We start from the raw sequence: 56963 nt of genomic DNA, 5'->3' as shown, positions 1-56963 counted from the left end.
ACAATTCTACAAATTTTGAGTGTGTCGCTGTTCGAAAAAACCCCAATATTACAAGCGCTTTCTTCGATTGATTACGAAGATGAAACCATTGATGACGATAACCAATTGAATTTATTTGTATAACGTTGGGACAGTAGTGTAAGGGAATATTGATTTAATTCCCGCATAAGTTTAAAAGAGAACTGGTTGGGTCCCATGGAGGCTTAAGACTGACGTTCCCCTACTGTCCATGGGATCCTATTGGGGCTTTTCCGATTGAAAATAACAATAAGGAATGTCTTTTTTCTGACTTTTATTGCTCATCAATCAAAAAAATCAACCCAATTTTAGTTTTTCAGTTCATGGCCCTTCTCAACATTTCCATTGCTTCCTAAAGGGCAATCTGATTTATTGTTTTCCATGGGCAAATTTTTTAAATTCTTTTTTGGGCCAATTCTGGTTTCTTTTCTTTTTTATAATACCGCTGATTTATCCGCTGAGGGAAAGATTACTGATCAAGTAGGGGTGGCGGTATTAAACAACAAGATTTATGGGGCTGCCCCCAGCGGGCAGTTGGCGCTTTTTGAGCTTTCCGCAGGGGAAGAGGTTATAGGGATAGAAAGCAGAGGTATTAATGCCCTCGTAAGGACCTCCACCCGTTTATTGGGGTTCTCAGGGCCGCTTCAGCAATGGTCGGAGAGGCGGCCGAACCTTTTCGATTCTTTTATCGAGTCCATTGTTACCCCCCAGCTTATTTTCGTTCGCAATCAAAAAACACTTTACGGATTCCAAGGGCTCCGAGCCCAATGGAAAAAAGAGGAGCTAGATACCCACGAAGAATTCAAAGAGGTTCTTTTTGGAGAAAATTTGGTGGTTGCGATTACCAACCGGAGAGTTTTAGCCTTATCGGCCTTTACAGGGGGGTTTTTCTTAAGAGACCTTTCCAGACAGGAGGAATTTTTAGACAAGGTCGTCAATGATAATATTGCTATTCTAACTACCTCTCAACGCAGATTGATTTTTAGGTCCAAACTTGCCGTCTGGGCAGAACTGCGATAACCCAACCCATCCTGATACGGTTTTATAAGAGAAAACCCCTTTATTAAATATTTTCCCTGCACCTCAAGCCTCTATAACCATCGCTGGAAGGTCTAAATTTATAACCGATTTGGTTTATCAAAAAAGGAGTCTGACCGGTGAAAGGAAAGAATTAAAATTTCACGCCCAAGATTTGAGGTTTTTAAAAAAAAAAGATCTTCATTTTTCTACAAAAACCTTCCCATAAATACACACCCAATTTTTTATTCTCTTTTTAAGACCCTAAAACCGAATTCTTGAAGACCCTCTTTTTGCTCTATCTTTTAAACACGTTCGGAGGAAAATTTAAAGAAAAAATCAAGAAATAGCTTGCTACCCGGAAGGGTAATTTATAAAATCATTTTTTTAAATCTGTGAAACCCCTCTCGATGAAAAATAAATGTTGTTTTTTCGATGTGGACTTTGTGCGGAGAAAAGGGAACCTTTTCAGAATTTTTTCGATATCTGTTATATTGAGTGTGTGGGTTGAAGCGGAGGATGAGGATGAAAATATCTGTGTGGGGTGTTCGGTTTTGTTTGATCAGTTTTTTCCTTTTTGGTTTTTTTAATGTAGCCTACCCGGGCACATTGGAGCCCCTGGGGGTTCAGGATGCAAGACTTCTTCAAAAAAATGATGGTGAATTTCGGGTGGGTTTTTCTTATTTTCACGATCTTCATAATCAATTTCAGGCTAAAGACCTGAATCGAAGAGTGGCTGAGATACCCTCTCTCAGTTTAAACTTTGGGTTGGGGGAAAGGGTAGAAGGGCAGGTGTCATATAGTTTTCTTTACCTGCAACAGGATGGTAAAGGAGGAATGTGGGGTACCGGGGATATGACTTTTGGATTTAAGGTCAAGGTGAAACGGGATTCCCCCTCATTTCCTGCCTTGGCGGTCCGTTTAGGGGCAAAGCTACCCAATGCCGATGACACTCAAAATTTTGGAAATGATGCCTCAAATATTTTCGTAGATTTCTTGGGGACAAAACATTTTCCTTGGGTGGATATCCATTTGAACCTTGGCTTGACGATTATTGGGTCTCCCCCCGGGGGTGGGGGGGGGCAGGACGATCTTTTAAATTACGGACTGGGGTTTGTAATTCCTGTTTTACCCCAAACGGTCACATTCCTTTTTTCGGTTGAAGGGTTGGATTTTGAGGATTCCCTCAATGGGCGGGGAGCGGTCAGGGGGGGATTTCAATATATATGGAAAGGCTTTATTGTAGATGTAGGTGCTAGTGCGGGCTATGTGGGTAAGAGCGAAGATTGGAGTTTTCAGGCCGGTTTAACCATTCCAATCATACTTCCTCCTCATTGGTGAGCTCCTTTTGGGTGAGGTTCCCTGAACCCAAAATCCTTTTAAGGTTCTTCCATTTCCCATAATAAAAAATCAGGGGGTAAAACTGGATCAAAATAAGAGGTTTATTTTATAAGAGGTTTATTTTATAAAATGAGAACCCCCCTGTCCAGGAGGTTCCCTTTTAGCTGTTTTGTTCCACTCACTCTATTATGAGAATTTAAAGATTTTTTCTTTAAAAGAAGTGACCCATTAGGTCAAAAACTCCTAAACTTATGGGGTTTCCGTGGTTTTAAACCCAAAAGGACCTCTCCTGGCAAAAAGCCAACCCCAAGATTTTGATGGTTTTTCTTAAAAAATCCTGTATAATGGAAAAATTGATTCTTAGAAGCCCCCCTATTTTTAATGATAACTGCCATTCTTATTATTAAGAAGACACCTTTTTGACTTTGTTTAAGAAAGGAAAAAATCTAAATGAATCCCCGTTTTCGTAAAAGCCTTTCAAATAAGATCTTTAAGACCGATATGGTCACGCTCCGCCAGGAAACGGATGTTACCTTTTACCGGAGCAGTGGTCTAGGAGGAGAAAAAAAGCATAATACAGAAACCGCTGTGCGTTTGAGCCATCGTCCCTCTGGGCTTAAGGTCATTGCCACCGAACACCGATCCCAACCCAAAAATCGTCAGCTGGCTTTTCAGCAGCTTCAAAAAAAGCTTTTGGAATTAAACCGAACCAGTAAAAAGCGGGTGCCCACAAAAACCCCTCCAGTGGTTCAAGAAAAACGAATACCAAGTAAACAAAGCCTTTCCAAAAACAAGGTTTTGCGGGCAAATGTCCGCAATAAGTAAAAAAACCTTCCTTTTCAAAGTCATTTCTGTTTTTTTATATCATTGTAATCATTTGGAATATCCATCTTTTGGTTAATATGCCAAACTCGGTTGGCGTTTTAATATCATTTCCAAAGGATTTCACTCGGATGGTTTAAAGGGCTTTCTTGACGGGGGGCATGAAAATGCTATATTTGGATATGGCAGGTATGTCCCAAAGCTACTGATTATAAAAGTTTTTTTTTGTTCTTCGGTTTCCCTGCCTTAAATTAAAAATCATCCATCTTACACCTTCAAAAATTTATATGGAAAAAGAAGATGAAGTCTCCTACAGTCGCTTTCCCTTAAGGTTTTATGCATTGGTCTTGGTTTTAACTTCTGTGGTTCTTTCTGTGTTGGGATGGAATTCCTATCGGTCTTTTCATATCCATCAAAATGAGCAAGAGCGTACCTTTCGACTCAATGCGTTACAATATTCCATCCTCTACCTTGATGAAGTTCTCACTATGTCTGCCCGAATGGCCGCAGCAACAGGTGATTCCCAATGGGAGGGGCGTTACCGGATTTATGAACCCAAATATAAAGAGTTTATCGGCCAAATTAAAGAGATTGGTCCATATGGAAGAGAAACTTCCGGAGAATGGGGACGAAGAGAGAAGTTAGGTCAAATTGAAAATCTGATTTTTGCACTGGTTCGGCAAAACCGAAAAGACGAAGCGCTCGCCATTATTTTCAGAGGTGAATATGAGGAGCAAAAACAGATATATAATAAGGGCTTTCAGGTTTATTCCGGCACCCCAGGGGTACTCCTCGCCCAGAATTTAAAAGAAAGAATTATTTATTTGGATGAAGTGTTGACCATGTCGGCCAGAATGGCCGCGGCGACAGGGGATTTGAGGTGGGAACAGCGGTATCGTAGTTTTGAGCCTCAATTGGAAACTGCCATTGAACAAGCCATGGAATTTGCTCCTTTTGGAAAAGAAGCCGCAGCTCAAACGGAAGCTGCGAATATCAAGTTAATTGAAATGGAGAACCATGCTTTTTCTTTTGTCCGTCAGGGACGCCTTAAAGAAGCCAGCCAAATTTTATTTAGCGATGAATATGAAAACCAGAAATATGTTTATGCGGAGGGGATGGAACTTTTCTCGCAATTGCTTAAACAAAATGCAGAAGCAACCCTGGCTTGGGAGAGGAAAAAATTAATTTTTTCCGTTGCCATTATTATTGCTATTCTCCTGTTTTTGTTAATTGCCTGGTTGGCCGTATTGCAAACTTTAAGAAAGTGGCAGAAGGCACTTCTTCAAGTCAATCAAAATTTAAACCTTCAAACCCATGAATTGGAAAGAACCAATATTGATTTGACTCATGAAATTTTTGAACGGAAAAGAATTGAAGAAGCACTCCGGCTGAGTGAGGCCCGATTTAGCGGTATTTTGGATATTGCCCATGAAGCGATTATTTCCATTGATGAAGGCCACCGAATTCTTCTTTTCAATAAAGGGGCAGAACAAATCTTCGGGTATTCACAACAGGAGGTCCTTGGAGGGCCCATGGACATTTTATTGCCGGAAAGGTTTAGGGCCAAACATTGGGAACATGTTCTATCATTTGTCCAATCTGATGTGGTTTCTCGGAGAGTAGGGGGGCGAAGGGAAATTCTGGGTAAACGGAAAAATGGAGAAGAGTTTTTCGGGGAAGCCTCTATTTCAAAATTAGAACTGGGTCTGGAAAAGATTTTTACCGTGGTCCTAAGGGATATTACCGAACGTAGAAGAACCGAAGAGGAATTGAGATCTAGTGAGGAACGATTTAGACAGTTTGCAGAAAATGTAAAAGAAGTGTTTTGGATGGGGGATGTTAAAAAAAACCAGATGATTTATATCAGTCCTGCCTATGAGGAAATATGGGGCAAGTCACGGGAAATTCTGTATCAATCGTTGGACACGTGGCTGGATGATATCCACCCGGAGGAAAAAAATCGACATTCATCGGCTGGGAGCCCGGAACAAGGGGATTCTCAGGAGGAATATCAAATTGTCAGACCCGATGGTTCCCGGCGTTGGATACGGGATCGCGCTTTTCCGGTTCGAGACCAATCAGGAGAAATTTACCGTTTGGCGGGGATCGCCGAGGACATTACTGAGCGCAAATGTGCAGAGCAATCCCTCCAGAAAAGGGAAAAGCAACAAAAGGTTCTGAGTGAAATTGGTGCTTTATGCCTATCCACGGGGCATTTAACCGAGGCAATGGAAAAGGCGGTTAAAATGGTGGCCGAGATACTGGATGTGGAAATGTGTAAGATCCTCCTTTTAAACGAAAAGGAGGACTCCCTTTTATTGGCGGCGGGAATAGGGTGGCAGGAAGGTCTCGTTGGAAAGGCTATGATTCCAAACCATCATGGATTCCAAGATGGGTATACTTTGATGGTCAATGGACCTGTGATGGTTGAAAATTTGCTAACGGAAACTCGGTTTAAAGGGCCCCCTTTATTATATGACCATCAGGTAATGTCAGGTTTCAGTGTTCCCATGGTCTCTCAAGGACGTGCCATTGGAGTAATGGGGGCTCATTCCAAAAGGCCCCAAAAACTTCCCCAGGACGATTTAGAATTTTTACAAAGTGTGGCAAGCCTTATTGCGGTTGCTATTTCCAGAAAAAGGGCGGAAGAAGCGTTGGCTGAGCAAGCGATCCGGGACCCTCTTACGGGTTTATATAATCGTCGTTATTTTAATTTTAAGATGGTGGAGGAAATCAAAAGGGCTTCCAGATGTAAACAAACTTTGGCGGTTCTTTTATGTGATCTAGACCGGTTTAAGGAGGTCAATGATTCCAGGGGCCATGATGCGGGTGATGAGGTCATTAAAGCGGTTGCTAAAAGTATTCAAGATTCAACCCGGGGGATTGATTTGGTTTTTCGATGGGGGGGAGATGAGATTGTTGTGGTTTTATCCGATCCCACTCGGGAGGGAATATTGACCGCTTCAGAGCGAATCCGGAAAGGGGTGCACAAGATCAATGCCCAATTCAGGAGTGATCTGGATATGAGTATAGGGGTTTCCTTATACCCTGAGCATGGAAAAGGCCCCGATGATTTGATCCGGTTGGCTGATTGGGCCCTATACTTATCTAAGAAGGGAGGGGATAAAATTCACATTGGCGAGGAAGAATATCACCTGGATGAACATTCAGTAAAGGTGGTTTTTCAACCGTTGGTTGACCTTCATTCTAGAAAGGTTTTGGGTTATGAAGCGTTGAGCCGCGACCCACAAGGCAAATTAAGTATTTTGGAACTTTTTAAACGTTACCAAGCCATTGGGCAACTGTACGAATTAAAATCCCTTTGTTTTCATTTACAACTGAAAAAAGCACAAGAGGCGGGGTTAAAACGGGTTTTTATCAACGTGGATTTTCAATTGTTGAATCAAATTGAAATTGTTCCTAAGCCAATAGAAATGGATGTAATCCTTGAAATTTCTGAAGTAGAGGCTTTGTATGATATTGAAAATCATCTTAAAATGGTAAAAAAATGGCGCGAAAAGGGGTTTCAATTTGCCATCGATGATTTCGGGGCTGGATTTATCTCTCTTCCTTTTATTGCCCAAGTCATTCCAGATTATATTAAGCTGGATCGATCCACCATGTTGCAAGCGGTATCTTCTCAGGATTTTAGGAATTTTTCTCAGGATTTGGTTCGGGCGCTGAGAAATTTTTCCAAAGAAGGAATCATTGCAGAGGGGATTGAAACGGAAAAAGAACTAAAAGTAGTTAAAGCGATTGGCGTCAATATCGGGCAGGGCTATTTATTTGGAAAACCTAAAGAATTGAAATCATAAATTCCACGTTTTCCTAAATCCCAAAATTTATACAAATTGTTAAATTCCTTTTTTTAAGATTAAATTCCCTCAAAAAATACGCTTTTTTCTTATCCTTGAATTTCCCCTCGGAATGGTTTTTTAAAAATCGACGGTCCTTTTGAAAAACCTGTATTGACACCTTTCAAAAAGATGGGTATCCTGTTTGGCAATTTTGGGGAAGGGATGCCCATGGGTCGGCCCTCTTTCCTTTGCCCTTCTTTGAATTCAACCCTCTTTCCCGTCAATTTCCATCGCGGGTTTTTCTGATTAGGTTCAAAAGGAGTTAGACCTTTTTCTAAGGGAACAAACTGATGCGCTGATTTCCTTTTAAAGGGTTGTCAGGGAATCAAGGAAAAGAAAGTTTTTTTTTGGTTTTCGGTTGCTTTTCGGTAAAGGGATGGGTTGTTTCGGGACCCTTTACTAGAACAGAAAAACGCAAAACGGTTTGAAATTTTGTGGAAGTACCGGTTTTTTAGGTTGAATCAAATCTAAACCCTATCAGGGAGGAGCGTACCATGAAATTGGTGAGTGCCATCATCAAACCTTTTAAATTAGATGATGTTCGGGCGGCCCTTTCCGAAATTGGTGTACAAGGAATGACCGTTATTGAAGTTAAGGGTTTTGGCCGACAAAAGGGGCATACTGAGATCTACCGAGGAGCGGAGTATACGGTGGATTTCCAGCCCAAGGTCAAAATTGAAGTGGCCATTGAAGCCAGCATGATGGATCAGGTAATTGAAACCATCATCAAATCCGCCAAAACGGGAAAAATTGGCGATGGAAAAATATTTGTTCATGACTTGTCACAGGTCATTCGAATTCGGACAGGAGAAAGTGGAAAAGAGGCCCTGTAACCTTTCTAAGGGAGAAGACCGATGCGTTCATTAATAAAAATAGGTTGGAGTTTTTTTGCTTTTGCTACTTTTGAGACCCTTACCCTTTCCAGGGCCTTTGCGGATCAAGGTTCAGGGCTCAATACGGGAGATACGGCTTGGATGCTTACTTCCGTGGTACTGGTTTTGTTTATGACTATTCCTGGGCTCTCTCTTTTTTATGCGGGTTTGGTCCGTAGTAAAAATGTTTTATCGATTTTGATGCAGTGTTTCAGCATCACCTGTCTGATGACGGTATTGTGGCTGATATACGGATATAGTCTTGCCTTTGGAAATGGAGGACCTCTGAACCCGTTTGTGGGAGGATTTGAAAAAGCCCTTCTTTTAGGGGTGGACCGGGAGGCTTTGAGTGGGACCATCCCCGAAACGGTTTTTGCCATGTTTCAACTAACCTTTGCGATTATTACCCCGGCCCTCATTGTTGGGGGATTTGCCGAACGGATTAAATTTTCTGCGGTTCTTTGGTTTTCTGTTCTTTGGGTGACATTGGTTTATGCCCCGATCTGTCATTGGGTTTGGGGTTCAGGTGGTTGGTTGGCAGAACGGGGTTTAATGGATTTTGCGGGGGGAACCGTGGTCCATATCAATGCGGGGGTGGCGGCACTGGTTGCAGCGATTGTAATGGGGAAACGGACTGGATTTCCCGATACCCCAATGGCTCCCCATAATATGACCATGACGGTAACAGGGGCTTCCATGCTTTGGGTCGGTTGGTTTGGCTTTAATGCAGGCAGTGCGGTTGCCTCGGATGGCAATGCGGGAATGGCCATGATCGTCACCCATATTGGGGCGGCCGCAGGTTCTCTGGCTTGGATGTTTAGTGAATGGTTAAAACATGGAAAACCAAGCGTATTAGGGATTGTGACCGGGATGGTTGCAGGGTTGGGGACCATCACCCCCGCCTCGGGATTTGTTGGACCTTTAGGCGCATTGGCAATTGGAACCACCGCTGGAATCGTGTGTTTTTGGGCGACCCATATTATGAAACGGATTTTACATATAGATGATTCCCTTGATGTTTTCCCTGTCCATGGGATCGGGGGGATTACGGGAACCCTTTTGACCGGTATTTTTGCAGCGGCCAGTCTAGGGGGCGTTGGTTTTGGAGAAAATGGATCAATGGGTCAACAAATAGTAACCCAGTTCATCGGGGTGGGTGCCACCATTGTGTGGTGCGGTGTCGTTTCGTTTATTATCTTTAAAGTGATAGACGCTACGGTTGGTTTAAGAATTAATGAGGAGGATGAAACAGAGGGCTTGGATATTGTCCTTCATAATGAGCGGGGATATAATCTTTAATTTTGTTCCGCTAAAGGCCCAGATTCAACAATTCATTTCTTTTTTTGATCGGGGTGGAAAGCGATGGTTTACCTTGCAATTCACCCTGATCCTTCCTTCATTTTTCAATTTCCTTTAAAATTTTAATATAAAACTGGTTTTTGATCCTATTGGGAAAAGGGGTCAAAAAAGTAAGAATAAAAGAGATATACTACTCGTTTGGGGATATGATGATAAGCGAGGAAGAAAAAGGTAGACCTCGGGATAATTTATTTATACAATGCTCCCCTTTAAAACCAATGGATTAACTGGAAACCTATAGCGGAGCAGATTAGTCTGTTCGTGTTTAAATTGAATTACATTCAAGTTCCTGCCCTTTTTTTCCTGTTTTCTGTTTTAATCCCATCCTGTGGGGGTTCCGTTGACAATGGCCAACCCTCAGTGATCGTAGGGCCCAAGGGGGGATCGGTTACCAGCCCGGATGGAAAAGCAACGGTAACCATTCCTCCTGGGGCCCTTTCTCAGGATGTTTTGATTCGCATTACACAAATCACCACACAACCTTTTCTTCAAATAGATTCCTCCTACCAATTTGAACCCAGTGGTATTATTTTTTCTCAACCGGTAACCATTTCTATTCATTATGAGGAAGCCGCTCTTTTTTCGGATTTAGATGAAGCTAATTTTGTTTTGGGAAAACTCCTGGCGGGGGGGTGGGTCGGGGTTCAATCATCTTCCGTTGATATGGTCCAGAATAAAGTGAACGGAACAACCATGGGTTTCAGTACCTTTGGGGTTATTGTGATGAAAACGGGAAAAAGTTTTGTTCAAACAGGGAGTTTAAAAAATCAACGGATTGCCCATACCGCTACGCTTTTAAAGAATGGAAGGGTTCTTATTGCGGGAGGAACAGATATTACCAATTCCATTTACGATAGTGCAGAACTCTATAACATATCAAAAGGGTCCTTTGAGAGCACGGGGAACATGGCGGAACCCCGAAATGGTCATTTGGCAACACTGCTTCCCAATGGCAATGTTCTCATTACCGGGGGTTTTGGAAATGGGTTTTTGAAAAAGGCTGAAATGTATGACCCATCCATACAAGGGTTCCGGATGGCGGGAAGTTTATTGAATGCCCGGGTGGATCACACCGCAACCTTGTTAACCAATGGCAATGTTCTTATTACAGGGGGGTCTGACCAAATTAATATTTTTTCGAGTGCGGAGCTTTATCAGGCTTCAACAGGTCAATTTGTGGAGACCGGACCCATGGCCATTGGGCGCATTGATCATTCAGCCACCCTCCTCCCGGGGGGAAAGGTTCTCATTGCCGGAGGAAAAAATTCAAGTGGTAATGTTTCGGACAGCGCGGAACTTTACGATCCGTTTTCCGGTTTGTTTAAACCGGCTGGATTCATGACGAAACCCCGTTTTTCACATTCGGCCACCCTATTAGCGAATGGAAAAATTCTGATCGCCGGGGGAATAGATGGCGATGGAAATTTTTTAGCCAGTGCGGATTGGTATGACCCAGGGACGGGTCTATTTGAGTCGGTGGGACAATTAAATGAAGGCCGGCGATCTCATTCTGCTGTTTTATTACCCACTGGACAGGTCCTCCTTCTGGGTGGTTTCGGGCGGTCAGGTATTCTTTCAAGCGCGGAAATGTATGATCCGGTTTCTGAGTCATTCACCGTGTTAGGGGAAATGACGATGACCCGTTTTCTATCCACCGTAACCCTTTTGCCCAATGGAAAAGTTCTCATTGCAGGGGGAACGACCCTCAGGATTGGAGCAGAATTGTATGATCCTGTAGGCGATTTATTTAAAAGTCTGGGCAAATTAACCGAAAACCGTAGCGGGCATTCGGCAACGCTTCTCCCGTCTAACGGAACCGTTTTAATCGCGGGGGGGGTTAATCAAGGCCAACAGGTTCTTTCCAGTGCGGAGATTTTTGACCCGGGAACCAATGGGTTTTTCAAAATTGCTAATATGGGAGAGGAGCGGTTCAACCATATCGCTGTTTCCCTGCTGGATGGAAGAGTCCTGATTGCAGGAGGGTTTGGAAAAGGGTTTCTTTCCACTGCGGAATTATACGATTCTTTGAGTGAAACCTTTATACCTACGGGGCATATGTCTGTCCCTCGATCCAATCATACCGCCACGGTTTTGGGGGACGGACGGGTTCTCGTGACCGGGGGGTTTGACAATAACACCATTTTTGCAAGTTCCGAAATATATGACCCACAAACCGGGAGGTTCAGTTTTACGGGAAGCATGATTGACCCCAGGGAATCCCATACGGCGACTCTTCTTCCCGGTGGTAAAGTGCTGATTGCGGGGGGAGGAAATAAAAATAAAATTTTAAATAGTGCTGAGATTTTTGATCCCGCAACAGGAACGTTTGGGTTGATTGGGGAAATGATGGAGGCCCGTTTCGGACACACGGCCAACACCTTGCCGAATGGGAAGGTGTTGATTGCAGGAGGGTTTGGGTCCAATTACCTTTCCAGTGCCGAACTTTTCAACCCCACCGAAGAAAAGTTCCTGTTAACGGGGTCCCTTACCCGGCCTAGGATCAATCACACCGCTACTGTTTTATTGAGCAGGGGGAGGGTTTTATTCACTGGAGGTTTCGATCAAAACAATATTTTTTCAAGCGCTGAGCTTTATGATTCTACCGGTGGTGTTTTCGGGAAAACTGCCAGTATGGCCATTACCCGGTTTTCCCACACGGCGACGATTCTGTTGGATGAACAGGTTCTTATTGCAGGGGGAGATGCACATGGGGGGAATTTTCAAGTTGTGGGATCTGCAGAATTATTAGAATAAACCCCTTGGTGTGACCGAAAAGCGGGAGAGGAAATTAATATTTTCTTCCTTGGAGCTATCCATTAGGGATGGGAATCAGGTGGATTTGAAACAAGAGGGGCAAAGCATTTTATTGTTTTTTTGATGGAGACAGGTTTCCATTGTCCATTCCTTGCACTGATCACAGGATTTGGATTTAAAAATCCGGGCGGGAGAAGGGGGTGTTTTTTGTATGTGGCTGATGGTAAATAACTCCTGGGCAGGGGCATCCAGTATCCGTTTGGAGATGTTCTCCATTGTTTTTTGGAAGGTAAAAACATCTTCTGGGGTTGCTTTTCCAGCGAGCACTTTGTTCATCTGATTCATGAAATCGATTCCTTCACCCTCATCGAACCCCTTCCAAAAATGGCAATAAATCCGAATGGCTTTTTTCGATGTTCGATCATAAAAAGAATAGGCTGCCTTACCATTCGGGTGGTAGAACAGATTTCCTTTTCCGAAGGTGCAACCCGTGACGGCTTGGATGGCATCCACAGAACAGGAGTCCGTTTCCACCTCGGCCACCAGCTCCTCGTCTTTGGGTCTTTGGGAGGAGAGTTCCTCAAGGGCGGCTTTGGCCACGCGATACCCTAGTGCGATATCCATGCACAGATGGCCGTGAAAGGCCACAACCTGTTCAAAGGTTTGAAACATATGATCTCCTTAAAATTGGGCGATTTTTTTAATTATAAGAACTTCTTTTCCTTTGAGTCAATGGTTGATTTCTGATGGAATGATTTTTAAAATAACAAAAAAATGAAAGGGAGGTTTCTATGGGACCGAAAGAAGTGGTGATTTATCATAACCCCCGGTGTGGGAAAAGCCGTGAGACCTTGGCCCTCCTCCGGGAAAAAGGAATAGAACCCAAAGTGGTGGAATATTTAAAAACCCCTCCCGGTCCAAAGGCGTTAGAAGAACTTTTAACTTTATTGGAAATGGCCCCCAGAGATTTGATGAGAAAGAAAGAGAAGGAATATACTTCCCTAAAACTGAATGATCCCTCCAAAGGCAGGAAGGTATTGATTGATGCCATGGTGGTTCATCCGATTTTGATAGAAAGGCCCATTGTGGTTGCCAATGGAAAAGCCGTTCTGGGTAGGCCTCCTGAGAACGTGAACAAGATTTTATGAAGAGAGATTGAAGGATTCCTCTGGGGTTCGATGGACATTTTTTTTTGAGATTATAAACCTGCCGGGAGAGGGGTTCCCACGAACCGCTCCAGGATGAAGCCGATACCATAACCGATGGCAGATGCCACCAGAGCGATGGCCAAAAATTCCAACCCTGAACGTCCCCAAAACTGCCCCGCCAGATACCCTTTAAACACGCCTACAACGAACAGAACCAAGCCGGCAAGGCCAACGGAAACCCCCAAAGCAATTTTAGGGGAGAGTACAAAAAAAGGGGTTAAAGGGATAACCCCTCCGAGAATGAAAGAGATGGCCATGACCAGGGCGGCTAAGACCGGGTTATTCACATCAGCACTTCCTAAACCGAGAACCTTTTCTTGGAAGGTGGAGACAAAAACAGACTTTTCCTGATGAAGGAGTTTAACGATTCGAAAACTAGTCTCTTTAGGAAGTCCTTCTTCGTGAAGTGCGTGAAGGAGTCCTTCTTGGGCAAGGTAGGGTTCTTTTTCTACGAACTGGGCTTCCTTTTCCAGTTCGTGATCAAAAATTTCCTTTTCGGCTTTCGAGGATAAAAAAGATCCCGCAGCCATCGAAAATGCCCCGGATAAAACCGAGGCGGTTCCTGCCATGAGAATGACAAACTGGGTGGTTCCCGCCGCTTGCATCCCGGCCAAAAGTCCCACGGTGCTGATGAGGCCGTCTTGAATCCCGAAAACAAATTCCCGGATCCGACCCCTGGTTTCAATCCTTTTTCGTTTTTCCTCAGTGGTCTGTAAGCTCACCATCAGTACTTGTGTTCAAGGTTACCAGTCGGGTCTCCCGGGTTCCAGCCTGCAGGGCACAACCGGCCTGTACGAAGGGCTTGAAAGACCCTCAAGGTCTCCTCTACACTTCGCCCTACATTCATGTGGGAAGCTGTACTATGCTGTATTATGCCGTCCCCATCGATAATGAAGGTGGCCCTGAGGGCCACCTCTTCTGAGGGGTGCAAAACATGAAAGGCCATGGCCGTTTTTTTTTCCGGGTCTGCGAGAAGGGGATAGGAAATTCCGCCCAGTTCTTTCGCCCAAGATTGATGACTTTCAACAGGATCGATGCTGATCCCATAAATCTGTGCCCCTTCGGATTGAAAGAGGTTGGATTTTTCGCTAAAACCAACTACCTCTGTTGGGCAGATAAAGGTAAAATCCGCTGGGTAAAAAAAGAGAACCAACCACTTCCCCCGTTTTTCTTTGAGGGTGTAGGTCTTTATCTTTTCTTGATAAACCCCTTTTAAAGAAAAATCCGGGGCTGGGTCACCAATGGTCAGCATATTACTCCCTTGTCCAAATTATTTTTTTATCCTATTTCCATTTAAAAAGGTTTCAAAAAAAGATAAACAATAGCGATTTTTTTATTCTTCTGTCAACAAAGGAAATTCAAAGAAAATGGCTTTTTTTAAAATAAATTTAACCGTTTTGAATAAAATTTGGAAACCGTTCGTCAAAGGCAATATTAAAACAAAGTTAATCCATGTGAAAAGAAGGTTATTTAAAAAAAAACGTTGAGAGAAACCATTTGGAAGGAGCCAACATCAGAAAAGGTAAGGATTTTAATCTTGACAACACCCATTTTTTAAAGTAGATTATTTTCCTTTGAAAGGCCTTTAGTACCTTCCTTAATTTTATGATTATTCACCCCTCTTTTTTGAAAGAGTTTGTTTTATAAGGGTTTTTAGTCAAAGAAGGGGGAGTAAATATCTCCCCTTTAGAATGGGAAACAAAAGGTCCTAAAACTTTAAGTAAGGAGAAAGATCAATGAAAAGAGATAGGTTTATAATTGGTTTGGCGGTACTTGGCGCCGCATGTATTATGGGGGCTTCTGCCGTCCAAGCTTACGAAGAAATTGCAGTAAAAAATGGAGCTACATTAACAGGAACAGTTTCTTTTAAGGGTGCTGTCCCTCCTCCGAAAGAATTTGAATTTGCTAAATTCCCTCAGGCCGAATTTTGTGGTAAGGCAGATTCCGATGGGAAAGGTCACCGTCTCCTTAAAGAAGTTTCCGTGAACGATGGAAAACTTTCAGATGTTGTTGTTTTTCTTGAAGATGTAGAAAAAGGAAAACCGATGAAGTTAGATAAAACCGAGGTGACCGCTGATACGTGTCGCTTTCTAGTACAAGGGGGTGCTTCGCAATTTGTAGGTGTTGTGCTGAACAAAGGGTTAATTAAAGTGACGAACTTGGATGCCGATCCCAGTGACCCCAAGGCAGCAGATGGTGTTTTACACAATCCCCATAGTTATGAAAAGTTGGGGGCCAGCTCAACCACCATTTTCAATCTCCCCTTACCAACAAAAGGGGGATCCATTGAGAAAAAGGTAAAACTGCGAAAGGAAAAAAAGGGAAGTATCCTGTATTTGGAGTGCGATCAGCATAACTACATGAATGCCTATTTTACTCCGGTACAAAACCCTTACTATGCAATTGTAGGTAAGGACGGGTCCTTTTCGATCGATCAAATTCCTCCGGGGACCTATGAGGTTTACGCCTGGCACCCCATTCTTGGAAAGCAGGAAACCAATGTGACTTTTACCGCTGGAGGGAAGGAAAAAGCCGAGTTTGTGTTTGCGGCCAAATAAAAACCCAGTTGAAACGTAATTAATTTGTATTATTAAAAAGGGGCAGGTCTTGATGGGCCTGCCCCTTTTTTCATTGAGACTTTTTTTGGGAATTTAAAAAATGAAAAAAGATTCTTATACCATCGGTGTAGCATTGGTCTTTATTTCCTTTGTGTTGATGGTTGGTTTTTTTATCTATGAGAATTGGAAGTTAAATAAAACCAGAAAGTTGGTTGATAATTTAAAAGCCACTAAACCGACTGTGGAGGCTGAGAAGAGAGATTACAGCCAGTTTAAATTAGTTGATACTGACGATGGGGGAAAGATGGTCTTTATTCCCGGGGGACATTTTTCCATGGGGAGCCCACCCGCCGAGGGGGATTCTGATGAGATTCCCCAACGGGTTGTGTATATTTCTCCTTTTTATATAGACCTTTATGAAATTACCCATGACCAATTTTCCAGGTTTGTTAAGGGGACTAAGTTTCCTAAACCCGTCATTCCTTATTTTGAAGATGACCTCTCTTTGATTAACCGGCCTGAACTTCCCGTAGTGGGGGTTTCATGGGAGCATGCAAACGAGTATTGTAAATGGATCGGAAAAAGGTTGCCCACCGAGGCCGAATGGGAAAAGGCTGCCAGGGGAGACAGGGCTTTGAAATGGCCATGGGGTAATCATTTTTCGGAAGATTTTGTCAATAGCGAGAGCGAAGTCGATGGATATCGATATTCCGCGCCCCCGGGAAAATTTGAAAAAGGAAGAAGCCCTTTTGGGGTTTATGATATGGCCGGAAATGTGGCTGAATGGGTCGCTGATTGGTATGACCCTGATTATTATCAGGAGGGGATTTTTCGAAATCCAAAAGGCCCTGATCAGGGAAAGCACCGGGGCTACCGGGGAGGTTCCTGGAATGATTCTTCAGCTAATTTACGGACACCCAAACGGTTTGCTGCGGCACCCCATCAATCCGGTGTGACGATTGGTTTTCGATGTGTAATGGACCCTTTGGAAAAGGAGGGTTGATAAAGGGTATGGAGAGATTTAATTAAATTAAAAAAGATCAAAGTAGTAAAGTAACATGAAAACAGCCAACACAATATTGGCCACCATTCCCACCAAAACAATTAAATCAAATATGGATTTTTTCCGCTCCTTTTTTTGTTCCGCGTCCATCATTTGTAAACAATCCCTAGTTGTTGTTTGAGGTTGTATGAACTCTGCTATTCTCGCGGGTTTGTTAATTTAAAGTCAAGTATTTTTTAGTGACCCCCAAGAAAAAAGTAGAGAAAAATCAAATTTGTTGCCTTGGAAAAAACCGGATTGGGGTTTAAAAAAAGGAGATAATTTCCTTGACACTTAGGAGATGGGAAATTTATAATGTGGATCTGATTTCGTTTGGTTATTTTATCCATGAGACACGTTTTTCTGTATATTTTTTCCGTTTCCATTTACACTGTTGCCTTATTTATTTTAGGGGTTTTTGTAGGTCAGTTGATGGAGCGAAAGCGGTCAGCGGACCAAAATGTTTAAGGGCCTTGGATTGCGCCAGATATTCTACATTGGGTCGCTAATTTTTATGTTGGTTTTAGTCTATATGGTAGATTATTTTGTCGGCCAAATCTATGCTCGGTATGTAATCGTTTATACCGGAGCGATTTTTTTGCTGGGTCTTTTGGTTGGACAAAGATCCGAAAGAAATTGGTTAAAGAGAAAGCCAAAAAGCAAAAAGAGTTATGTGGAACAAACACCTTTTTATGAATCCAGTCGTATATTCGAGCGGAAATAAACGTCGAGGAATAAAGTTTTTTTGGCTCATCGTGGAAGTGAGTGGGTAAATTTTATCATTACCCGCCTGTCCGGCGGGCACTTGCAGGCAGGGGAAAGCGGAAATCCAGGCCCTTCCCGTCATTCCCGCTTTCGCGGGAATGACGAACTGGATTTTGCAGGAACCTCTAATACTTCAAAGGCTTCAACCACAGAATGACTTTGACTTGACCCTTGCCCTGATGGACCTTAAACACTTTTTAACAATTTTTACCCACTCGATTACACGAAGACCCAAATTTTATTAATGGGAAAAAACCGTTATTTCCTTACTTTAAAAAAAGGAACCCCTTCCCCCGAAGAGCCGGAAAAGTTTTAACCTACTGAAATATAAGTAAAAACTTTGCCCTTACTTGACAGGTTTCCTGTTTGCGGTAGTCTTAGAATTGCCAAATGTGATTCTTCGGTAAATTTTAAATTTCTTGGTTTTTAGGGTTTATCCATGGACCTAATTCGGTTGAAAATTCCCATTCATTTCCCCGTCCTCTATTTTTTTCTTCTTTCATGTTTCCATTTGTTTTTATTTTCTCCAGTTTTTGCTCAGACCCAAACTGATCCTTTAATCAAACCTTTTTCAGAGGATCTTGATGTAATGGTTTACGAATTTGAAATAAAACCAACCGGCTCTGTTCATCCCGGGGTTCGAAACATCAGGGTAAGTAACGTTGGAACCATAACCCACGAATTAGTTGTTTTTCGTCTCCACCCTGGAAAAACAGTAAATGATTTTCTCTCAAATTTTAAGGCCGGCCGTTCTTTGTCCGCTTCCGGGCGGACAATAGCCAATATGCACCCCCTAAATAAAGGTGAAGTGGGGGTTTTCACTGCAAACTTTGAAACGGGGAATTATATTTTGCTCTGTTTTATGGTAGATACCGAAACGGGAAAACCTCATTTTCTTTTAGGGATGAACCACCAGTTTCTTGTTGATTAGAAGGGTCATTTCCTTTCCTTCAATTCTTCTCTTAAACCTCTCAATTAAACCAAACCTTTCCCCATTAATTTGCTTTTAAAAGTTAAAGTCTTAATTTAAATTATATTTATAACTTCTTAAAAAAAATATTATTTTTAGTTTTGAATAAAATTTTGCGTCTTTTTTAGAAATTCTGCGTCATTTTAAATATAAAGGGAAAAATATTCAACCCTTAAGGGAAAGACAAAATGAAAAAATTAAAAATTGATTTTCTATTCCTGGATTTATCCACTTGTAAAAGGTGTATTGGGACCCATCAAAATCTTGAAGAGGCCCTTAGAAAAATTTCAACCCGAATTAAAAACTCTGGGTATATTCCCTGACGCTCAAAAAAATCCAGGTCAAAAGCTTAAAACAGGCCCGTTTACTGGGGTTTTTAACTTCCCCCACCATACGCGGGGTCAACGGGAAAGATATTGCCCTAGATTTCAAAGAAAACCCCTGCGGTGATTGTAGTCATGTTTGTGGTTGTGAGGGAAATGTAAACTGCAGGGTATGGGTTTACCGGGGAAAAGAATATTCTGAAGCTCCAACCAAAATGATTGTTGAAGCCATCTTAAAAGAGATCAGTGAAAAGAAAGGAAAATCTTTCATAGCTGAAAACAAGGACCGGAGGGGTTCGGAGAGTTTAAAGACGTTTTTTAAAGAGAAAAAGGGTTCCGAATGTTGTCCTATAAAATTTTAAACCCTTTTCCTCATACATCTGCTTCTTCTATCCCTTTCCGGGGAAATTATGCTAAAATGAAAAAACTGATTAGAAGAGGAGGCAGGTTCCTATTCAAACCCTTTTCGGGAACATCCGGGGATTAAAAGCAAGCCAACTGAAAGGGCTCGAGCGGCTTAGGCGTCGTAGAGTTCCTAAGGATCAATTGGTAACCCCTGAATTAGGGCGTTTTCTTGCGGAACTCAGTAGGGATATTGGACGCCAGATCGGTCTTTTGGTCAACCGGGGCGGTGAGGTTGATAAAGTTATTGTCGGAAATGAAAGGGAAATTGTTATTCCTGATCTCTCCGACTACCGGTTGGGAAGAAAACGCCTCAGAGGGGTTCGCTGCCTCCACACCCATCTTAAAAATGAACCCCTCACCAAGGACGATTTAAACGATTTAGCCCTTCTTCGTTTGGATGTAATGGTTGCAATTGGTGTCCAAAAAAATGGGCTTCCCGGAGATATATCCGTGGCCCATCTTCTTCCCCCTAACCCAGAGAATAAGCCCTTTGAAATTTTGGGGCCGATTTCTTTTCACCGCTTTCACCTTGATTTTTTTGCCTTCATTTCCTCCTTAGAGGATGAAATGGAACGGGTTTTAGGGGCCCAAGTCAATTTAAAGGACAGGCGTGAACGTGCGATTTTGGTTTCTGTTTCCATGAAAAATAGATCCGCCCAAGAGGAATCGGTGGAAGAACTAAAAGAGCTAGCCCGATCAGATAATGTCAATGTATTGGAGGTGGTCCTTCAGCGGCCCAAAACCCTAAACCCGAAATATCTAATGGGAAAAGGAAAACTGAACGAACTAATTATTACTGCACTTCAGAAAGGGGCGACGCTCCTCATTTTTGATCAAAATTTAACTCCTGGTCAAGTGAAAGCCATTGGAGAATTAACAGAACTCAAAGTCATTGACCGGACCCAGTTGATTTTAGATATTTTTGCCAGAAGGGCTCACACACGGGACGGAAAGGTCCAGGTAGAATTGGCGCAATTAAAATATTTATTGCCCCGTCTTGCCGAGCGGAGTACCGCCCTTTCAAGGCTTACGGGTGGAATAGGAGGGAGAGGGCCAGGAGAGACCCGGTTGGAGATCGACCGGCGCCGCGTTATGGATAAAATTACTCGCCTTGAAAAAGAACTTAAAACCCTCAGCCATGCCCGCCGGGAGAGAAAAAGCCTAAGGATTGAAAGCGGAATTCCAATTGTTTCCATTGTGGGGTATACCAATGCGGGAAAATCAACCCTATTAAATTCCCTTACTGGAAGCCATATCAAAACCGAAAATTTGCTTTTTGCAACATTGGATACAACCACTAGAAGGTTGCGTTTTCCCCGTGAAAGGGAAATCATCATTACAGATACCGTTGGTTTTATTCAAGAACTCCCACCGGACCTTCTGGGGGCGTTTCGGCCAACCTTGGATGAATTAAAGGATGCCAATTTGTTGATCCATTTGGTTGATGTGAGCCACCCTCATTTTGAGGATCAAATGGTTTCTGTTGAAAATATTTTGTCTGAACTTGAACTGCATTCAATTCCCCGCCTATTGGTTTTCAACAAGGAAGACCAACGGGACCCCGTAGAAGTGAAAAATCTCTGCCTTCAATACGAAGCAATATCTATTTCGGCTTTACACCGGGAATCCCTCCCAAAGGTGACCACGGCGATTGAAGAACATTTTTGGGCCCCCCATTAATCCGATTCCCCGGGAAGATATTCCCCCGCAGGCATTACCCGGTTTGATTAAAAAATACAATTATCAAAATTAAAAAGAAGGGAGTTTGACTGTTGGGATTTGAAATTTATTGGTTAAAGGATTTAAAAAAGAGGGAGATTTATTCAGCTTTTAGAATGGGTAAAGGTTTTTGGCCAAGGATACGATAGGATGAAAAAATTCCTGTTAAAAGGGTTAAACCCATGGTAAAAAGGATTCCCAAAAAAAATCCCCAGATGGAAAAATGCCACTTCATTTCAAGAATAAAATGAACGGTTATCCAACCCACCAATGTTGATAAGGTGACCCCAATGACCCCCGCAATCATTCCCACCAAAACAAATTCAACTGCGAAACCCTGAAGGAGCATGGGCCGGGTTGCACCCAATGTTTTATAGATAGCCGTTTCCCTGATTCGCTGAACCCGGGAGGCGGAAATAGAGTTGGATAAAACCACCAACCCTGCGAAAATGCTGAAACCCGCCATAAAACGGATTACCTGACCCATCCGATCCAGCATGATAGAAACCGTGTCTAAGATATCCCTCAAGTTAATGGTACTGATATTTGGAAAGTGTCTCACCATTTGGTTCTGGAGGGCCGTTTCCCCCTCCCGGGGAAGGCGGGCTGTAGCAATATAATTTAAGGGAACACCATCTAAGGACCCAGGGGAAAAGATCATATAAAAATTCGTCGTCATGCTTCCCCAATCCTCCTCGCGGATACTGGAAACCGTTGCAGGAACTTGCACCCCTTGAATATCAAAAACGATTTTTGAACCAACATCCATGTTTAAACCTTCCGCGGCCTCCTTTTCCACGGAAATAAGGGGCGATTCCATTAATTCCTTTTGGGTCCACCATTCACCCTTTTCGATGGTGTTGTGTTTGGGTAGATCCTGTTTAAAGGTAACCACGTATTCACGGGAATAATACCAGTTGCTTGAGGGTTCCACTTTAATTTCTTCAATGGATGTGCCATTGATTGAATGGACCCTGGCCCTTACAATGGGTGTAAGCTCGGAAGCGGTGATGGAGGTCTCTTTAGATAGAATAGATTCCACCCCCTGTGTTTGGTCCCTTTGGATATCAATAAAGAAGAGGCTGGGTGCATCTGATGGAAGGTTCTCACGAATTTCATTCGTCAAACTGAACTGCACAAAATAAATGGCCAAAATTATAGTAACCCCAAGCCCAATTGAAAAAATAACTGTGTGGGTCTGATTTCCGGGGCGACTTAGGTTGCTTAACCCATAGCGAATTGGCATGGAATGTGGTCGAAGTGAGGTGCGGATCAGTTTTAAAAGCCCCCCGCTTGCCAAACGAAGAATCAAAAAGCAAACCACTAAAGTGGAAAATAACAAGAAACCCAATTTGACTGAACCAGCTTGCCATATTGCCAAAATGGCCAGGCCTATGAGAAAAAAGGACGCAGAGCCCCATCCGACCCAGCCCATCTTAAGTTCTTTCGGTTCTTCGATTTCACGTCTAAAAAGTTTGAAGGGTGGGATTTTTTGAATTCCCAATAAAGGCAAGAGGGTAAATAAGAGAGTGGTTAATAGCCCCATTCCCATTCCCTTAAAAGCCGATGAAGGAAGCAGTGTAAACCTTAACTGGGTTTCCATTACCTTTTCTAGGATAGATTTTAGAAATTCAGAAATTCCATAACCGATTGCAATCCCAAGAAGGCTGCCCCCAATCCCTAACATCAGCACCTGGAAAAAATAAATCTGTAAGGTGAGATTGGATGTTCCCCCTAAACATTTTAAAATAGCAATGGTGTCTATTTTTTGCTTTAGGAAGACGCGGATACCATTCGCAACCCCGATTCCCCCAACCATTAATGTGATTAAACCAATCATTCCTAAATAAATTCCAAGGCGTTTTATGAAACGCCCAATGGAGGGTTGGGTTTCCTGGAAGGTACGAACCGTTTCCCCCTCATTTAAAATGACTTTTATTTGATCTTTGACCGGTTCCAGTTCCAAAAAGGAAGGGATTTTAATCCGGAAACGGTAACGGACCCGGCTGCCGGGTTGGATGAGCTCGGTTTGTTCAAGCCCTTTTTGTGTCATTAAAACCCGGGGACCAAAACTGAAGGTACCCGCCACGCGGTCCGGTTCCTTTAAAAGTACTCCCCCAATGGTAAACAGGTTCTGGCCTATTTTCACTTCATCTCCTGGAGAGAGTTCCAGGCGGGAAAGGAGTGCTTTCTGGATCAATAAGGCATTTTGGGGTAGAGAAAGATTTTCCTTTAATGAATTTAAAGGGGGTTCGGTTTCCAACCTCCCATAAAATGGATAGGTTGAATCAACGGCTTTTAACTCCACCAATTGTGAAATCCCGTTTTTCGGGTTTAAGGACATTGCCGTTAGTTCGGTTACCCTTCCGATATGGATTCCAGGGGCTATTTCTTGAATTTCCTTTAGCTGTTTATCGGAAAGAGGGTGGTTGTTGGTTCTAATTTCCAAATCAGCGGCCAAAAGATTTCGGGCTTCTCCCTGAAGTGTTGTTGCGAGGTTGGATGAAACATTATTTACTCCGACCAAAGAACCGACACCGATTGCAATGCAAAAAAGAAAAAAGAAAAAAAGGCGACCCTCACCCCTAAATTCCCTAAAAACCATTTTCCATACAAAAGAATTCATATATTTTGGCGATTCCCTCCTTAAATCTGCCGATCCGTCACCAATTTGCCATCTTTTAGGGTGACCACCCTTTTTGCCTTCCCAGCAAGAACGGGGTCATGTGTGGCCAAAAGAAGGGTGGTTCCAAAATCACGATGAAGTTGAACCAATTGGTCAATCACCAAATTCCCAGTGGATGAATCCAAGTTTCCAGTAGGCTCATCGGCTAAAAGGATTAAGGGACGGTTGGCAAAAGCCCTGGCCACGGCCACCCGTTGTTGTTCTCCTCCAGAGAGTTGCCCGGGATAATGATCCATTCTCTCTTTTAATCCAACAACCTCTAAAAGGTTTTTTCCTCTTTCAGCGGCATCAAGGTTTTTGCTCATTTCCAGAGGGACCATTACGTTTTCAAGTGCGGTTAAGGTGGGAATAAGATGGAAAGATTGGAAAATGATCCCCACCTGATCTCTTCGGAACAGTGCGAGATCATCCTCGTTTAAATCTTCCAGGGATTGGCCATTGATGGTTATTGTTCCCGAATGGGGTTTATCCAGTCCCGCGATCATTCCAAGTAGCGTTGATTTTCCGCTACCCGAGGGGCCCACAATGGCAACCACCTCCCCGGAATTCACCTCTAATGAAATATCGGATAAGACGGTTATATTTTTTCCCCCGGAACGATAATTTACGAAAAGATCCTTAACTTTAATCATAAAAATAGAGCTCTTGAAAGGTTTTAAAAAAGTATTATACACTATGACAAAAAGGATCAACAATGAAAGACCGCTTCAGGATAACTCAAACCTTAATATTTTTTTGTAGTCTCCTTTTTCTTTGGGGTTTAACAGGCTGTGATCAAAAAAAGGATTCTCTTCCCGCTGTGGAAGAACATGAAGCCCTTTTTTTGGTAAAACCCCAGGAAAACCCCAAAACTGAAAAAAAAGTTCGCACGCTGGTGGCCTTTGGAAACAGCCTTACCGCGGGGTTGGGGGTGGAGTCCGCACAAAATTATCCTTCCATTTTACAGGAAAAACTGAATCAAAGTGGGTATTCCTACCGTGTGGTCAATGCGGGTGTTAGCGGAGATACCACTTCCGGTGGATTGAGGCGTGTGGATTGGGTTCTTAGAAATAACCCCGAAATTGTCATTCTGGAATTGGGAGCCAACGATGGACTCCGCGGGTTTCAACTTTCTCTGACCTACCAAAATTTAGGGAGTATAATTGATAAGTTTCAAAAGGCGGGTGTAACCGTTGTCCTTGCGGGAATGAAACTCCCCCGAAATTACGGTATACAATACACAAGGGGGTTTGAAAAAATGTACCAGGACCTTTCTGAAAATTACAACCTCTCTCTAATTCCATTTTTTTTGGAGGGGGTGGTTTTAGAACCTGATCTAACCCAAACCGATGGCCTTCACCCAACGGAAAAAGGATATCAAAAAGTGGTTGAAAATATCTGGCCGGTTTTAATCCCTTACTTGGCCAAAAGGTAGGTTATTCCTCTTTGGTTTTTATAATCTGAAAAAATGCCCGGTCTTCCCTTAGAATTCTTAAGAGAACATTCTCTCCCTTTTTTGTGGAATCCATGGCACGGTAAAAGTCATCGGAGTTTTCAATCATAGTGCGGTTGACTTCCCGGACAAGATCTCCCTCTTTTAAACCCCCTTTATCGGCAGGACTGTCGGGCTCAATTTGTGTGATTAAAGCCCCCTTGCTTTCTTTAAGTTTGAATTTTTCTGCTAAATCTTTGGTCAGATCCTGAACATTAATCCCAATGTCTTTTTCCGGTTTTGGGGGAATGGCTGCTAAGGTGGCCTGGTCTTTTCGTTCAATCAATGTGGCCTTTAAAACTTCCTTTTTTTGATCCCGTATTACCTCAATTTCAATTTTTTCACCAGGGGCGATTCCAGCAATCATCCTTGAGAGACTACTGGGAGTATTGACGACTTTTCCATTTATCCCGATAATAATATCACCGGGTTTTACTCCCGCTTGAAAAGCAGGGTCCCCGTCAAATACTTCATTGACCAAGACCCCTTCACTTTCTTCTACCCCAAAATTTGAGGCCAATTCTTCCGTCAATGGCTGAATCCCAATTCCCAACCATCCCCGAATCACTTTTCCGCTTTCCTTCAATTGAGTGGAAATCTTTTTAGCCATATTAGAGGGGATGGCAAAACCAATTCCTTGTGCAAAGTTGATGATTGCGGTATTGATTCCAATGACCTCTCCCTTAAGATTGAAAAGTGGTCCCCCACTGTTCCCTGGGTTAATGGAGGCGTCAGTCTGTATGAAATTTTCATACCGGGCCAAATTGACTCCTTCCCGTCCGATGCCACTGATCACCCCAATGGTAACGGTTCGATCTAAACCAAAAGGATTTCCTACTGCCATGGCCCATTGGCCAACCTTGATTTGGTCGGAATTTCCCACTGGGGCATAGGCAAGGGGTTCATTGGCTTGGATTTTTATCAACGCAAGGTCAGTATCGGGATCTTTACCAACGACGGTTCCCACAAATTTACTCCGGTTAGAAAGCCGGACCTCCACCTCCATGGCTTCGCCCACTACATGGTTGTTGGTAATAATATATCCCTCCTGATCGATGATCACTCCTGATCCGCTGCCGGATGGGGGAGCGTTAGGGGTTTTCCGGTTTTGGGAAGAAGAACCCCCCTCCTTGGGAGAAATGTTCACTACCGTTGGTTTCACACGTTCGGCAATATCCACAAAAACGCTTTGGATTTTTTCCAAAAGTTCCAGCCCTTCTGTTTTTTTCTTTCCAAAAGCCTCATTGGAATTAACCAGTAAAACCATCAAAGAGCAGATTCCTAGAAGGAAAAAAGTTTTTAATTTGATTTCTTTTAATTGATTCATCCTCTATTTCTCCCTTGGTTTAACCACCAAAAAAAGGCCCCTATTTTCTCGTATGATTCGAAAGAGAAGGTCTTCCTCTTTTTTTACTTTTTTTAAAATTTGATTAAATTCCTTTGGAGAACCTACCTTTTCCCGATTAATCTCTTGGATGACGTCCCCTTGCTTTAAACCACCTTCTGCAGCGGGGCTATCAGGATCGATTTCAGTGATCAAAACTCCCGACTTAGCATCCACACCGAATTTTTCTGAAAGGGCTTTGGTTAATTCTTGTATATGAATGCCATTGGGCCCCTTTTCCAGGGAAGGGTTGGAGGCGGGGACCACCCCGTCTTTTCTTTCCCCAAGAACCACGGATAGGATTTTATGTTTTTGGTTGCGGATGACATCAATCTTAATTTTTTCGCCCGGCATAACTCCTGCAATGATTCTAGCGAGGGTTCGTGGGGTAGTGACCTTTTTTTCTCCGATTTTGGTTATAATATCCCCCGCTTGAATTCCCCCTCTCTCGGCAGGATCTCCTTCGAATATCTCATTCACCAATACCCCTTCCGTTTCATCAGCTCCAAATTTACTTGAAAGTTCCTCGGTAAGAGGTTGAATACCAACCCCCAGCCATCCTCGTGCGACCTTTCCCGTGGTTCTCAGTTGCCGGACAATATTTTCCGTCATATTGGAGGGAATGGCAAAACCAATTCCCTGGGCAAAGTTGATGATAGCCGTATTAATGCCGACCACCTCCCCCTGTATATTGAAGAGGGGACCCCCACTGTTTCCGGGGTTGATGGATGCGTCGGTTTGAATAAAATTTTCAAATCGGGTGAGGTTTACTTGCTCTCGCCCCAATCCGCTGATTATGCCAACGGTAACGGTTCGGTCAAGGCCGAAAGGGTTACCCACGGCAATGACCCACTGGCCAACTTTAAGTTTGTCGGAGTTTCCTAAAGGAACGAACGGGAAATTGTGATTTCCAGAAATTTTTACAACGGCAATGTCTGTATCGGTATCCCTTCCAATTACCTTTCCGGTAAACCTACTTCGATCGGATAATCCTACGCTCACCGAAGTAGCATCTCCCACCACATGTTTATTAGTGACGATAAATCCGGATGGGTCGATGATGACCCCCGATCCACTTCCTGGGGCATCCGGATGCCTCCTGGGGGATTGGGAAAGAGATTCCGGTCCATCGGTTAAAGGGGAAATATTGACCACCGCTGGAGTAACGGTATCGGCAATTTCCGTAAAAACATTCTCAATTTGCCCCAAAAGCACGGTCCCGCTTTGATCTGCATATGAAAGAGTCGGAAAAGGAAAGAAAGTAAAACCAAAAAAAAGGAGAGGTAAAAATACATTTCTCACTTTGGCTTTGAAGTAGGGGAATTTATTATGGGTCATGGGATTCTTTTCTCCTTAATTTTTAAGGGAAAAAGCAAAGTTAATTTAATCATATCACCCAATTGCGAGGAAAGCAACTCTCATGCCTATCGGTTCTAAAGATGATGAATGGCGTGAGGAGGGCGTCTACCTTTAAAGAAAGCCTTTAGGTTTTCCAAAACCAACATACCCATCCGAATTCGGGTTTCCACAGTTCCGCTTCCCAAATGTGGAAGAAGAAGCGTATTGGGGGTATTCCTTAGCCCTCTAGAAAGCTTCGGTTCTTTTTCAAATACATCCAAGCCTGCCCCTGCAATGGTTTTCCTTTTTAGGGCAGTAACTAGGGCTTTCTCATCTATGATGGGACCCCGTGCGGTATTAATTAGGATGGCGGTTGGCTTCATTAGACCCAATTCTTTTTTTCCTATCCAATGATAAGTTTCAATTGTGAGTGGGGTGTGAAGGCTTATGAAATCGGATTTTTTTAAAAGGATTGGAAGGGACACCCATTGGGCCTTTAAACTTTTTTCCATTTTTTGAGTGAGTCTGGATCGGTTGTGATAAAAAATTTTCATCCCAAAACCAAGGCCCCTCCGGGCAACCCCTTGTCCAATTCTTCCCATTCCGATTATTCCCAGGGTCTTCCCGTAAATTTCCTGGCCCAATAAAAGGGTGGGAGCCCACCCTTTCCATTTCCCTTTTCTAACCAGTTGATCTCCTTCAACGATCCTCCGGGCCACACCTAAAAGAAGAGACCAGGTTAAATCACACGTTGCTTCCGTCAATACACCCGGGGTATTGGTCACCATTATAGACCGTTTTTTGGCCTCGGAAAGATCAATGTTGTTGTAGCCCACCGCGTAATTTGAAATAATTTGAAGGGAAGGGGATTTTTGAAGGACTTCTGGATCAAAGGTGTCCGAAAGCATGGAAATAACTCCATCCATTCCTTTTAACCTATGAATTAATTCGGGTTTTGCTAGGGGTTTGGGTTTATCATATGAATTTATGGAAAAATGCTTTTTTAGTGCAACCATGACCGTTTTGGGGAGCCGACTGGTGACCAGTACCTTCGGTTTTTTCATTTCTACCTCGGATAATAGGGTTAGGGTTTGAAAAGTGAGTATGGTAATTCATGGATTTAATTCTTTCAAGAAAATTAAGATGATCCCTTGATTTTTAGTAAGGCTTTCCAGAGAATGGCATATATCTTTTTCCGGGGAAAAAGGGGTTATGGTAAAAATTAGGTTTTTGATATGGGGTGCATTGGTTTTTGGTTTATTATTCTGGGTTGGAATATATGGTTTTAATAAAACCAATAGGGCCGATACCCCCTCTTCAGGAAAACAAGTTTTTCGAATGGCCATTTCCTCCGAACCCCCCACTTTGGATTGGTCTTTGGCTACGGATAATGTTTCTATCCGTATTATTGAAAATCTCATGGACGGCTTGACCGAATTTGATGCAGATCTTAAACCGATTCCCGCTGTTGCTGAAGGATGGTTGATATCAGAGGATGGCCGGCGTTATACCTTCTCATTACGGGAAAATGTTTATTGGAGCGATTGGAAACCTGTGACCGCTTATGATTTTGAATATTCCTGGAAAAGACTGCTGGATCCAAAAACCGCCGCTGAATACGCCTATTTTCTTTTCGATGTGGTGAATGGTGCTGAATACAATTCGGGAGAAATTAAAGATCCAGAAAAGGTGGGAATAAAAGCCTTGGATGAGCGAACCCTCCAAGTGGATCTTCGCCAACCGATCGTTTTCTTTCCCAGCATAACCACATTCACCGCCACTTTTCCTCATCGAAAAGATATCCATGATCGGTTTGGGGATCACTGGACCGACCCTAAAAACATGGTAGTTAATGGGCCATTTAAATTAAAGAAATGGGATCATGAATATAAAGTTATCCTTGAGCCTAATGACCGTTACTATGATCAGAAACCTACACTTGAAGAGGTTACTTTTTTTGTAATTGGAGAAAGTACAACGGCCCTTACACTTTATGAAACCGGGGACCTTGATTTGGTTCAGTTACCTCCCATTGCTATTTCCCATTATAAGGATTCTCCAGAGTATTTGAACTTTCCTTTTTTACGAGGTTACTACTACGGTTTTAATGTGACTCTCCCTCCATTTAATGATCCAAGAGTTCGGAAGGCTTTTTCCATGGCTATTGATCGAAACGAGGTTCCAAAAATTTTAAAAGGAGGAGAAATTCCCACCAGTTCTTGGATTCCAAAAGGGATGCCAGGTTTTAATCCGAATATTGGCCTTTCTTTTAACCCGGAGGAGGCCCGAAAATTACTGTCGGAAGCAGGATTTCCCGGTGGAAAAGGTTTCCAAAAAATTACCGCGGTGTTTAATACCAATCCAGAAAACAATTTAATTGCAGAGAACCTCCAGGCTCAGTGGGAGCGAAATTTAGGGGTTAAAGTCGTTTTGGATAATCAGGAATGGAAGGTTTACCTAAAGCGGCTTACAACCGATACCCCGGCCTTGTTTCGTTTGGGTTGGGGGGCGGATTACCCGGACCCCGATAACTTTATGAACCTGTTTACCTCCACCAGCGGAAATAACAATACCCATTGGAAGAATGAGCGGTATGATCAATTGATTCAAAAAGCCGCTTTGGAGAGGGACCCTCAAAAACGCCAGGGTTTATACGATGAGGCACAACGTATTTTAACGGAAGAAGACGTTCCCATAATGCCTCTTTTTATTGCTGCGCAAAATATTTTGATTAAACCGTACCTGAAGGGTTTGGAAATCAATGCCATGGACCTTCTTTTCCTCAAAACCGTTTCGGTTGAATAGATTTACCCATCAGAAAAGATGTCAACCGCGTATACTCCTGAAATGACAGAAAGGAGTGATAAGCCATTTAAACGGTATTAGCGGGTTTTGCGGTAAGTTTAAGGGCAAGAAAATAAAGAAGAGCAATGAGAAGAATCAGACCGACAAACCAAAGAGCACGCTCCTTTAACACATGAACCATTTCGGCTGGGTCATTTAACAAATTAGGCTGATCTCCAATAACTTTGGCCCCAAACCAAGCCAATATCCAACACCAGATTGCGGACCCGAGGATGGTCATTGCGGAATAAATCTTAAAATTCATCCTTACGATACCGGCTGGAATACCGATAAGGTGTCTTATAACGGGGATGAGCCGTGCAAAAAAAACACCCCCGGCTTCATAACGCTCTAACCAACGTTCTGCCCTAAGAAGTTTTGTTTCGGGAATCCAAAAATACTTTCCATATCGAAGCACAATTGGCCGCCCCGCCCAGCGGGCTACCCAGTAGGTAACCGCTGCTCCGATATAGCTCCCTACGGTTCCCGCTACAACCACCCCCCAAAAGTTATAACGGCCCTGCGCGGCCCAGTAGGCGGCAGGGGGGATCACCAGTTCGCTCGGGACCGGGAAGATGGAGCTTTCCATGGCCATGAGGATGATGATCCCCGTATACCCCCAGTCATGGACCCACTGAAACCAAAGGGTGATCATCCAATGCATCTGAAAAATTTCTCCAAAAAAATTATATCAGGACAAATTAAAATTTGAGTATAACAGATAAGGCCGGAATTCAAAATGAATTTTGGATAAGCCGTTTTCAATGTGTTAGAATTAAATGGGTTTTCGAGTATTATTCCATCTCCCCTTAGTCTAAAGGGAACTTTCTTTGGGTTCGACGGTCTAATGGTCCAGGAGGAAAAAAATGATTGGGAGTGGGTCCAGAGGGTACAAAATGGGGAGACCGAGGCCTTTGAGGCACTGGTCATCCGGTATGGGCATCGGATTTTCAATTTATTGTACCGTTGGTTAGGAAATTATGATGAAGCATCGGAGGTGGCCCAAGAGGTTTTTCTATCCGCTTTCCGCGCCATCAAACAGTTCCGGGGGGATTCAAGCTTTTCAACATGGATTTACAGAATTTCCATAAACCAGGCAAAAAACCGGAAAAAAAAACTAAAACCAGATTGGCAAAGGATCGCTTTGGCCCATGGAGGTCCAGAGGAGGGGGGCTTAGAAATTTCCTCTTCCGAGTTAGACCCTTCTCAAGCTTATGAGCAGAAAGAAGTCCAAAAACGGGTTCAGGAAGGAATCAACCATCTTTCCCAAGAGGAAGCCCTTTTGATTCTCCTTCATGATTTTCAGGAAGTTCCCTATGAGGGAATGGCTGAAATTTTAGACCTTCCTTTGGGAACAGTAAAGTCGCGGCTTCACCGGGCCCGGCAATCATTAAAGAAATGGTTGACCCCCTATTTTTCATCAGGCAGGAACAAAACATGAAATGTGATGAAATACAAAACAGCCTTTCAGATTTTTTCGAGGGTTCCCTGAATTCGGAAAAGGTTAATGAAATTCAAACCCATTTATCCGCATGTTCCCGTTGTCAGGGGGAGGCTGAAATATTGACACAAACCCGTAAAGCGGTCAAAAATCTGCCTCCAATCCAACCCCCTCCGGGTTTTTCTCAAAGAGTCATGGGCCGAATTCGGGAAGATGGGGAAAATAGGAAAGAAAGTCCCTTCTGGAGACGCAATTATCCAGCGATAAAGGTCATTGCAACAGTTAATGCGGTGGCGTTAATTGGAATTATAGGCCTTACGCTCCTTTTGAAAAGGGGAGAGGTCCCTCAGGATATGCAAATTGCCAGGGCCCCTTCCGTAGAGAAACAGACGGAAGCCCGAGAGGATGTTGCCTTGCTTGAACAGAAGAGGAAAGGGCTTTCCGAATCTTTAAAATCCCCCAAAGAAGAGGAACCTAAAGTAAAAGGTGAGGTTTTAGGTTTAAATAAAAAAATGGATCCATATGCTGGACCAACGATCGATTTTGCCCAGGAATCTCCCATACAGCAAAGGCAAATGGAAGCAAGCACTGAGGGGAGTGTTGGGGACACTGGGCCAAAGGAATTCGATAATATGAATTCTAGGGTTGGGATAACGCTTACCCCTGACCCTAGTTTGATTGAAAAAAAGATCTTTTCCCAAGAACTGGATGATTTAATCAAGAAGGTAGGGGGAGGTCGATCAAGGTTACTGGTCCATTTTGATAAAAAAGAAGATTCTCAAACTGATTCACAGGTATTTATGCTTCGTATTCCTAAGGATCAGGTGGATCGGTTTAAAAACGGTTTAAATTCTCTTGGGACGGTGGTCAATGGCCAGGTTTTTTCCCCGTCCAAAGAAAGCCCACAAAAAACCATTGCCGGTTTGAAAAAGCCTTCTGGTTCTCCTCAACCCATTCCAACTTCTCCATCCAATGAAGATTTGGAGGGTTCAAGATCAGATTCACCTGTTGTCCAGATTAAACTCACCATTCTTTATCCAAAAAACTAAAAAAAAATAATAATTTAGCTTCTATCTGAATTTTCCTAAAAAAAATGGAACTATTTTAGGTCTCCCTTGTCTAAAGGGTTAGTTAAAAAAAGAAAGGACCTAAAATGGCGCTTAAACCTTCAACCTATAGACCTTTAGATCCCCGTGTATACCAAATCTCAACCCTTACAGGGCTCCTCATTTACGGAATCGGGTGGCTTGATTTTGACATTGAAACAATTAGTCTTTTAATCTTTCCCATCACGGCTCTTATATCCCAATTTCTTTTTACTTGCATTTGGAGACTTCCTAAATTTGACCCGAAAAGTGCTCTTATTTCCGGGCTCTCTCTTTGCCTTCTTCTCCGGACCAACCAGGATTTCACCGCCATTTTCATTGCCATAGTAACAATCGGGAGCAAATTTATCTTTCGATGGAAGGGAAAACATCTCTTTAACCCAACCAATTTTGGAATTGCTGTGTGCATCCTTTTGACTGGAGATGCGTGGGTGTCCCCTGGGCAGTGGGGAAGCCTGGCTTTTTTTGGGTTTTTAATGGCTTGTTTGGGAGGGTTAGTGGTTAATCGGTCGTCAAGAAGTGATGTCACCTATGCCTTCCTAGTTTTCTACCTGGCCATTGTTTTTGGAAGAGCCATTTGGTTAGGGCAGCCTTTTTCAATTCCACTTCACATTCTCCAAAATGGAGCATTTCTCCTTTTCACTTTTTTTATGATTTCAGACCCTAAAACCACACCAAATTCCAGGGCAGGGCGAATTCTATTTGCCCTTTTAGTAGCGATCGGTGCGGGAGTTGTCCATTTTATATTATTCCGACCCAACGGACTCATATGGTCTCTTGCAATTTTTTCATTGACCACCCCATTCATCGATCGGTGGTTCCCCGGAGGAGCATTTCAATGGAAGAGATTTGTTCCAGGGAAAGAGATACAAAATGTAAGGGAACTGGGAAAAAACGTTACGGAATTTTTGCGAACCCATTCACCCCCACCTTCCCTCCCCAGTCAAAGGGGGAGGGATTAAGGGAGAGGGAAAGAGTCTTTTTTGGAGAAAATCATTAATTAAAAGGAGGTTTATTATGAACATTAAAAACATTTTTGGTGTAACCCTGTTTTTGGGAACAATAATTTTCCCCCAAATTGCTTCTTCTTTTTGCGGGTTTTATGTAGCCAAGGCCGACACAAAACTCTTTAACAAGGCCTCGCAGGTGGTATTGGCTCGCCATGATGATAAAACCGTCATTACAATGAGTAATGATTTTAAAGGTGATCCGAAGGAATTTGCAATGGTGATTCCGGTTCCCACCCTTTTGGGAAGAGATCAAATCCATGTGGGGGACAGGGCCCTCCTAGATCATCTTGATGCTTATTCCTCTCCTAGGCTTGTGGAATATTTTGATGGGAATCCATGCCGTGTTTATCAAATGGATGAAAGTGAATTGAAATCTCTTCCTTCTGGTGCTTTAAAGTTTAAAAGGGAAAGAGCCCATAGCTTGGGAGTAACTATTGAAGCACACTATACGGTTGGCGAATACGACATTCTGATTCTTTCGGCTAAACAAAGCAACGGCCTAGAAAGTTGGCTCCGAGAAAACGGATACCAAGTTCCTCAACGGGCTAAAAAGGTTCTAAATAGTTATATCAAGCAAGGGATGAAGTTTTTTGTGGCAAAGGTCGACCTTGAAGAGAAAACCAAGTTGGGATTTTCCTCCTTAAGGCCCCTTCAAGTGGCCTATGAATCCCCCAAATTTATGCTTCCCATTCGGCTGGGAATGGTTAACGCGGATGGTCCTCAGGAAATTTTTATCTACACCTTGACACGAAAGGGAAGGGTGGAGACCACCAACTACCGTACGGTGAAACTACCCACAGGAATAGACCTTCCTTTATACCTCAAGGAGGAGAAACATTTCGGTCGTTTTTACGAGGATATGTTTTCTCACCAAGCAAAGAAGGAAGATATGCGGGTCTTATTTGAGGAGTATGCGTGGGATATGAACTGGTGCGATCCCTGCGCTGCGGATCCCCTTTCGAGGAATGAGTTACGGAAATTGGGTGTCTACTGGCTTAATGATGGACCCTCGAAAAAAGGCTTAAGAAAAGTCATCCCTGGACTTTCCCAAGGGGGACCCCAAGAGGTATTTCTAACCCGTTTGCATGTCCGGTATGACGCGGCCCATTTTCCAGAGGACCTGGTTTTCCAGGAAACCTCCGATCAGCGGAATTTTCAAACCCGGTATGTTCTTCGTCACCCTTGGAAAAAAGAAGATGAGTGTACGGAGGTTGCGTCTTACCGGAGAAATCTAAGGGAAAGGCAGGAAAAAGAGGCCCAGACACTGGCTTCTCTAACCGGTTGGGACATCGATCAGATTCGAGATAAAATGAACATTGAAAATATTGTGGAGGACAAAAAATGGTACCAGTGGATTTGGGATTGACGAGGTTAAAATGAATCAAAACTTGTTAAAGGTTCTCCCGAGGTGAAACCAGAAGAGTCCATTTGTTGGATCATTTTTTGATATACCTTTGAAAAGGGGTAATTGTAAATACGGGTTGGTGGAACCCACAGCCACTGACCCCTCTTTTTTTTATCCCGAAAGAGGCAAAGAAAAGGGTGATAGTGTCCCTTGAAATGGGTGTAGGTATGGGAAACAGGTTTCATCCCATTTTGGACCTCCACATCAAATCCCATTTTTTTATTCAACTCCTTGGTTAGATTCCCGTTGGTTTCCGGAGGGCAATCCAATTCAAAGGTTGGAAATTCCCATAAACCTCCCAATAAACCCTGGTGGGGCCGTTGTTGAATTAAAATTTTTCCTTCGTCTTTAACGATACCTACCAAAAAATAACGGTGGGGAACTGGTTTTTTCTTGATTGAAACAGGGATGAGGTTTTCCTCTCCGTTTGCTTTTGCAAGGCAACACCTCTCAATGGGGCAGAGGTGACACTGGGGATTTTTCGGGGTGCAAACCGTAGCTCCCAAATCCATCAGGGCCTGGTTAAAATCCGAGACTCTCTTCAGAGGAAGCAGTTGCTCAGAGTAAACCCAGAGTTTTTGAATGACATGGGGATCCTTTGGACTCTCTTTAACCGCAAAAAGACGGGACAAAACCCTCTTTACGTTTCCATCTAGTATAGGTTCCCGTTGGTTATAGGCAAGACTTAATATGGCCCCTGCCGTGGATCGTCCAATTCCAGGAAGGCTCTCCAATTCTCTCCGGCAGGTAGGAATGTGTCCCTTAAAATTCTTTTGGACTAAACGGGCGGCTTGGTGAAGGTTCCTTCCTCGGGAATAGTAGCCCAAGCCCTCCCAAAGTTTTAAAACCCTGGAAATCTTTGAGCGGCCCAAAGTGTAAAGGGTGGGGAAAGTTTTCAGGAAATTAGTGTAGTAGGGAATGACCGTAGTAACCTGAGTCTGTTGAAGCATGACTTCCGAAAGCCAAATATGGTAGGGGTTTTTGGTCTTTCTCCAAGGCAAATTTCTTCCTTGGTTATCATACCAATGAAGAAGACAGAGACGAAGGTAGGATCGGTGCCGTGTTTTCATAATCGGTAATCTATACCATAACCCTTTGTTGAAATAAACCTCTTGGTGCATTATAGTACACCCCCATGAGCCTTCTCATCCTCCGCAGAATCCTTTGGGGCGTTCCGGTATTATGGGTGGTTGCTACCCTTACGTTTCTAATCATGCATTGGGTGCCCGGGGGACCCTTTGACCAGGAAAAAAAACTTCCACCCGAAATCCTAGCCAACATAGAAGCCAAATACCACCTGGATCAACCCTTTGGTACCCAATACCTCCTTTATATGAAAAACCTCATTTACGGTGACCTTGGTCCTTCTTACAAATATACCGGTCGGAGTGTTAATGATATTATAAAAGACTCTTTCCCCGTTTCCCTTCAGTTGGGTTTAATCGCCTTAGGTTTTTCCATTCTTGCAGGGCTTTCTTCGGGAATTCTTTCTGCCGTGTTTTTTAATTCATGGATCGATCGCGCAGGAATGTTCTTTGCAACCATTGGAATTTCGTTTCCCAGTTTTGTTTTGGCAGCTTTTTTAATCTTTATTTTCTCAAATGTATTTCATTTTTTTCCTCCCGCCCTTTGGGAAGGGTGGCGTTATACCGTTCTACCGGGAATGGCCCTGGGAGCTGGACCAGCTGCTTACCTTGCACGACTAACCCGTTCCAGCGTTTTAGAGGTGATGAAAAAAGAGTATGTTACTACTGCGAGGGCAAAAGGTTTGGGGGAATTTACGATTTTGTTTAAACATATTTTGAAAAATTCAATGTCTCCCATCGTGACCATTTTAGGTCCCTTAACCGCGGCTTTGGTTACTGGATCTTTCGTCATCGAATTTATTTTTTCGGTCCCAGGGATGGGAAAGTTTTTTGTAACGGCAGTAACCAACCGGGACTATCCCCTGATCATGGGGGTGACGCTGGTCTATTCCTTACTGATTGTTTTGGCCAATCTAATCGTTGACCTTTTTTATACCTATTTGGATCCGAGGACCAGAGTTGACTGAAATCAGCGCCCCTTTACACCCTTGGCAACTTTCGGACTCACCTTGGCATGGGTTTTATGCAAGGTTTCGAAAAAATAAAGCCGCATGTGTGAGTTTTACGTTTCTGTTTCTTTTGGTGGGATTGGCTTTTTTCGCTTCCATCCTGGCTCCCTATTCCTTCGAGGAACAGGACGTTTCTGCCACATTGCAACCCCCCAGTTTCGAGCATTGGATGGGGACGGATCGTCTGGGGAGGGATCTATTCTCCAGGACTCTTTTTGGTACCCGTGTTTCCATGACCGTCGGGATCGTCACGGCTCTTTCTGCGTTGATCATTGGATCACTTTACGGTGCTGTTTCGGGGTATATTGGGGGCCGGACCGATCAAATCATGATGAGGGGGGTTGACGTTGTTTATGCGCTTCCTGACCTCCTTTTGATTATTCTCCTCAACATGGTTATCGGGAGAGGAATTTTAGGTATTCTCATTGCTTTGAGTTTAGTTAGTTGGGTGACGGTTGCTCGATTGGTGCGCGGGGAGGTCTTAAGACTCCGGGAACAGACCTATGTTGAAGCAGCAGTGGCTTTAGGTGCAAATCATACCTGGATTCTTCTTCGCCATCTTTTGCCCAATACTTTAGGATTGTTAATTGTGACGGTTACATTTCGAATTCCCGCTGCCATTTTGGCAGAGTCAACGTTAAGTTTTATTGGAATTGGTATTGCCCCCCCGGATGCAAGTTGGGGAACCCTGGCTAACGAAGGATGGGCAGCGATGAGGTTTTCTCCCCATCTCATTTTATTTCCCAGTTCAATCATTTTTACCACGATTTTAGCCTTTAATTTCCTTGGGGATGGGTTAAGAGACGCCTTTGACCCCAGTATGGACCGATCCCAATAACGCGCAAACCAACCTCAGAAAAAAATCCTTTACCGGAAGAGCCGGTTAAACTAAAATTAACGCTAATGAAAAAAATTACCCTTTCCATCTTTATTTTATCTGTAGCCTTGTTTTTTTCTTCTCCAAATTCTGCCTGGGCTGATACAAAGGTCTATATCTCAATTTCCGTGGGGGGAGGGGCCCTGATTGGAATGGTCGGATATTATTTTCACGTCACCTATTCTTCCCGAATTGCCCAAAAGAAAGAAGAGGAGCAACAAGGAAAAGATCTAAATAAAAAGCTGGCACTCAAAACCTCTTTTTCTTCATCTCCTAAAAAATCTCTTCCTCATTTCCATTCCCTCAACCAGGAGGTTCCTCCTTCAAACCGCTTGGAATTGAATCTGTTTACCTACACCTGGTAAAAAAAAGTTTTCTTTTGGAGTCCTCATTTCCTTAACTTTTTTCACAATTTGATCCCATTCGGATTAAGCTGAAAACCCCCTGACTTGACACATCAGGGGGTTTTGGTAACTTTAAAATGTGCGGAAAAATTGTTTTAAAATAATAAAAATATTACCCTTTTTGGCAGTTGCAGTTGCCCTTCTCCAAGGGGAGGCATTCTCCCAGGAGGTGAGGCTATTTGGATATTCCTTAGGCGAACAGGTAGAACACATCCTGAAAGTCCAGGGAAAACCTAACCTAACCAAAAAAACAAAAAAAGAAGTTCATTGGATCTATTTTTTAAATAAAAACAAAGAGACCTATTTGGTCTTTTCTTTCTCGAAAAAAAGACCCGGTTTATTGTCAGGAATTCAAGTCACTGGGAAAGGAAAATTAGACCGCCCATTATTGCGGGGTCTTCAATTAGGGGACCACAGAAATTTAGTTGAAAGGGTATTTGGAAAACCCGATTTGGAGGAACGGGTAGAGAATATCAACGGGGTTTTAAGCCGTTATTCCAATCGAAATTTTTCTTTTGAGTTTATAGAGGGTCGCCTCTATAGCGTTCGAATCCACCGGAACGTGTTTTTACCTAAAATATTGTTCATCGAAAACTTGAGTTTGTGAATTTCCCGCTATACCAGGGAGCGCAAAAACCGGAGATTTTCCAAATCTTCAAGCATTTCCTTTCCCTTTGGGGTTTCCAAAACCATTGGAATATTTTTAAAACGGGAATCCTTCATCAGTGCACTAAAACCCTCTTTTCCAATAAACCCTTTTCCAATATGTTCATGGCGATCCACCCGGCATCCAATATCTTTTTTGCTGTCGTTAAGGTGAAATGCCTTGATCCGCTGGAGTCCAACCACGTTATCGAACTCTTTCATCACCATTTGATAACCCGTTTGCGATCTTATATCATAGCCGGCTGCAAAAACATGACAGGTATCAAAACAGATTCCTAACCGGTTTGACCCTTCAACCTGATCAAAAATTTTTTTCAAGTGTTCAAACCGATGTCCAAGCGTTGTTCCCTGACCCGCTGTGGTTTCCAAAAGAATCTTCATGTGATAACCCTTGGTTTTTAGATGAAGGGTATTGATACTCTCAGCAATCCAACGAAGACCCTCTTCTTCCCCAGCCCCCAGGTGGGCGCCAGGGTGAGCAACCAAATAGGGAAGATTAAGCGTTTCCACCCGTTCCATTTCTTCCAAAAAAGCGGACACCGATCTTTTCCGATCCTCTTGGTTGGGGCTTCCCAGGTTAATTAAATAAGAATTATGAACAAAAACCATTGAAACCGAAGACTTTTTTAATTTTTTTTTAAACCGTTTTATATCCTCCGGGTTGAGAGGTTTTGCGGCCCATTGGGTAGAGCTCTTGGTAAAAATTTGAACGGCGTCACACCCAACCTGTTCTCCCCGAAGAATAGCGTGATCCAATCCACCTGCAATGGACATATGGGAACCCAATTTCATCTCTAGGATTTCCTCCTTTCCAGTATTATTAAAAATAATAGAAAATTAACACCTCTCCTAAAAGCGATCAAAGGAAAAATGGAAAATGAAGATGGATTTGCCAAAAAGGTGAATGAATTAGTATAATTTAGCGGATTTTAGTTTTTTTTACAATGTTTTGAAATCGACCCTTAGGGGTTGAATTTAATATGAGAGGAAAAAATGGTTTCAAAAAAATCATTATTTGTTTTACTTTTACTTGGTTCAGGAGCTGCTGGGGTGTTCGTTTTCATGAATATTGAGCGGCCTTCTTCTCAATTTTCCGTAGAAGAAAAAACAAATGAGCCAATGAAACTTCAGGTCCCGTTAGAAAAAACAATTGACCAACGCAAACAGTTTTCTCAAAAATTTATAAAAATCACAAAACACACCGCACTTCGTCCACTCTATGAAGAGTATATTGATCAGATTGGCGTCAATGGAATAATGGATGTGGTTCAAAAAATATCCCCCAAATGCCATGGGGAAGGCCATGATCTGGGAAAGGTTATTTTCTCCAAGCTTAATGATTTGGGCTCCTCCTTACGAACCTGCAAAGATGGCTGTTATTCCGGGTGCATGCATGGTGTCTTTATGGAGGTATTTAAATTGGAGGAAAACGGACATTCTCATGGCCCGGCCAGTTCCGAACACCAAGTTCATTCTCTGGTAGAATCGATTAAAGATCGCATTCCTGAAATTTGTTATCAAGGCTCAGTCACCCAAATGTATAAAGAAGGTGATTGTTCACACGCTGTGGGGCATGCCGTCATGTTTGTCTTGGATTATGATATTCCAAGGGCTCTTGGGCATTGCAGGCTGTTTGATCAAGAGGCCTTAAAATACTATTGTGCAACGGGGGCTTATATGGAATATGTGGCGGTCCGGGGACAGGACAAAAAAGAAGGGGAATCCCTTTTTTATCCCTGTGACTCCGAGGAATTCCCCGCGGCCTGTTTTCGGTATAAAATGGTCCATGTCTTTCGAAACCATTTTGCTCATGGAGGAGAATTTACCGATATTGTCAAACAGTGTACGGCCCTAAAAGGAAAATACCGGTTGGGTTGCTTTCATGGAGTAGGCAACGCCCATATGGGAAACATTGCCGCGGGAAACGTGCCAATCAGCTATGTATGTGGTTTTGGGAATAAAGACGATCAATATATGTGTATTGAGGGGGCTGCGGAGCGGATGGGGAAATATCACCCAAAAAATGGATTGCTCCGATGCCAACAGCAGTTGACAGGGTGGAAAAGAGATGTTTGTATTGCCGGGGTTCAACGGAAAATGTATGATTTAAAAAAACCCTTTAAAAACTATTTTTAAAAAAATTTATGTACTTCTTTCTCCCACCAGCTGGCCTTGAATTTGATCCAAAAAAAGAATCAATCCCGCCCCCACTAATGCCATGACAGCGCTGAATGCAAAGAGAGGGGAGGGTCCAATGGTTTTGAAAAAAAAACCGTTAAAAACCAATCCAAACCCCATTCCCATTCCATAGGAAACACTGCTATAAAGGCTTTGTCCACTGGCCCTCAATGGCCGGGGAACCATTTGATGTATTTGAAATACTGAAGCCACATGAAACAAACCAAAAGAAAAGGCATGCAGGAGCTGGGCGATAATTAAGGGGACCACTGACAAGGTGATTGAACATATCCCCCATCGCAGAGCGGCCAGGAGAAGTGAAAGCGTCACCAATGGGAGGGTTCCCAGTTGGGCCAACAAACGCCCCGCAAATACCATGATTAAGATTTCTCCCACAACCCCCTCTGCCCAAAGAAAACCAATGGTTGCTTTGGAATATCCGGTATTTTCCAGGGCAATTGAAAAAAATCCATAATAGGTTCCATGACTGGCCTGCATCAGAAAACAGCAGGTCAAAAATAAGATAACCTCTGGGCGTTTTAAAAAACCGGTTAATTTAAATTGGTTGTCCGAAACACTCACCATTGGGCTTGGAAGCCGTATTGCAGAGATGACATTGAGGGCTAGAAAAACAAGCATTCCCGAAATAACCCATCGGGTGGTTGTATGATCCAAAATAAAACCAAATCCGGTGGATAAAAGGATAAACCCAATGGATCCCCATAACCGGATTTTCCCATAATCCCAATTCCTCTGCTCAATCACTTCCAGAGTCGTCGCTTCCACAAGGGGGAGGGTGGGGGTCCAAAAAACCCCAAAAGCCACCATGACTAGAACCATACCCCAGAAATTTTCAATCCACATATAAAACGAAAAGAAAAAAAAGCTCAGGAGACAACCCAAAACAGTTAGGCCCCTTCGGGCATGCCAATAATCTGAAAGAAAGCCCCATGCTGCGGTAGAAAATATTTTTAGAAAGGGAGGGATGGCTGCCATGAGGCCGATTTGCCACCCCTGAAACTTTAAATCGGCTAAATAGAGGTTAAAGTAGGGGAGATAGATTCCAAGACAGGCAAAAAATGAAAAGTAAAAAACTCGGAAAAGGAAGGGCCGGCCAACGTTCATGCATTCAATTTAAGAAGAGGATAGGCTTTTTCTTTTTCTAATTCCAACCGATTGAAAAAAGCTCTTTAGTTTAACGGGGCAGGGGAAGAAACCCCAAAAAAAGCCCTCAGGTTGCTTAGGCGGATTCCCGGATAACCAAGGTAATCTCATTTACTAATGTTTAGCTCGCCGGGTTTCTGAAAGTTAATTTTTAAGAGAAGAAAAGCACCGATTATGTTTGCTTGACGGTCAAGGAATCAGCACAACTTTTGCAATATTTTTTCCCGTCAATGGTTTGAAAACGTCCCACATGGGTAAACTCCCCACAATTTTGACAGGCCTCAGCTTGGTATTTTCCGGATTTAGGGGGTGGATCCATGGTCATTTTTTTTATGGAAAAAAGGGACTTTTCAGGGGCGTTCATGATTTCATCGATCTTAGATTGTATTTCCTTTTGGAAGGCTTCAGCCTCTTCTTTTGTGGCAAGGGAAGAGGCAGCATGGCGCCTCCTTTTACTGAACTCTCCATCAGGATCAAAGGTTTCCCAGAAATGGCAATAAATTCTAACGGCATTGCGGGTTTTGGTATTCATTAGGATGTATACGGGTTTTCCAACGCCTGTCAAAATTAAATTCCGTTTTCCCATTGTACAACCGGTGAATTCCTGAATGGCATCAATGGCACAAGTTTCGTTTTCAACCATGGCTACTACCTGCTTCATATTTGAGACTTCATTTCCCATTTCACGCATGGCTGCCTGGGAAATCCGATATCCCATAGCAATATCCAGACATAAATGGCGGTGAAAATCGACTACTTCTTGGAATGATTTCATACAGTTATTCTCCTTTTCCTTATTTCCAAAGACGATAATCGGTTAAGTTTATCGAAATTCTAAATTAATTGCAAGGTCTTCCTTTTTGTTGAAGAAGGTATTCTTTTCAATGTCTTATAATGGTAAACCGTTACGGGAGATCTATTTTTTACCCCTCCCGAAAATTCTAAAAATAATTCACAATCCAATTTAAGATAAAGGATAAAAAACATCTAATTAATTTAATTGCTTTATCTTTCCAAAATCACTTTTCTTCCAAAAAGTAGGAGTCTCTTGACGATGAGGGAAACAATATGTTATTTTTCCATAAATGCGTAGGGATTGCTATGCTGCATGAGAATTTAGATGAAGGCCTCACCTTTGATGACGTTTTGCTAATCCCAGAACGATCGGGTGTCCACCCTCGGGATGTAAGAACGGACACACAACTCACCCGGAACATTCGAATCAATATTCCTATTATCAGTGCTGGAATGGATACTGTGACTGAATCGAGCCTAGCCATTGCTATTGCTCAAGAAGGGGGTTTGGGTTTTATTCACAGAGCCCTCCCCATTGATCGGCAGGCAACCGAAGTGGATAAGGTAAAAAAATCGGAGAGTGGGATGATTATGGATCCCATTACCATTTCTCCCGATCAATTTATTCATGATGCGACTCACCTCATGGCCCGGTATCAGATTTCCGGGATCCCGGTAACCAAGAATAAAAAACTAGTGGGAATCCTCACCAATCGGGATCTTCGGTTTGAATCCGACGGGAAATTAAAAGTCTCCCAGATCATGACTCATAAAAAACTCATCACTGCCCCACTGGGAACCACCTTAGAATCGGCCAAGGAAATTCTTCAAAAAAATCGGATCGAAAAATTACCTGTGGTGGATGAAAATTTTGAATTGAAAGGTTTGATTACCATCAAAGATATTGAAAAAAAGATTCAATATCCGAATGCTTGCCAGGACTCCCTGGGCCGTCTGAGGGTTGGGGCCGCCGTGGGTGTAGGTGAAGAAGAAATGGAAAGAACCCATGCCCTGGTGAAATCTGGAATCGACGTCATTGCCGTGGATACCGCACATGGTCATTCCGATGCGGTTTTGGAAATGGTCCGGGCGATCAAGAAAAAATACCCTGAAGTGGATCTTGTGGGTGGGAACATCGTAACAGGAGAAGCAGTGGAGGAGTTGGTCAAAGCGGGAGTCGATGCGGTGAAGGTGGGGGTGGGGCCGGGTTCCATTTGCACCACACGGGTGGTTGCGGGGGCCGGAATGCCGCAAATTACAGCCATTGCCAAATGCGCGGAAGTTGCCAACCGTTTGGGAATTCCCGTGATTGGGGATGGGGGAATTAAATTTTCAGGAGATATTACCAAAGCCATTGCTGCAGGGGCATCATCGGTAATGATTGGAAGCCTTTTTGCGGGGACGGAGGAATCTCCAGGTGAATCCATTATTCTCCAGGGAAGAAGTTACAAAGTATACCGGGGAATGGGGTCACTCGGGTCTATGGTCCGGGGAGGAAGAGACCGATATTTTCAGGAAGCTGAAATTGACGCTAAATTGGTTCCTGAAGGTATTGAGGGAAGGGTTCCCTATAAGGGCCAATTATCAGCTGTTCTATTTCAATTGGTCGGGGGTTTGCGGTCAGGAATGGGTTATTGCGGCTGTCGGACAATCGAGGAATTACGTCAAAAGGGACGGTTTATCCGCGTCACACAAGCGGGCCTTAGGGAAGGTCATGTCCATGATGTGATCATTACAAAAGAGGCGCCCAATTACCGCCGAGAGTGGGAAATGTAACTTTTCTCTCCCATTGGCTCTCCTCATCAGTCTACATAATTATCCCTTTCTAAAATTTTAACATGGAGTTTGAAAACTGAAATTTAAAACAAATAATTCCGATAATTCCCACCCCGTATCGGGTCCGGACCCATTCCCAAAAAAGAACTTCATGTATTCCTTCCGTTAATTTTCTCATGGATAAAACATTTGATAAGATTTTAATTGTTGATTTTGGTTCCCAATATACCCAACTCATTGCCCGCCGAATCCGGGAAAGTTCCGTTTATTCCGAAATACAACCTTGTACGGTTCCCTTTCGTAAATTAACGGATTTTAAACCCCAAGGGATTATTTTGTCTGGTGGCCCTTCCAGTGTCTATGAAAAAGGAGCCCCTCTTATCCATAAAGGGATTTTTAACCTCGGTATCCCAATTTTGGGGATATGCTATGGAATGCAATTGATGACCCATCTTTTGGGAGGTAAAGTGGGAAAAGCCCAACGAAGAGAGTATGGCCCATCAGAGCTTAAAATTGACGACCCCGGAATTCTTTTTCAGGGAATTATGGAACACCTCTCACGAACTGATGGAGATCGAAAGAAAAACACCGTCTGGATGAGTCATGGTGATCGAATTGAGGCTCTCCCAACAGGATTCTCTCCTATGGCCCACACGGAAAACTCCCCTTATGCAGCCATGGGGAATCCCCATCGAGGGTTTTTTGGTTTACAGTTTCATCCTGAGGTGGTTCATACCCCTATGGGAAAGGAGATTTTAAATGGGTTTATATTTGGGGTTTGTGGATGCCAACCCAAATGGACCATGCGGTCCTTCGTTAACCAGAGTATCGAAGAAATTCGAAAAACGGTCGGAAAAGAAAAAGTGATTTGTGCAATAAGTGGCGGGGTGGATTCTTCCGTTGCGGCCACTCTGGTCCATAAAGCCATTGGAAAACAATTAACCTCCGTCTTTATCAACAATGGGCTCCTTCGATTTAGGGAATCGGACCAGGTTTTGGAAACCTATCGAAAGGAGTTAAATCTCAATATTCGGTATGTGGATGCAACGGATTCATTTTTAACAAAATTAAAGAATGTAAATGACCCTGAGCGAAAAAGAAAAATTATTGGAAATGAATTTATCCGGATATTTGAAAAGGAAGCCCGGTCCATTGGGAAAGTGAAATTTTTGGTTCAAGGAACCCTTTACCCCGATGTCATCGAAAGCGTGTCGTTTAAGGGACCTTCTGCTACCATTAAAACCCATCATAATGTGGGGGGCCTTCCTCTAAAGATGCGATTAAGGTTAATCGAACCTTTACGGGAACTTTTTAAAGACGAGGTTAGAAAAGTAGGAAAAGAGTTGGGGCTTTCTCAGGGTCTTCTATGGCGACAACCTTTTCCAGGTCCCGGTTTGGCCGTTCGGGTGCTAGGACCCATCACCAAAGAACGCCTGGAAATGCTTAAAAAAGCAGACCATATTGTAACGGAAGAAATCGAAAAGGAGGGGCTGACTCGGAAGATATGGCAGGTTTTTGCGGTCCTATTACCGATAAAAACCGTCGGGGTTATGGGAGATGAAAGAACCTATGACTATGTGATTGCGATTAGGGCGGTCCATAGCACTGATGGCATGACGGCAGACTGGGTGCGTTTATCCTATGACCTCCTGGGACTCCTTTCCAATCGAATCATCAATGAGGTCAAAGGAATAAACCGAGTGGTCTATGATATTTCATCCAAACCTCCAAGTACTATCGAATGGGAGTAGCCCTTACAAATTTAAAACCCTTTCTTATGATAAGAACATGGGAAAGACGCACCCTCATTAGGGAGTTATTTTAATAATTTTCAGGGAGAGAAAAATGAATCCAGGGGAAAACATTAAAGTGAAGGGAACCAAAAAGCAAACCCCAGATTCCCAAGAAATCATCGTGGTAAGGGAATTTCGGGGGCGATTGGTTAAGGCCATACAAATAAATGAGCAACCCGCTTGGAAGGTCGAACTCCAAAATGGCCGAATGATTGAATGTTTAGAATCCGATATCTCACCGGAAAAAGTTGTAATGGTTCCATGGGATCAATGCCGGGAGCGTTAATTTTCAAAATAAGACATGGAAAAAACAATTCCGAATCGTTCGGGCCCTCCACCCATTTTAAAATTCCTTTGCGCTCCAGGTTTCCCATTTGAATAAGGATTGCCTTATTTCTCTCTTTTTGTTATAGTCCCTGCACTCCGAGGATAAACGATTAAAAAATGATGGAAGAACGTCTTCAAAAAATTATATCCCAGGCTGGAATAACTTCCCGCCGCAAGGCCGAACAGTTAATTGATTCTGGAAAAGTAACCGTGAACGGCCATAGGGTCAATACCCTGGGGGCCAAGGCTGATATTTTAAAGGATCGAATCTGCGTCAATGGAAAAAAAATCAATCCTTCTCCCGGAAAGGTCTATATTCTTCTTTATAAACCCCGCGGATTTATTACCTCTTTACATGATCCCCAGGGCCGTCCCACCGTGATCCAGCTTCTCAAGGGAATACGCCAAAGGGTTTATCCGGTTGGCCGGCTCGACTTCGATACCGAGGGAATTTTAATTATTACCAACGATGGGGATTTTTCCCAAACTCTAATGCATCCTAAGCACGAAATCCCCAAAACCTATCTTGCCAAAATTAGAGGAGAAATACCCGAAAACGTCCTTGAAAAACTTACTAAAGGGGTAAAGATTGGTGGAAAAAAAGCGGTTCCCGTCAGTGTCAAAAAAAAAGGGCTTACTGAAAAGAATTCTTGGATAGAAATGACCCTTCACGAGGGAAGAAACCGACAAGTTAAGCGAATGTTTGAAGCCGTAGGTCACTGGGTTATAAAACTCAAACGTGTGGCCTATGGTCCCTTAAATTTAAAAGGCCTTTCCGTGGGAGAATTCCGATTTTTAAATCCAAAGGAGGTCACCCTCCTCAGGAAGTGGGGTTCCCGCTGATGACAGGCTTTAAACGTTCCCACTCCTGTGGAGCGCTTACACCCCATGAGGTTGGGGAAATAGTTTATATTTCAGGTTGGGTTCACCGACGAAGAGACCATGGAGGATTGATTTTTTTAGACCTTCGTGATCGGGAAGGGATTACACAGGTGGTATTCAACCCGGCAAGCGACACAGACGCCCACCACGTTGCCCATGAAGTAAGAAACGAATTTATTCTTGCCGTTTCGGGGAAGGTGGTGAAACGGCCCGAGGGAACCATTAATCCTGATATTAAAACCGGTGAAATTGAAATTTTGGCCGATTTCATTGAAATTGTGAACCCATCAAGACCCCTTCCTTTTTCCATAGAGGAGGAGAGCGATGTTTCAGAATTGGTCCGGTTGAAATACCGTTATTTGGATCTAAGGAGACCCTCCATCCAGAAAATTTTTCAATTAAGACACCAGGCGGTTCGAGGTTTCAGGGAATTTCTTCACAGGAATGGGTTTTTGGAGATTGAGACCCCTTTTTTAACCAAGAGTACCCCTGAAGGGGCGCGAGATTATCTGGTTCCAAGCCGTGTGAATCCTGGGACTTTTTTCGCACTTCCCCAATCCCCCCAGCTCTTCAAGCAACTTCTTATGATTTCCGGGTTTGAACGGTATTACCAGGTCGTTAGGTGTTTTCGCGATGAAGATCTTCGGGCGGATCGACAACCCGAGTTTACTCAAGTGGATGTCGAAATGTCTTTTATCCAGGAGGAGGATATCCTCAGCCTAATGGAAGATCTTGTTTCGACTGTTTTTAGAGAAACAAAAGGAATTGAATTAGACCGTCCTTTTCAAAGAATTTCATACCATCAGGCTTTGAACCGTTATGGAACCGATAAACCGGATCTTCGTTTTGGGTTGGAAATAAAGGATTTATCTGCTGTGGTTCAAAATGGAAAATTTAAGGTTTTTCAGGATGCGTTAAAGCAGGGAGGGTATGTCAAAGGTTTAAACGCAAAGGGATTCGCCCAGTTTTCCAGGAGCGAATTAGATGCGTGGGTGGAAAAAGCAAAGTCATTAGGCGCAAAAGGGCTGGCCTGGATAAAGGTTACCCAAAAAGGATATGACTCCCCGATTGCTAAATTTTTTGAACCTGATATCCTGGAGCAAATCTCCGCTCAACTCAGTGGAGAAGAGGGCGATTTACTGTTTTTTGTTGCTGACCAACAAAAAGTTGTCCACCAAACCTTGGGCCAAATTCGCTTAAGCCTTTCGGAGAAAAAGGGGTTAATTGATCAAAATCAATTTTCTCCAGTTTGGATAACCGATTTTCCCTTATTTGAATTTGATTCTGTTGAAAAACGGTTTGTGGCTATTCATCATCCCTTTACTGCCCCCAAAGAGGAAGATATTCCCTTATTGGATACCGACCCTCTTAAGGTCCGTTCCCGTGCCTATGATCTCGTGTTGAATGGACAGGAAGTGGGAGGGGGGAGTATCCGTATTCATCGTCAAGAAATGCAAAAAAAAATCTTTACTTTATTAAAAATGGATGAAAAAGAGTCCAGGGAAAAATTTGGTTTTTTATTGGATGCGCTGGATTTTGGGGCTCCTCCCCACGGGGGAATTGCATTTGGGTTAGACCGTCTGATCATGCTCCTCAGTGGGGCGGAATCTATTCGGGATGTTATCGCATTTCCAAAGACCCAAAAGGCCATTTGCCCTCTTACAGAGGCCCCCAGCAAAGTAGATCCAAAACAATTAAAAGAGTTGCATATTAAATTAGATCGTGTAGAATAGGGCCGTTTTCCAGAGGGTGACACTATCGGTGGTGGAACAGAAGAAATCCAAAAGCTAAAGGAGGTGAGAACATATGGCACAGAAAGTTGCAAAAGCCGGAATCAAGCGAGAAAAGGGTTGGCTTTATTATTTAGACAAACAAGGAGATGTCTCCAAAGCCAAAATGGCTCGCGGGGGTGGCAAACACAAGCCATCCAAGCCTGTGAAGGTCACAAAAACTGCTGTCAAGCGTGAGGCAGGGTTTCTATACTTCATTGACAAGCAGGGTGATGTCTCTCGGACCAAAATGGCTCGGGGTGGGCGAGCAAAAAAGAAAACCAAAAAAGTAACAAAGGCAAAAACAACAAAAACAACAAAAAAAGCGGCTAAAAAACCAAAAAGAAAGAAATAATCGGTTGGGGGCAACTCCCTAATGGGTGTTGCCCCCCATTCCGCTTTTCCCTCGCCCGATGATGGGCTTCTCTTTATAAAAAAAAACCTTCCTTTTACATCAGATTTTTCAACTTTTCGACATTTTGGAATCCATTCGCTCGGGCCGAAACTAATCCGCTTTATGAAATTAATTATAAAAAATAATTTAAGTCAGCCTAAAAGATTTCAGAAAATATAAGGGAAAAAGGTAAATGCTTGGAGACGTGACCAATCCATTTTCAAAAGGGCCTCATTTTTTCTTAAACCTGTGGCATTTCTTTGGCCTTTCCTTTTGGATTGTGCTTTTGCGGATCTTTAATCATGTGACCATACTGGGGAAGGAAAACATTCCGAAAAAAGGGGAAAGAGGGGTTCTTTTTCTCTACAATCATATTTCGGCGATAGACCCCTTTGTCATTGGGGTAACCAGCATGCCTTTTTTTTCCCCGGTTTGGTGGAAAGCCCCGGCTAAAGAAGAGCTCTTTAAAAATTCATTCCTTCGTTACCTTTTATATTCCTGGGGTGCCTTTCCTGTCCGGAGAGGTCAGCAGGACCAGATGGCTATGGATTCTATGGTCCAAATGGCGAAGGATAATGTCCTTGTTATTGCCCCAGAGGGAAGGCGTTCACCAACAGGGGATTTATTGCCAGGAAGACCTGGTGTTGGCAGGGTGATTCATTTTGGAAAACCGAATAAAATCATTCCAGTTTTGCTTCAGGGAACGGAGCAGGTGTTGCCCAAAGGAAGATTTTGGCCTCGATTTTTTCGGAAAATAATTATTACCTACGGACCCTCTTTGAATTTTTCTTCATTTGATCATGTTCCAAATACCAAAGAGGTTTCCCAGGTCATTGTGGATGAAGTAATGAACTCTATCCTTGTATTAATGAAAGATTCAGGGTAAATTTTCTGGGGAAATCGCCTTGTTTTATTCGGATTTTATGGAAGAAAAACTCTTAAAGAAAACTTTTCTATTTGAAATTTCTTCTCAAATTTAAGTATACTGTTTTTTTAAAAACAATTTGGTGTTACCTGGTTTAACTATTATTTTAATGATTTATTTGTTTGCATTGCCGAAATGTGGTCATCAAGGGCCTCAGCGAGGGTTAAAATGAAAAAAATTCAGCGGGCATTAATCAGTGTTTCAAAGAAGGATGGAATCATTGACTTTTCAAAGGAGTTGTCTTCCCTAGGAGTAGAAATTCTGTCCACCGGAGGAACGGCTAAATCCTTACGGGAAGCGGGAATTCCGGTAACCGAAGTTTCTCAATACACAGGGTTTCCAGAAATTTTGGATGGAAGGGTCAAAACCCTGCATCCTAAAGTTCATGGTGGTCTTCTGGGGGTTCAGGAAAATCCCGAACATGTCAACCAAATGGAACAACATCAAATAAAACCCATTCAAATGGTGGTGGTCAATCTCTACCCGTTTGAAGAAACCATTCAAAAACCTGATTGTCCCCTTGAAGAAGCGGTGGAGAATATTGATATTGGAGGGCCGTCGATGCTTCGATCCGCTGCGAAAAATCATCGGGATGTTGCCGTCTTGGTTGACCCTGCGGATTACAGGTTGGTTCTGGATGAATTACAAAAAAACGAAAAAACCCTGTCTCGTCAAACCTGTTTGCACCTTGCGGTAAAAGCCTTTCGTTTAACCGCCAATTACGATCTGGCGATAACCCGCTTTCTTGAAGAGAGAGATTCGGATACAACAGATTCTCAATTTCCGCAATTGTTTTCAATTCATATGGAAAAAATCCAAAATCTTCGTTATGGGGAAAACCCACATCAAAAAGCAGCTTTTTACCGTGAACTTCAACCCATTGAGCCTTCCATTGCTAATGCAACTCAACTGCATGGAAAGGAGATGTCCTTTAACAATATTCTCGATGCGAATTCTGCATTGGAATTGGTAAAGGAATTTGAAGAAGGAACCGTGGTCATCATTAAACACAACAACCCCTGTGGTGTGGCTTCTGGGCCCTCTCTGGCAGAAGCCTATCAAAAGGCTAGGGAGACCGATCCTATCTCGGCCTTCGGAGGAGTGATAGCTCTGAATCGGAGGGTGGATGAAACCACTGCCCGTGAAATGTCTTCCACCTTTATTGAAGTGATCATTTCCCCGGGGTTTGATGACTCAGCCCTAGAAATATTGAAGAAAAAGCGGGACCTTAGGCTTTTAGATATTGGACCTTCCGTTAAGGGAAAACCCACTGGATTGGATTTTCGAAAAGTGGTAGGAGGGTTGATACTTCAAGATAGAGATCTGGGAACCATCCCTGGACTGACCCAGCTTAAAGTCGTTTCTGTCCGAAAACCTACCCCTAATGAATATTACGCCATGGGTTTCGCCTGGAAAGTTTGCAAGCATGTTAAATCCAATGCCATTGTTTTTGCCACCGAAAAACAGACGGTGGGAATCGGAGCGGGACAAATGAGCAGAGTGGATTCGGTTAAGTTGGCCTCAATGAAAGCCCGGTTGCCCATTAAAGGCTGTGCTATGGCTTCCGATGCTTTTTTCCCTTTTAGGGACGGAATTGATCATGCGGCTCAGGAGGGGATCAGCGCCATCATTCAGCCCGGGGGCTCGAAAAAAGATGAGGAGGTCATACAGGCAGCCAATGAGCAAAATATGACCATGGTTTTTACGGGAATGAGACACTTCAGGCACTAAAGGGGGGGGGGCCATTTTAGAACGGTTTAAAGGGATAAATAAGCCATGAAGGTTTTAGTCATCGGTGGGGGGGGGCGGGAGCATGCTCTGGTTTGGAAGTTATCCAAAAGTCCCTTGGTAAAAAAACTTTTTGCTGTTCCAGGAAACAGCGGAATCCAGCAACTTGCCCATATACACCCCATTTCCGTGAACCGCATTGAAGATATTTTCTCTTTTGTCAAAAGGGAACAAATTGATTTAACAGTTGTTGGACCAGAAATTCCCTTAACCCTGGGAATTGTGGACCGTTTCGAAAGAGAAGGACGGGCCATCGTGGGGCCCACTGCCATAGGGGCTGAAATTGAGGGTAGCAAGGTTTTTTCAAAGGAATTTATGGAGCGAAATGGGATTCCTAATGCAAAAGGGGATACCGTTTTTTCTGTCCAGGAAGCGTCTGCATTTTTTAAAAAAAATCCGCCCCCCTACGTGATTAAAGCAGATGGTCTGGCGGGTGGAAAAGGGGTGATTATCGCTCAGTCCGAAGAAGAGGCTACTGGGGTTGTCACCAATATGATGGAAGGTGAATGCTTTGGAGACGCCGGTAAACGGTGTGTGGTTGAAGAATTTCTTCAAGGGGAAGAGGTCAGTTTTATTGTCTTAACGGATGGAGAAAAAATATGTCCTTTTGTTTCATCCCAAGATTACAAACGGGTGGGGGACGGGGATCAAGGTTCTAATACGGGTGGGATGGGTGCGTTTGCACCCTCTCCCTTGATTTCCGACCGTCTTCGCAGCCGAATCATCAAAGAGGTGATTGAACCCACGATTCAGGGCATGACCAAGGAGGGCCGGCCTTACAGGGGTTTTCTTTATGCAGGGTTAATGATTTCCCCCTCAAACAACCCAAAAGAGGAGGAAATTCTTCATGTCCTGGAGTTTAACGCTCGATTGGGGGACCCCGAGGCGCAAGTCATCTTACCCTTACTTAAAACGGATTTAATTGAGGTTTTTTTGGAATTGGCAAACGGACAATTAAAAGAAGACGCATTGGTTTTTAAAGATCAAAAGGCCATTACCGTTGTTATGGCATCGAAGGGTTATCCGGGATCTTATGAAAAAGGAAAAGAGATTAAAGGCATAAGCTTTTCGGAGAAGTCCTCGGATATATCTATTTTTCATGCCGGAACCCAAATGGAAAACGAAAAGTGGTACACGGATGGGGGTCGGGTCCTTGCGGTTACTGCCCTTGGAAAATCGTTCCCTGATGCTCATAGAAAAGTTTATAATGCTGTGGAAAAAATTTCTTTCGATGGAGCCTACTATCGCAGGGACATCGCTAAAAAAGTGCTGACCTCATAAAATGTAGGGCCCCCGGGTCTCAAATGAAGTTTTAATAAAGTGGATTGGGAAGGAGAAAAAAGTGGGTAAACCAGCCGTCAGTATTGTCATGGGAAGCGACTCAGACCTTACATTAATGGAAGAGGCGGGAAAAGTTCTTCAGGATTTTGGAATTCAATATGAAGTGGTCATCACATCAGCCCATCGTTCCCCGAAACGGACCCATTTGTTTGTGAGTGGACTGATTCGTCGGGGGATCCGTGTAGTAATCGCAGGAGCGGGGGGAGCGGCACATCTGGCAGGGACCATTGCCGCCCAGACCATACTTCCGGTTATTGGCGTTCCTATCCCTTCCTCCAGCCTAAATGGGTTGGATTCGCTTTTGTCAACGGTGCAAATGCCTTCCGGAGTTCCTGTGGGTACGGTGGGTATCGGAAAAGCGGGGGTCATTAATGCGGGACTTTTGGCGGTACAAATTCTAGCTCTAACCTCTTCAACTTTATCTGCAAAATTTACCCGGTATAAACAATCTTTAGAAAAAGGTGTCGCCCTTAAAGCCCAAAAAATTGAACGAAAGGCCTCTAAACGGTAAAATGAGGGCTATTTTTTCTTAGGTTCTTTGGTTTCGGTTGATTTCTTATTGGTTTCGGCTGAAGGTTTATCAGATTTTTTATTTGGTCCCGTTTTAGGAGAATCTTTTTCAGTTTTTGTTTTTCCATCGCCTTCTTTTGCTACCGGTTTCTTTCCTTTGGAAGAGTAGTCAGTGACGTACCAACCTGTCCCTTTAAACATCAAAGCTGGGGCGGCCAGCAGCTTAGATACCTTTCCTCCGCACGTTTCACAGATACTAATCGGTTCATCGCTAAACTTTTGAATGACCTCAAAGCGGTGTCCGCATTTTTTACACTCATATTCATATATGGGCACGGTTCTTGTTTCCTCCTTTTAAAGTTAAGATAATTTTGAAAGGGACTGTTCCAACCGTTTAAGCGCTTCTTTTAAATTTTCCAAGGAAGTCGCATAGGAAATCCGAATATGCTTAGGGGCGCCAAAGGCTTCTCCCGGCACTAAGGCAATTTGGGCATTTTCAAGAAGAAATTCTACAAGATCTGAGGAATTATTCATTTTTTTTCCTTGAAAGGAACGACCCAAATATTTAGAAACATCTGGGAACAGATAAAATGCGCCTGGGGGGTTAAAACACACCACACCCCGTATTTGATTTAATTGTTCAACCCCAAACCGCCGGCGGCGGTCAAATTCTTTAACCATTTCATTTATACCCTCGGAGGACCCTTGAAGGGCGGTGATGGCGGCCTTTTGTGAGATAGAGGTCGGATTTGATGTGCTTTGGCTTTGAATATTATCCATGGCTTGGATAATATTACTAGGTCCTGCGGTATAACCAATTCGCCATCCGGTCATGGCAAAAGATTTCGAAACCCCATTGACCAAAAGGGTTTGGCTTTTAATGGCGGGGCTCAGGGATGAAAGGCTCACATGATTAAAACCATTATAGGTTATTTTTTCATAGATTTCGTCCGAAATAATTAAAAGCTGATGTCGAAGGGCAATTTCAGCAATGGCCTCGAGTTTATCTTTGGGATAGGCGGCACCGGTGGGATTAGAAGGGGTATTGATAATCAAGGCACGGGTTTTTGGACCGATATGTCTTTCTAATTCCTGGGGGTTTAGGAGGAACTGATCTTCCATACGAGTAGAAAGGATAACCGGAGTGGCCCCGTGGAAAACCACCTGATCCACATAGGAAACCCAGTAGGGGGCAGGAATGATGACTTCATCACCTTCCTCGAAAAGGACCTGGCAAATGTTAAAAAGGCTATGTTTTGCCCCGCAGGAAACAATAATTTCACTGGGGTCATATTCAACTTTATTTTCCCGTCTTAACTTCTCACAAATAACATTTTTTAGCTCGGGGAACCCCCCGGATGGGGTGTATTTGGTCCACCCTTCGAGAATGGCCTGAATGGCCGATTCCTTTATTTTTTGAGGGGTATCAAAATCAGGTTCACCCACACCTAAATCGATGATCGGTAGGCCTTTTGCCTTTAATGCTTTGGCTTTGGCACTAATGGCCAATGTGGGGGAGGGCTGGATCGAAAGGATTCGTTTGGCAAGTTTCATTGAAAAATCA

The 56963-nt window shown here is 43.3% G+C and carries 53 protein-coding genes (1 of these 53 only partly in view); 36 read left to right on the top strand and 17 right to left on the bottom strand.

Annotated elements, in window-relative coordinates:
- Positions 1–399: 399 nt before the first annotated feature.
- The 7 genes from VGB26_06015 (at position 400) to VGB26_05985 (ending at position 12040) form a co-directional block, all read left to right on the top strand.
- On the top strand, positions 400–1038 hold the full coding sequence (locus VGB26_06015) for a hypothetical protein (GenBank protein ID HEX9757339.1): 639 nt from the start codon (positions 400–402) through the stop codon (positions 1036–1038).
- A gap of 522 nt (positions 1039–1560) precedes the next feature.
- On the top strand, positions 1561–2376 hold the full coding sequence (locus VGB26_06010) for a hypothetical protein (GenBank protein HEX9757338.1): 816 nt from the start codon (positions 1561–1563) through the stop codon (positions 2374–2376).
- A 450-nt stretch (positions 2377–2826) separates the two neighbouring features.
- Entirely contained in the window at positions 2827–3201 is a 375-nt protein-coding gene (locus tag VGB26_06005) for a peptide chain release factor-like protein (GenBank protein HEX9757337.1), read from the top strand.
- A 284-nt stretch (positions 3202–3485) separates the two neighbouring features.
- Positions 3486–7013 (top strand): diguanylate cyclase, encoded by a 3528-nt coding sequence (locus VGB26_06000; protein HEX9757336.1) that lies wholly within the window; start codon positions 3486–3488, stop codon positions 7011–7013.
- Positions 7014–7549: 536 nt separating this feature from the next.
- Entirely contained in the window at positions 7550–7888 is a 339-nt protein-coding gene (locus tag VGB26_05995; GenBank protein ID HEX9757335.1) for a P-II family nitrogen regulator, read from the top strand.
- 21 nt (positions 7889–7909) lie between these two features.
- Positions 7910–9226 (top strand): ammonium transporter, encoded by a 1317-nt coding sequence (locus VGB26_05990; GenBank protein ID HEX9757334.1) that lies wholly within the window; start codon positions 7910–7912, stop codon positions 9224–9226.
- 321 nt (positions 9227–9547) lie between these two features.
- A complete protein-coding gene (locus VGB26_05985) occupies positions 9548–12040 on the top strand; it encodes a kelch repeat-containing protein (GenBank protein ID HEX9757333.1) in 2493 nt (830 codons plus the stop codon).
- Between the two features lie 75 nt (positions 12041–12115).
- Here the strand turns inward: VGB26_05985 and VGB26_05980 are convergent, their stop codons facing one another.
- Positions 12116–12712 carry an FmdE family protein gene (locus VGB26_05980; GenBank protein ID HEX9757332.1) on the bottom strand — a complete coding sequence of 199 codons (597 nt, stop codon included), beginning with the start codon at positions 12710–12712 and terminating at the stop codon, positions 12116–12118.
- Positions 12713–12831: 119 nt separating this feature from the next.
- On the opposite strand from VGB26_05980, the gene arsC reads away from it, so the two are divergent.
- Entirely contained in the window at positions 12832–13188 is a 357-nt protein-coding gene (gene arsC, locus VGB26_05975) for an arsenate reductase (glutaredoxin) (protein HEX9757331.1), read from the top strand.
- Between the two features lie 50 nt (positions 13189–13238).
- Here the strand turns inward: arsC and VGB26_05970 are convergent, their stop codons facing one another.
- Positions 13239–13973: a VIT1/CCC1 transporter family protein gene (locus VGB26_05970; GenBank protein HEX9757330.1), complete on the bottom strand. Its 735-nt coding sequence runs from the start codon at positions 13971–13973 to the stop codon at positions 13239–13241.
- A complete protein-coding gene (locus VGB26_05965; GenBank protein HEX9757329.1) occupies positions 13973–14500 on the bottom strand; it encodes a peroxiredoxin in 528 nt (175 codons plus the stop codon). The genes VGB26_05970 and VGB26_05965 overlap by 1 nt, the downstream gene beginning before the upstream one ends.
- Positions 14501–14984: 484 nt before the next feature.
- Here VGB26_05965 and VGB26_05960 point away from each other — a divergent pair, with 484 nt between their 5' ends.
- Together VGB26_05960 and VGB26_05955 are read left to right on the top strand one after the other, a co-directional pair.
- The gene (locus VGB26_05960; GenBank protein ID HEX9757328.1) at positions 14985–15806 is read left to right on the top strand and encodes a hypothetical protein; all 822 of its coding nucleotides are present in this window, start codon (positions 14985–14987) and stop codon (positions 15804–15806) included.
- A gap of 100 nt (positions 15807–15906) precedes the next feature.
- Positions 15907–16809 (top strand): SUMF1/EgtB/PvdO family nonheme iron enzyme, encoded by a 903-nt coding sequence (locus VGB26_05955; GenBank protein ID HEX9757327.1) that lies wholly within the window; start codon positions 15907–15909, stop codon positions 16807–16809.
- Between the two features lie 27 nt (positions 16810–16836).
- On the opposite strand, the gene VGB26_05950 is transcribed toward VGB26_05955, so the two are convergent.
- On the bottom strand, positions 16837–16962 hold the full coding sequence (locus VGB26_05950) for a hypothetical protein (GenBank protein HEX9757326.1): 126 nt from the start codon (positions 16960–16962) through the stop codon (positions 16837–16839).
- A gap of 346 nt (positions 16963–17308) precedes the next feature.
- Here VGB26_05950 and VGB26_05945 point away from each other — a divergent pair, with 346 nt between their 5' ends.
- The 5 genes from VGB26_05945 (at position 17309) to hflX (ending at position 20991) form a co-directional block, all read left to right on the top strand.
- Positions 17309–17572: a hypothetical protein gene (locus VGB26_05945; GenBank protein ID HEX9757325.1), complete on the top strand. Its 264-nt coding sequence runs from the start codon at positions 17309–17311 to the stop codon at positions 17570–17572.
- Between the two features lie 21 nt (positions 17573–17593).
- A complete protein-coding gene (locus tag VGB26_05940) occupies positions 17594–17770 on the top strand; it encodes a hypothetical protein (protein HEX9757324.1) in 177 nt (58 codons plus the stop codon).
- Positions 17771–18202: 432 nt separating this feature from the next.
- Positions 18203–18544: a hypothetical protein gene (locus VGB26_05935; GenBank protein HEX9757323.1), complete on the top strand. Its 342-nt coding sequence runs from the start codon at positions 18203–18205 to the stop codon at positions 18542–18544.
- Between the two features lie 227 nt (positions 18545–18771).
- Positions 18772–18906, top strand: a complete 135-nt coding sequence (locus VGB26_05930; GenBank protein HEX9757322.1) for a DUF2703 domain-containing protein — start codon at positions 18772–18774, stop codon at positions 18904–18906.
- A gap of 546 nt (positions 18907–19452) precedes the next feature.
- Entirely contained in the window at positions 19453–20991 is a 1539-nt protein-coding gene (gene hflX, locus VGB26_05925; GenBank protein ID HEX9757321.1) for a GTPase HflX, read from the top strand.
- A gap of 139 nt (positions 20992–21130) precedes the next feature.
- Here the strand turns inward: hflX and VGB26_05920 are convergent, their stop codons facing one another.
- Positions 21131–23656: an FtsX-like permease family protein gene (locus tag VGB26_05920; protein ID HEX9757320.1), complete on the bottom strand. Its 2526-nt coding sequence runs from the start codon at positions 23654–23656 to the stop codon at positions 21131–21133.
- A 20-nt stretch (positions 23657–23676) separates the two neighbouring features.
- Complete coding sequence (locus VGB26_05915) at positions 23677–24348, bottom strand: ABC transporter ATP-binding protein (protein ID HEX9757319.1); 672 nt, start codon at positions 24346–24348, stop codon at positions 23677–23679.
- A 62-nt stretch (positions 24349–24410) separates the two neighbouring features.
- Between VGB26_05915 and VGB26_05910 the strand changes: the two genes are divergently transcribed.
- Complete coding sequence (locus VGB26_05910) at positions 24411–25130, top strand: arylesterase (GenBank protein ID HEX9757318.1); 720 nt, start codon at positions 24411–24413, stop codon at positions 25128–25130.
- A 1-nt stretch (position 25131) separates the two neighbouring features.
- Here VGB26_05910 and VGB26_05905 read toward each other — a convergent pair whose 3' ends face one another.
- The 3 genes from VGB26_05905 to VGB26_05895 form a co-directional block, all read right to left on the bottom strand.
- A complete protein-coding gene (locus VGB26_05905) occupies positions 25132–26514 on the bottom strand; it encodes a trypsin-like peptidase domain-containing protein (GenBank protein ID HEX9757317.1) in 1383 nt (460 codons plus the stop codon).
- A 3-nt stretch (positions 26515–26517) separates the two neighbouring features.
- The gene (locus VGB26_05900) at positions 26518–27909 is read right to left on the bottom strand and encodes a Do family serine endopeptidase (GenBank protein ID HEX9757316.1); all 1392 of its coding nucleotides are present in this window, start codon (positions 27907–27909) and stop codon (positions 26518–26520) included.
- A 95-nt stretch (positions 27910–28004) separates the two neighbouring features.
- A complete protein-coding gene (locus VGB26_05895; protein HEX9757315.1) occupies positions 28005–28973 on the bottom strand; it encodes a D-glycerate dehydrogenase in 969 nt (322 codons plus the stop codon).
- A gap of 148 nt (positions 28974–29121) precedes the next feature.
- Here VGB26_05895 and VGB26_05890 point away from each other — a divergent pair, with 148 nt between their 5' ends.
- Positions 29122–30714 (top strand): peptide ABC transporter substrate-binding protein, encoded by a 1593-nt coding sequence (locus VGB26_05890; GenBank protein HEX9757314.1) that lies wholly within the window; start codon positions 29122–29124, stop codon positions 30712–30714.
- Between the two features lie 67 nt (positions 30715–30781).
- Here VGB26_05890 and VGB26_05885 read toward each other — a convergent pair whose 3' ends face one another.
- A complete protein-coding gene (locus tag VGB26_05885; GenBank protein ID HEX9757313.1) occupies positions 30782–31417 on the bottom strand; it encodes a DedA family protein in 636 nt (211 codons plus the stop codon).
- Between the two features lie 183 nt (positions 31418–31600).
- Between VGB26_05885 and VGB26_05880 the strand changes: the two genes are divergently transcribed.
- The 4 genes from VGB26_05880 to VGB26_05865 all read left to right on the top strand — a co-directional run bounded on the left by VGB26_05880 (position 31601) and on the right by VGB26_05865 (position 35676).
- A complete protein-coding gene (locus VGB26_05880; GenBank protein ID HEX9757312.1) occupies positions 31601–32194 on the top strand; it encodes a sigma-70 family RNA polymerase sigma factor in 594 nt (197 codons plus the stop codon).
- The gene (locus VGB26_05875) at positions 32191–33243 is read left to right on the top strand and encodes a zf-HC2 domain-containing protein (GenBank protein HEX9757311.1); all 1053 of its coding nucleotides are present in this window, start codon (positions 32191–32193) and stop codon (positions 33241–33243) included. The genes VGB26_05880 and VGB26_05875 overlap by 4 nt, the downstream gene beginning before the upstream one ends.
- Positions 33244–33347: 104 nt before the next feature.
- On the top strand, positions 33348–34262 hold the full coding sequence (locus tag VGB26_05870; protein HEX9757310.1) for an RnfABCDGE type electron transport complex subunit D: 915 nt from the start codon (positions 33348–33350) through the stop codon (positions 34260–34262).
- Between the two features lie 55 nt (positions 34263–34317).
- On the top strand, positions 34318–35676 hold the full coding sequence (locus VGB26_05865; protein HEX9757309.1) for a DUF2330 domain-containing protein: 1359 nt from the start codon (positions 34318–34320) through the stop codon (positions 35674–35676).
- A gap of 5 nt (positions 35677–35681) precedes the next feature.
- Here the strand turns inward: VGB26_05865 and mutY are convergent, their stop codons facing one another.
- Positions 35682–36836 carry an A/G-specific adenine glycosylase gene (gene mutY / locus VGB26_05860; protein HEX9757308.1) on the bottom strand — a complete coding sequence of 385 codons (1155 nt, stop codon included), beginning with the start codon at positions 36834–36836 and terminating at the stop codon, positions 35682–35684.
- Between the two features lie 14 nt (positions 36837–36850).
- On the opposite strand from mutY, the gene VGB26_05855 reads away from it, so the two are divergent.
- From VGB26_05855 to VGB26_05840, 4 genes are all read left to right on the top strand, one after another.
- Positions 36851–37768, top strand: coding sequence for an ABC transporter permease (locus tag VGB26_05855; protein ID HEX9757307.1), 918 nt, complete (start codon positions 36851–36853; stop codon positions 37766–37768).
- Positions 37761–38648 carry an ABC transporter permease gene (locus tag VGB26_05850; GenBank protein ID HEX9757306.1) on the top strand — a complete coding sequence of 296 codons (888 nt, stop codon included), beginning with the start codon at positions 37761–37763 and terminating at the stop codon, positions 38646–38648. Before VGB26_05855 ends, VGB26_05850 begins: the two co-directional genes overlap by 8 nt.
- A 65-nt stretch (positions 38649–38713) precedes the next feature.
- Entirely contained in the window at positions 38714–39052 is a 339-nt protein-coding gene (locus VGB26_05845; protein ID HEX9757305.1) for a hypothetical protein, read from the top strand.
- A 208-nt stretch (positions 39053–39260) separates the two neighbouring features.
- Positions 39261–39698: a hypothetical protein gene (locus tag VGB26_05840; GenBank protein ID HEX9757304.1), complete on the top strand. Its 438-nt coding sequence runs from the start codon at positions 39261–39263 to the stop codon at positions 39696–39698.
- An 8-nt stretch (positions 39699–39706) separates the two neighbouring features.
- On the opposite strand, the gene nfo is transcribed toward VGB26_05840, so the two are convergent.
- Positions 39707–40549 (bottom strand): deoxyribonuclease IV, encoded by an 843-nt coding sequence (nfo, locus tag VGB26_05835; GenBank protein HEX9757303.1) that lies wholly within the window; start codon positions 40547–40549, stop codon positions 39707–39709.
- 270 nt (positions 40550–40819) lie between these two features.
- On the opposite strand from nfo, the gene VGB26_05830 reads away from it, so the two are divergent.
- The gene (locus VGB26_05830) at positions 40820–41893 is read left to right on the top strand and encodes a hypothetical protein (protein HEX9757302.1); all 1074 of its coding nucleotides are present in this window, start codon (positions 40820–40822) and stop codon (positions 41891–41893) included.
- A 6-nt stretch (positions 41894–41899) separates the two neighbouring features.
- Here the strand turns inward: VGB26_05830 and VGB26_05825 are convergent, their stop codons facing one another.
- Positions 41900–43060, bottom strand: coding sequence for an MFS transporter (locus VGB26_05825; GenBank protein ID HEX9757301.1), 1161 nt, complete (start codon positions 43058–43060; stop codon positions 41900–41902).
- Between the two features lie 211 nt (positions 43061–43271).
- On the bottom strand, positions 43272–43874 hold the full coding sequence (locus VGB26_05820) for an FmdE family protein (protein ID HEX9757300.1): 603 nt from the start codon (positions 43872–43874) through the stop codon (positions 43272–43274).
- A gap of 326 nt (positions 43875–44200) precedes the next feature.
- Between VGB26_05820 and guaB the strand changes: the two genes are divergently transcribed.
- From guaB to purE, 10 genes are all read left to right on the top strand, one after another.
- A complete protein-coding gene (guaB, locus tag VGB26_05815) occupies positions 44201–45670 on the top strand; it encodes an IMP dehydrogenase (protein ID HEX9757299.1) in 1470 nt (489 codons plus the stop codon).
- A 176-nt stretch (positions 45671–45846) separates the two neighbouring features.
- Positions 45847–47421, top strand: a complete 1575-nt coding sequence (guaA, locus tag VGB26_05810) for a glutamine-hydrolyzing GMP synthase (GenBank protein ID HEX9757298.1) — start codon at positions 45847–45849, stop codon at positions 47419–47421.
- A 94-nt stretch (positions 47422–47515) separates the two neighbouring features.
- Positions 47516–47749, top strand: coding sequence for a hypothetical protein (locus tag VGB26_05805; protein ID HEX9757297.1), 234 nt, complete (start codon positions 47516–47518; stop codon positions 47747–47749).
- Positions 47750–47907: 158 nt separating this feature from the next.
- On the top strand, positions 47908–48633 hold the full coding sequence (locus VGB26_05800) for a pseudouridine synthase (GenBank protein ID HEX9757296.1): 726 nt from the start codon (positions 47908–47910) through the stop codon (positions 48631–48633).
- A complete protein-coding gene (gene aspS / locus VGB26_05795) occupies positions 48633–50405 on the top strand; it encodes an aspartate--tRNA ligase (GenBank protein HEX9757295.1) in 1773 nt (590 codons plus the stop codon). The genes VGB26_05800 and aspS overlap by 1 nt, the downstream gene beginning before the upstream one ends.
- Positions 50406–50478: 73 nt before the next feature.
- Positions 50479–50796: a hypothetical protein gene (locus VGB26_05790; GenBank protein HEX9757294.1), complete on the top strand. Its 318-nt coding sequence runs from the start codon at positions 50479–50481 to the stop codon at positions 50794–50796.
- A 232-nt stretch (positions 50797–51028) separates the two neighbouring features.
- The gene (locus VGB26_05785; protein HEX9757293.1) at positions 51029–51721 is read left to right on the top strand and encodes a lysophospholipid acyltransferase family protein; all 693 of its coding nucleotides are present in this window, start codon (positions 51029–51031) and stop codon (positions 51719–51721) included.
- Between the two features lie 207 nt (positions 51722–51928).
- Positions 51929–53491 (top strand): bifunctional phosphoribosylaminoimidazolecarboxamide formyltransferase/IMP cyclohydrolase, encoded by a 1563-nt coding sequence (gene purH / locus VGB26_05780; GenBank protein ID HEX9757292.1) that lies wholly within the window; start codon positions 51929–51931, stop codon positions 53489–53491.
- A gap of 45 nt (positions 53492–53536) precedes the next feature.
- Positions 53537–54829, top strand: a complete 1293-nt coding sequence (gene purD / locus VGB26_05775) for a phosphoribosylamine--glycine ligase (protein ID HEX9757291.1) — start codon at positions 53537–53539, stop codon at positions 54827–54829.
- Positions 54830–54890: 61 nt separating this feature from the next.
- Complete coding sequence (gene purE, locus VGB26_05770; GenBank protein HEX9757290.1) at positions 54891–55400, top strand: 5-(carboxyamino)imidazole ribonucleotide mutase; 510 nt, start codon at positions 54891–54893, stop codon at positions 55398–55400.
- Positions 55401–55408: 8 nt separating this feature from the next.
- Here the strand turns inward: purE and VGB26_05765 are convergent, their stop codons facing one another.
- The 3 genes in view from VGB26_05765 to coaD are tightly spaced (at most 24 nt apart) and all read right to left on the bottom strand, a layout consistent with a single transcriptional unit that may run on beyond the window.
- Positions 55409–55735 (bottom strand): FmdB family zinc ribbon protein, encoded by a 327-nt coding sequence (locus VGB26_05765; GenBank protein HEX9757289.1) that lies wholly within the window; start codon positions 55733–55735, stop codon positions 55409–55411.
- A gap of 24 nt (positions 55736–55759) precedes the next feature.
- On the bottom strand, positions 55760–56953 hold the full coding sequence (locus VGB26_05760; protein ID HEX9757288.1) for a pyridoxal phosphate-dependent aminotransferase: 1194 nt from the start codon (positions 56951–56953) through the stop codon (positions 55760–55762).
- Between the two features lie 7 nt (positions 56954–56960).
- Positions 56961–56963 carry the 3' portion of a pantetheine-phosphate adenylyltransferase gene (coaD, locus tag VGB26_05755; protein ID HEX9757287.1) on the bottom strand. It continues 489 nt past the right edge of the window, so only the last 3 of its 492 coding nucleotides appear in the window; the start codon falls outside the window, past its right edge; it ends in the stop codon at positions 56961–56963.

The organism is Nitrospiria bacterium (assembly GCA_036397255.1).
GTDB lineage: Bacteria > Nitrospirota > Nitrospiria > DASWJH01 > DASWJH01 > DASWJH01.
Note: the sequence above shows the minus strand (reverse complement) of the source record. Positions and strands in the feature narration are given on the sequence as shown.

Excerpts from the sequence above, each read along its gene's own strand:
- VGB26_06005 (HEX9757337.1), top strand. The coding sequence starts at position 2,827 with ATGAATCCCCGTTTTCGTAAAAGCCTTTCAAATAAGATCTTTAAGACC.
- VGB26_05875 (HEX9757311.1), top strand. The coding sequence starts at position 32,191 with ATGAAATGTGATGAAATACAAAACAGCCTTTCAGATTTTTTCGAGGGT.
- VGB26_05910 (HEX9757318.1), top strand. The coding sequence starts at position 24,411 with ATGAAAGACCGCTTCAGGATAACTCAAACCTTAATATTTTTTTGTAGT.
- VGB26_05800 (HEX9757296.1), top strand. The coding sequence starts at position 47,908 with ATGATGGAAGAACGTCTTCAAAAAATTATATCCCAGGCTGGAATAACT.
- VGB26_05965 (HEX9757329.1), bottom strand. The coding sequence starts at position 14,500 with ATGCTGACCATTGGTGACCCAGCCCCGGATTTTTCTTTAAAAGGGGTT.
- VGB26_05930 (HEX9757322.1), top strand. The coding sequence starts at position 18,772 with ATGAAAAAATTAAAAATTGATTTTCTATTCCTGGATTTATCCACTTGT.
- VGB26_05980 (HEX9757332.1), bottom strand. The coding sequence starts at position 12,712 with ATGTTTCAAACCTTTGAACAGGTTGTGGCCTTTCACGGCCATCTGTGC.
- VGB26_05960 (HEX9757328.1), top strand. The coding sequence starts at position 14,985 with ATGAAAAGAGATAGGTTTATAATTGGTTTGGCGGTACTTGGCGCCGCA.
- mutY (HEX9757308.1), bottom strand. The coding sequence starts at position 36,836 with ATGCACCAAGAGGTTTATTTCAACAAAGGGTTATGGTATAGATTACCG.
- VGB26_05845 (HEX9757305.1), top strand. The coding sequence starts at position 38,714 with ATGAAAAAAATTACCCTTTCCATCTTTATTTTATCTGTAGCCTTGTTT.
- VGB26_05890 (HEX9757314.1), top strand. The coding sequence starts at position 29,122 with ATGGTAAAAATTAGGTTTTTGATATGGGGTGCATTGGTTTTTGGTTTA.
- VGB26_05920 (HEX9757320.1), bottom strand. The coding sequence starts at position 23,656 with ATGAATTCTTTTGTATGGAAAATGGTTTTTAGGGAATTTAGGGGTGAG.
- aspS (HEX9757295.1), top strand. The coding sequence starts at position 48,633 with ATGACAGGCTTTAAACGTTCCCACTCCTGTGGAGCGCTTACACCCCAT.
- VGB26_05895 (HEX9757315.1), bottom strand. The coding sequence starts at position 28,973 with ATGAAAAAACCGAAGGTACTGGTCACCAGTCGGCTCCCCAAAACGGTC.
- VGB26_05830 (HEX9757302.1), top strand. The coding sequence starts at position 40,820 with ATGAATATTGAGCGGCCTTCTTCTCAATTTTCCGTAGAAGAAAAAACA.
- VGB26_05855 (HEX9757307.1), top strand. The coding sequence starts at position 36,851 with ATGAGCCTTCTCATCCTCCGCAGAATCCTTTGGGGCGTTCCGGTATTA.
- VGB26_05955 (HEX9757327.1), top strand. The coding sequence starts at position 15,907 with ATGAAAAAAGATTCTTATACCATCGGTGTAGCATTGGTCTTTATTTCC.
- VGB26_05915 (HEX9757319.1), bottom strand. The coding sequence starts at position 24,348 with ATGATTAAAGTTAAGGATCTTTTCGTAAATTATCGTTCCGGGGGAAAA.
- VGB26_05865 (HEX9757309.1), top strand. The coding sequence starts at position 34,318 with ATGAACATTAAAAACATTTTTGGTGTAACCCTGTTTTTGGGAACAATA.
- VGB26_05805 (HEX9757297.1), top strand. The coding sequence starts at position 47,516 with ATGAATCCAGGGGAAAACATTAAAGTGAAGGGAACCAAAAAGCAAACC.
- VGB26_06015 (HEX9757339.1), top strand. The coding sequence starts at position 400 with ATGGGCAAATTTTTTAAATTCTTTTTTGGGCCAATTCTGGTTTCTTTT.
- VGB26_05870 (HEX9757310.1), top strand. The coding sequence starts at position 33,348 with ATGGCGCTTAAACCTTCAACCTATAGACCTTTAGATCCCCGTGTATAC.
- VGB26_05885 (HEX9757313.1), bottom strand. The coding sequence starts at position 31,417 with ATGCATTGGATGATCACCCTTTGGTTTCAGTGGGTCCATGACTGGGGG.
- arsC (HEX9757331.1), top strand. The coding sequence starts at position 12,832 with ATGGGACCGAAAGAAGTGGTGATTTATCATAACCCCCGGTGTGGGAAA.
- VGB26_05950 (HEX9757326.1), bottom strand. The coding sequence starts at position 16,962 with ATGATGGACGCGGAACAAAAAAAGGAGCGGAAAAAATCCATATTTGAT.
- VGB26_05760 (HEX9757288.1), bottom strand. The coding sequence starts at position 56,953 with ATGAAACTTGCCAAACGAATCCTTTCGATCCAGCCCTCCCCCACATTG.
- VGB26_05820 (HEX9757300.1), bottom strand. The coding sequence starts at position 43,874 with ATGAAATCATTCCAAGAAGTAGTCGATTTTCACCGCCATTTATGTCTG.
- VGB26_06010 (HEX9757338.1), top strand. The coding sequence starts at position 1,561 with ATGAAAATATCTGTGTGGGGTGTTCGGTTTTGTTTGATCAGTTTTTTC.
- VGB26_05970 (HEX9757330.1), bottom strand. The coding sequence starts at position 13,973 with ATGGTGAGCTTACAGACCACTGAGGAAAAACGAAAAAGGATTGAAACC.
- nfo (HEX9757303.1), bottom strand. The coding sequence starts at position 40,549 with ATGAAATTGGGTTCCCATATGTCCATTGCAGGTGGATTGGATCACGCT.
- VGB26_06000 (HEX9757336.1), top strand. The coding sequence starts at position 3,486 with ATGGAAAAAGAAGATGAAGTCTCCTACAGTCGCTTTCCCTTAAGGTTT.
- VGB26_05935 (HEX9757323.1), top strand. The coding sequence starts at position 18,203 with ATGGTTTACGAATTTGAAATAAAACCAACCGGCTCTGTTCATCCCGGG.
- VGB26_05880 (HEX9757312.1), top strand. The coding sequence starts at position 31,601 with ATGGTCCAGGAGGAAAAAAATGATTGGGAGTGGGTCCAGAGGGTACAA.
- guaA (HEX9757298.1), top strand. The coding sequence starts at position 45,847 with ATGGATAAAACATTTGATAAGATTTTAATTGTTGATTTTGGTTCCCAA.
- VGB26_05825 (HEX9757301.1), bottom strand. The coding sequence starts at position 43,060 with ATGAACGTTGGCCGGCCCTTCCTTTTCCGAGTTTTTTACTTTTCATTT.
- guaB (HEX9757299.1), top strand. The coding sequence starts at position 44,201 with ATGCTGCATGAGAATTTAGATGAAGGCCTCACCTTTGATGACGTTTTG.
- VGB26_05905 (HEX9757317.1), bottom strand. The coding sequence starts at position 26,514 with ATGAATCAATTAAAAGAAATCAAATTAAAAACTTTTTTCCTTCTAGGA.
- purD (HEX9757291.1), top strand. The coding sequence starts at position 53,537 with ATGAAGGTTTTAGTCATCGGTGGGGGGGGGCGGGAGCATGCTCTGGTT.
- VGB26_05995 (HEX9757335.1), top strand. The coding sequence starts at position 7,550 with ATGAAATTGGTGAGTGCCATCATCAAACCTTTTAAATTAGATGATGTT.
- VGB26_05785 (HEX9757293.1), top strand. The coding sequence starts at position 51,029 with ATGCTTGGAGACGTGACCAATCCATTTTCAAAAGGGCCTCATTTTTTC.
- VGB26_05990 (HEX9757334.1), top strand. The coding sequence starts at position 7,910 with ATGCGTTCATTAATAAAAATAGGTTGGAGTTTTTTTGCTTTTGCTACT.
- VGB26_05945 (HEX9757325.1), top strand. The coding sequence starts at position 17,309 with ATGTTTAAGGGCCTTGGATTGCGCCAGATATTCTACATTGGGTCGCTA.
- purH (HEX9757292.1), top strand. The coding sequence starts at position 51,929 with ATGAAAAAAATTCAGCGGGCATTAATCAGTGTTTCAAAGAAGGATGGA.
- VGB26_05900 (HEX9757316.1), bottom strand. The coding sequence starts at position 27,909 with ATGACCCATAATAAATTCCCCTACTTCAAAGCCAAAGTGAGAAATGTA.
- VGB26_05790 (HEX9757294.1), top strand. The coding sequence starts at position 50,479 with ATGGCACAGAAAGTTGCAAAAGCCGGAATCAAGCGAGAAAAGGGTTGG.